Raw genomic sequence first — 57,671 nt, 5'->3', positions numbered from 1 at the left:
TGGTATCAGCTGAAGATATCATTAGTGCTTAGATTGCTTTTTCGGCGTTAAACGTGAATCAAGTTCATATGGTGGGATAACCACACCTAAGTCTTCTTGTACTGGGAATACAGCAACGAATAAATCATCCTCAGACATACCACCGACCCAACGCTCTTGAAATTCATTAAGCGGAATAGATAGTGGTTCACAATCGCGCCATTCATCAACAGCCCATAGTTTTGCAGCTTCTTCTGAAGGCCACATTGGAATGCAATCTTCGTCTTCAGTGGTTAGCATAACGCAACCATCTTGGTCTTGCAGGCTCCAAATTTGTTGCTCTTGCTTAACTTGTTCAACAAGGTAATCGTAGCGTGCTTCTGGTGTCATGTTGAGTTGATCTTCAATTGATTTTGGTTTGCTGCTCATGGTGGACTCTCATTGCAAAGTGGGACTAATTTGGCGCTTATTCGCGCGAATAGGGCATGATAACATCGACTGTTAGTTTTAAAAAAGAAAAGAGCACATTGGGTGCTCTTGTAGCAGGCTAATTGAATCATTCTGCTTTGATTAGTTCTCAGCTGGTTTGTCAAAAAAACGGTAAATCATGCCTGCCAATATTGCGCCAGCAATGGGAGCAACCCAAAATAGCCATAATTGCGATAAAGCCCAATCACCGACAAATAGTGCAGGTCCAGTACTTCTAGCCGGGTTAACTGAGGTGTTAGAAACTGGAATACTGATTAAATGTATTAAAGTTAAGCCTAAACCTATGGCAATTGGGGCAAAGCCTGCTGGTGCACGTGAGTCTGTTGCGCCAAGAATGATCAGTAAAAAGAACATTGTCATCACGATTTCCGTAATTAACACTGACATCATGCTGTAGCCACCAGGAGAGTGCTCTGCAAAGCCATTTGATGCAAACCCGCCAGCTAAACTGAATCCGTCTTGGCCGTTAGCTATGAGAAATAGCACAGCGGCTCCAGCCACACCACCTGTAACTTGGGCAGCAATGTAAGGGGCTAATTCCGCTGTTGGAAAGCGTCCGCCAGCCCATAGACCAAACGATACCGCAGGATTCAAGTGGCAACCTGAGATATGACCAATGGCAAATGCCATTGTCAGTACGGTTAAACCGAATGCGAGTGAAACACCAAGTAAACCAATGCCCACTTCAGGGAAAGCGGCGGCTAACACAGCGCTGCCACACCCGCCAAGTACAAGCCACATAGTGCCGATAAATTCTGCTAACATTTTTTGCTGGATGGTCATTTAACTGTCCTTATTAAATTGAAGATGATTAAGTCCATTTATTAATAACTGTGTTGATTGCAACTGACGCGAGAAATGATGCTGTTAGCTGATAAGTCCCTTTGTTAAGGAGCCTATTCGTTTCCTTATCAGTTTTTCTCTGCCAGTTTTTCTTTACTAGTGATTCATCTAGCAAAAGTTAAGCAGTAAAAGCCTATAAATTCAATGATGCTTATATGAATTTTATATAGTTTGAAACAGAATATGAGATATCAAGCGCTAACAGACATTTAAAGAGGGGACTCATCGAGAGAATATTGGGTTGAGCCTTTGATATGGAGCGAAAGAGTTTTCGCTCCAATGGGCATTGTTAATAAAATAAATGTGGTGCTTAAGAAGAGCTAGTTGGCTTGATAAAAACTACCTAGCACCGCAAATCGACTTGCACCCGTCACTACAGGTAGGTTACCACTTAAACCATGGTGATTGCGCATCGCTAACCAAGCAAATGCAATACCTTCTACCCACTTTGGATCCATGCCGATTGCAGATGTGGTTGAAAGTGCAAGATTGGGTAATAGTAAGTTTAAACGTTGCATTAAGGTTTTATTTAACGCTCCACCACCGCAAACAAATACACTGCCTGAGTCAGTTAAACGATTTATATCGTTAGCAATGCTATGGCAAGTTAAGTCCAATAACGTCGATTGAATATCAGCAAGACTTAAGTGAGAAAAATTGGCTTTTTGTTGTTCTAACCATGCTTGGTTAAATAGTTCTCTACCTGTGCTTTTAGGGTAAGCCATAGCAAAGTATGGGTGTGACAATAAATGTTGAAGGAAATCATTATCAGTGGTGCCTGATGCGGCCCATTGGCCTGATTCATCAAATGGAAGTAGTTGCTCTTGTAGAATGAATGCATCCATCAAGGTGTTTCCTGGACCTGTGTCAAAACCAATAACTTGATCACTGTCGCCAGGCAGGTAAGTGATATTAGCAATACCACCAATATTTAGGATGACTCTTGGATAGTTATTTCTAGCAAACATAGCTTGATGAAATGCTGGGACTAATGGGGCACCTTGTCCACCTAAAGCGAGATCTTTTCTGCGAAAATCCGCAATCACATTAATCCCTGTTTCAACAGCGATGGTTTCTGGGTCACCAATTTGGAGGGTAAAGCCATGTTCAAGGTTTGGCATGTGTCTGATGGTTTGTCCATGGCTACCGATTGCAATAATGTCTGTTTTATCAAGTGCTGTTTTGGCTAATAGCTCATTAACAGCCTGGGCAAACAAAAGTCCCATCGCTCTATCCATGCGTCCCATAATATTAATTTCATCAGTATTAGGAGTACATAAACGGTGTAGTTGTATTAAAAGGTGTTCAGGTATTTCAATACTATGACTGGCAATAAGGTGGCTTTTGTTATCTGAGAAGTCCACTAACACAGCATCGACACCATCCATACTGGTCCCTGACATTAAACCGATGAAATACTGAGGTTGATGATGGGATATTGTCATAGTGAATAGCTCAAATTAAGGGAAAGTGGAGAGTAAATGTTTTTTTGCTCAAGAGTCTAATAAGCTCAGTACTGAGTTTTATTGATTTTGTCTAGTTCCGTATTACAGTGTACTTAACTGCCGTAAACCTAAATTGAACTGTACGGCAGGATTGTCTAATTATAACAGGTAAACTGATATGCTCATTGCGGTTAACAGTAGCCGCTAACGCTGGTGAGTCATAGTTGTAATAAATATAAGTGACTCCCACTCAATGCCTTAAATCAGCGGCCTAAATCAGGGCCCAAATAAGCGCCCACAATCAGCTATTCAAATGAGTTGTTTGTACTGGCGTAATGGCGCTGTTTATTTTGCTCGATTTTTGCCATAAGTTGTTTACTCAAAACCGCAAATTGGCTCTTCTCTTTTTTATCAATCGGTTGAGATTTGGGTAATTTAATCGTTCTAGGATTACGGTGTACGCCATTCACAATGAACTCGTAATGCAAATGAGCGCCAGTGACTCGGCCTGTTTTGCCCAACGTTCCGATAATCTCGCCTTGTTTAACCGTGTCACCGCGTTTAACTTTGCGTTTGTTTAAATGTAAGTACTTAGTGGTGTAGGTGTCATTATGCTTAATGAAGACATAGTTACCATTGTATTTATTGTAGCTGGCTTCAACGACTTTACCCCGGCCTGCCGCTTTAATGGGTGTACCTATCGCGGCAACATAATCCACGCCTCTATGGGCTCTGACTTGTCCTGTTACAGGGTGTAAACGTCTAGGGTTAAAGCTTGAGCTGACATATTTAAAATCAACTGGCGAGCGTAAAAAAGCTTTACGCATACTATTACCAGATTCTGAATAATATTCACCGTCGGTATAGCGCACTGCGGTATAGCGCTCGCCTTGATTATAAAATTCAGCCGCTAAGATGTTGCCCGTGCCAATGAATTGTCCATCAACAAACTCTTCCTCAAACATTAATGAGAAATGGTCATCTTTACGAATATCGAGTGCGAAATCGATGTCCCAGCCGAAGATATTAGCCAGTTGCATAATGTGGTTAGCTGACAAACCTGCTGTCGCTGCAGCATTCCAAAAATTACTACTGATATTGGCGGTGATAAATTTATTCTCTAAGGTGATGGTTTTCACATTCATTTTTTCTTCAAATTTATCTTTATTTTTACTGATTAACAGGGTTGAAATCTTGTCCATTTGATAACTGATTTGCGTTATTTCATCCTGGGCATCTTTTGTGACTATGATTTCTTCGCCTGGCATGATCTTAAGTAAGTTCTTTTTCGATTTTGGCAGACGCGTTATTTGATAAACATCTCGTGGGCTTAAGCCTGCACGATTGGCTAAGCCACCAAAAGTATCACCTTTAGACACTTTAAATGACTTGTGTGACAGTAGGTCGGCTTCGCGGTAAGGCACAGCATTTTCAACATCGTCATTATGGGATAATAAGTTATTATCAGAAGTCGATAATGGATCTAAGTTAGCAATAGGGCTGCTATCTTTTGACGGTGCGAGAGATTGTTGTTTTTGCGTCGATTGACTCGACGGAAGACTATTTTCGTTCGGGGGCGTTGGTGTTCTAAAAGCTAACGGCACCGAGTACTCGGATTGCTTGTTTCTTGAGCTGGTTTCAGCGTTTTCATCATCGTTATCTTGCTGTAAGCCAAGACGGTCAGAAATATCGACAGTACCACCGGTAGTTTGCTTGGATGCTTTAGCGTCATCAGAGGGGAATAACACGATAATTACCGTGAAAATAACTAATAAACTCAGTGCTATTTGATGCACTTTTGGCAGTAATTTGAATAAAGTGATTAGCTTTGCCATCGACCTATGTACCAGTTTCTCTTTTTCGTTGTAATCCCCTTAGTGTACACACTTTCAATTAGCGTGGCTAACAAGTAATATAGGCCTCTTATTTTTTTATCAAAGCTGCAGGAGTAGGTGCCGAAATGGCTGATTTAGACCAAGTGTTAGCAGAAATTAAACGTGGTACCGACGAGATATTACTCGAGTCAGATCTGCTAGAAAAACTTAAAGAGGGACGTCCTTTAAGAATCAAACTAGGTGCAGATCCAACCGCTCCAGATATTCATTTAGGCCATACGGTCATTTTAAATAAGCTGCGTGCGTTTCAAGAGCTCGGTCACGAAGTGATTTTCTTGATTGGCGACTTCACTGGTATGGTCGGCGATCCAAGTGGTAAAAATAGCACTCGTCCACCGTTAACACGCGAAGATGTACTTGCTAACGCTGAAACCTATAAAGAGCAGGTTTTTAAAATTCTAGACCCCGCTAAAACGCGCATCGAATTTAACTCAAGTTGGTTAGAGCCATTAGGTGCAGCTGGGATGATCCGTTTAGGTTCAAAGCAAACTGTTGCTCGTATGATGGAGCGTGATGATTTTAAAAAGCGTTATGCATCAGGGCAGGCGATTGCCATTCACGAATTCATGTACCCACTGTTACAAGGCTATGATTCAGTAGCATTGAAAGCCGATGTAGAGTTAGGTGGAACGGATCAAAAGTTCAATTTGCTAATGGGCCGTGAGTTACAAAAAGCTGAAGGTCAAAAGCCGCAAACAGTGATCATGATGCCTTTATTAGTCGGCTTAGATGGCGTTAAGAAGATGTCTAAGTCAGCTCATAACTATATTGGTGTGAGTGAGCCAGCTAACGAAATGTTCGGTAAAATCATGTCTATTTCAGATGACCTAATGTGGAGCTACTTCGAGTTGCTTTCATTCCGTCCATTAGCTGAAATTGCCCAATTTAAAGAAGACATTGCTAACGGCCAAAACCCGCGTGATGTGAAAATTGCCCTGGCTAAAGAAATCATCGCAAGATTCCATGACCAAGAACAAGCTGAAGCAGCTCATCAAGAATTCATTAATCGTTTCCAGAAAGGGGCGATGCCTGATGATATTGAAGAAATGGACATTGCAGCTGGTGAAGAAGGTATAGCGATTGCTAACTTGCTTAAAAGTGCAGGTTTAGTGGGCTCAACTTCAGATGGCATGCGTATGGTTAAGCAAGGCGCTGTGAAGATGGATGGTGAAAAACTAGCTGATACGCGTCAAGTGTTTGAAGCGGGTTTAACGGCTATCTTCCAAGTGGGTAAACGTAAGTTTGCTAAGATCACTTTGGTTTAAATCAGTTTGGTTTAAATCGCATCATTAAACATTGATTGCGGTTAAATAAAAACGACTCATTTGAGTCGTTTTTTTGTTTGGGTACTGCTTATTACTTATTGCTACTTTTGGGAGGCTTGTCGAATAGTGCTGACAAGTCTTAGGTCTATTTATTGAGTTTGCAGTTGATCCGACATGGTTTGGTAATCCATTAAATCGACTTGTTCAGTCATTCTGTCGGTATTCATATCAAATTTTAGAGTGGTTACACCTGGTATGGCGATTTCAATAATTTTACCCGGTTTACCAAATTGCTCACCAGGCCCGCGAAGATGATAGTTACCAATCATCACCACTAATGAACCTGTGTTAAACATGTGCTCAATATTGAACTTGTATTCGAGTACACCTTCATGGGCCCGTTCGAAAAAATCAATAATATGCCTGCCACCTTTATAGGTGACATTGGCTGTTTTATCATAAAAAACACTATCACGGTTGTAAAAGCTTCTAAGCGCGCGATAATCATGATCGGTTAGCGCTTGCATATACCGGACTGCCATTTGTTGCTCTTTAGGCATTTCACCCACAACAGCATGACTGGTTAAGCTATATAAACCACAAAAAATACCACATAACAAACCAACAATTCGCACTTAGGGCCTCTTACTTTTTAAATCAAATGCAGGCAACGACAAATGCCAACGTATTGCACTTAGGCGAATAATTAAGGTACTGAACATAGCAAAGAATAAGGCACTGGTCTTATCCATTCCTACTTCAATACTTAAGGTATAACAAATACCACCAACGATTGAGGCCGTTGCATAAATTTCTGTACGCAACACCATAGGAACTTGGCGGCAGAGTAAATCACGAATAATACCGCCTCCAACACCCGTAATCAGCCCCATAATAACAGCTGACATACCAGATAACCCCATCATTAACGCTTTTTCTGCTCCGATGACTGTGAATAATGCTAGACCAAAAGCATCCGCAATGGGGAGAGTTAATTGGGGTAATTTGTGCGGTTTTCTGACCAATATAAAACAAGCCAACACGGTCGCTAGAATTACGATAACGTAATTAGGATCACTTATCCAAAATACCGGTGTCGCGCCAGTAAGGGCATCACGAATACTGCCGCCGCCAATAGCGGTAACCGAAGCAAGCACGATGACACCAAATGGGTCCATGCGGTGTTTTCCTGCAGCGATGGCGCCTGAAAGCGCAAATACAGCAGTACCGCAAAGGTCAAAGAAGTAAATCCATTCAAAATTAATCATCAGATGGCTCTTGGGTATGTGACTTGCTTTCGATAAGTGTATTTTTACAATGCTGCTGGCAGCTTAATTCTTTGATATGAATGTTGAGCGCATCGACAGATATTCTAATTTCTATAACCGATAAAATAAGTGAATACAGTAAAAAGAGTAAGCTGAGACCGAAAACAATCGAGCCTGTATGGAAAAAGCCTAAATAGATAAATATCATGCTTATGACACAGATAGCAAAGCTGACAACACCCGCTTCTTGCATCCTTCTTATGATGCTAATTCGTTGTCTGAGATTTTTAATTTGTTCGTTATCGACTGGTTTTCCCGAAGCACTTAAGTTTCTAATTAACGCCGCTAACGAAAAAAAACGGTTGGTGTAGGCCAGTAACAATAATGAAATGGCAGGGAATAATAAACCGGGGGTTGTTAACGATATTTGGATGTTATCTAACAAGACGTTTTGCCTCAAATGGAACGGGATAAATCATTTAGCTAAATATAATAACGCTTTTATAAATAAAATCACATTGCTTGTACCCATCTTAATCCAGTCCATAACATAGGAATGGCGATGGTAAAGGAAATCCAAAAAGTGACCGCCCATGAGGTTAAGCTAATGGCATTTTTGATATCACTGACCTCTGGCATTCTTGAAGGGTTGATTTTACTTACATCAACCCGCTGCTCTTGTTGGTTGAAGACAAACTTTTGCGGGCCGCCTAGTTCCACTTCTAAAATTCTACTGCCGATATATAAACTTGAATAACCGTATATACCACCAGTATGACTAGGCTGGTTTATTAGTGACGAGATATTTTTAAAACCGCCTTGAAGTACTAAAGTGAGGTTCCATAACATCGTTGGCACAGCATAAATAATTCGGTTGAAAAGATATATTGCTGCGCTAAAAAATCGGTACTGGGGGACATAGTTTGGCCAGCAATGCTCAAGTTGTTTAATGAGGTGCAGTAACAATACGAGTGGTGTGCCACCAATGGCATAAAATAATATAGTGGCGACGGTGCCATAGCTTGGCGAAATAAGTAGTCTTTCTATGGTGGCTTTTGCAATACCGATTTCTGATAACGAACGGGTTTGTTGCGCAAACCAAGGCGCTAAGTCTGCTTTAGCAGTAGCCTTTTGACCATGTTCAAGTGCGCTAATGACATCTTTCGCCACGGGTTTAAATCCAGCGTCGCTGATGCAGAAATACAACAGAATACAATCGAAAAACCAAGGGTAAGCAGCTAAGGAAAGTATAAAATAAATCGTAAACCAGATTGGTACCACTAACAACATACTTGCCAGCAGACCCGCTGTTACTTGCTGCTTAGGGCTACGTTGTGGGTGATTGACTTTTTGGCTAAGTAAATTAGCCAACTGATGAAACAAAACAACCGGATGATACTTCCTAGAAATAGGCGCAACTCGTGAAATAAATAACGCCATAAATAGCACCAAGCAACTTTGTAGTAAGTTGCCATCTATTCGAATTAACTCTTCGTAAAAGGTGCTATCAATCAATTTAGTGTGACCATCCCATTGTTTTTACTGCACTGTGCATTCTGTTTTGAGCAAAGTAATGCGTTTAATCAGCCGATAACCGGATTATAGCTGTTTTAATAACGCAATGACCATGAGTGCAGAATAGTGACCTGCTTTAACAATGTAAGTATCAAAGTCGACTGCAGAGTCATTGTTGGCATTATCTGAAAGCGATCGGATAACCACAAAAGGAACCTCAAACTGGTGACATACTTGCGCAATTGCAGCAGCTTCCATTTCACAGGCCGCCATTGTAGGGAAGTTGTTCAACATGATTTTTGTACGCTCAGGATCGCAAATGAAGCTATCACCAGTAGCAATTAACCCTTCAATCACCTGTGCTTCACCTAAAGATGAAATCGCAGCTTTTGCAGCTTCAACTAGTTTTGCATCAGGGATGAAAGCAGCTGGCTGAGAAGCCATTTGACCGATTTCGTAACCAAAAGCGGTAACGTCGACATCGTGGTGACGTACTTCTGATGAAATCACAATGTCACCGATACTTAAGCTATCAACAAACCCGCCAGCTGAGCCAGTATTGATAACAGCGTCAACATTGAAGTTATTGATAACTAGCGTTGTTGCAATACTTGCAGCGACTTTACCAATCCCAGAACGTGTCACTACAACATCTTGACCTGATAATTGACCTTCAACAAATTCAATACCTGCAACGGTTGAATGTACAGGGTTAGTCATTGTTTCAATTAAGTGAGCAACTTCAGGTTCCATTGCACCGATGATAGCGATTTTCATAAACTGATTCTCATTTTTTTGTAAGCCAATTAGTTAATTATTGGCATTAATATAGCGAAGTAGAGCTGTTTGAATAACGCCTAGCTGGCAAACAGACACTTAGCGGTAAATATGGCGGCTAATATAGCATAGATGGGGAAAGTAGAACTGGGAGCGATATAAATTTTATCGATAAAAAAAGCGCATTTTTCAATGCGCTTTTATGACTTATTTAATAGCCTAAACCTATTCAGCCAAAGTTAGGCATCTTCAAAAGAGTTTAAAATCCCTTGTGCTGCATCACGGCCTTCAGCAATAGCGGTAACAACAAGGTCTGAACCGCGCACCATATCACCACCAGCAAACACTTTCGGGTTTGTCGTTTGAAATGGATTGTCATCAAACTTGCTGGCTTTTACTAGACCCCATTCGTTGGTTTCAATGCCAAAGTCATTGAACCAAGCTGCTGGGCTTGCTTGGAAACCAAACGCAATGATGATGGCATCAGCTTCAAGAATTTGCTCACTTCCTGGAATGACTTCAGCTTTTTTACGGCCAGACTCATCCGCGTCACCCATTTGGGTTTCAACGCATTCAATCCCAGTTACAACACCATCTTGTTCTTTAATCGCTACAGGTTGGCGATTAAATAAGAAGTTAACCCCTTCTTCGCGTGCATTTTGCACTTCACGGCGAGAACCTGGCATGTTGGCTTCATCACGACGGTATGCACAAGTGACATTTTTAGCGCCTTGTCTGACTGCTGTACGCACACAATCCATCGCAGTATCACCACCACCCAATACCACTACATTTTTGCCTTCAAGGCTTAAATATGGGTTGTCTGGACATTGTGTGCCCATCAATTCATGGGTATTACCAATCAAATATGGTAATGCTTGAATGACACCTTGACTGTCTTCACCGGGCAGACGTGCTTTCATTGCTGTGTATGTTCCCATGCCTAAGAACACGGCATCGTATTCATCAAGCAGGGTTTTAAATGGGATGTCTTTACCAACAGTGACACCCATTTTAAATTCAATTCCCATTCCTTCGAGGACATTACGTCTGGTTTGCATAACGTCTTTATCAAGCTTGAATGAAGGAATACCGTATGTCAGTAAACCACCAATCTGTGGGTACTTATCATAAACCACGGCTTTAACACCATTTCGGCTAAGAATATCCGCACAACCTAAACCTGCTGGACCCGCACCAATAATTGCAACGCGCTCTTTACGAGGCGTTACCGTGCTCATGTCTGGTCGCCATCCTTGGCTAATAGCGGTATCAGTAATGTATTTTTCAACATTACCAATAGTAACTGCGCCAAAGTCGTCATTGAGGGTACAAGCACCTTCACAAAGACGGTCTTGTGGACAAACACGGCCACAAATTTCTGGTAGCGTATTTGTCTCATGAACTAAATCAGCAGCTTCAAGAATACGACCCTGCTCTGCAAGTTTTAGCCAATTTGGAATATAATTGTGCAGTGGGCATTTCCACTCACAATAAGGGTTACCACAATCTAAACAGCGGTCTGCTTGCTCTGCCACTTGTGGCTGAGAGAAAGGCTGATAAATTTCGATAAACTGTGTCGAACGCTCTTTGGCCGAGTGCTTAGTCGGATCTTTACGATCCACCTCGATAAATTGAAAATCATTACTCATTTAAATTACCCCGCCTTCACAGCTAATTCCGGGCTTTTTTGCTCAATTTTAAGCAAGTCGGCAACGGCAATATTCTTAGGCTTAACTAATACAAAACAGTCTAACCAGTTTTCAAAATCACTTAGGATCATCTTGGCATGTTCACTGCCAGTGGCTTCAACATGTGCTTCAATCAGCTCTTTAAGATGCTGTTGCTGAATTTTTGATTCTAATTTTTGCGTATCAACAAGTTCCGTATTTACGCGGCGACTAAAGTGATTAAATCTGTCAAAAATGTAAGCAAAGCCACCAGTCATACCTGCGCCAAAGTTCACACCTGTTTGGCCAAGTACAACAACAATACCGCCGGTCATGTATTCACAACCGTTATCACCCACACCTTCAACAACAGCGATAGCACCAGAGTTACGTACACCAAAACGTTCACCGGCTTGACCTGCAGCATATACGCGTCCACCCGTTGCACCGTATAAACAGGTATTACCCATAATGGCACTTTGTTCACTTTGGAAAGGGCTACCGACAGGTGGATTGATAACAATCTTACCGCCAGACATGCCTTTACCGACGTAATCGTTCGCATCGCCAACCAGATTCATCTCAAGACCTGGGCTGTTCCACACACCAAAGCTTTGACCTGCACTACCGTTGAACTGTAGCGAAATTGGCTCTTTAGCACCTTTGACACCGATATTGGTAGCAATGTAACCAGAAAGCGCAGCACCGATTGAGCGGTTAGTGTTATTAATTGCGTATTGCTTGCTGAACGCTTTGCCTTCAAGGATTGCTTGAGCAGCGTCAGTGACAATTTGTAAGTTAAGTTCACCTTTATCTGATGGTGGATTTAACTCTTTCCAGGTAATTGCGCTGCCTTCCGCTACTTTAGGCTGATATAAAATAGGCGCTAAATCTAACCCAAGTTGTTTGGCTGTTTGGCCTTCAAGGGCATAGAGCCAATCAGTGCGACCGACTAAGTCTTCAAATTTAGCCACACCTAGGCTTGCCATCCATTCACGGACTTCTTGTGCGACAAATTCAAAGTAAGTAATTACGCGTTCAGGTAAACCGTGATAATGCTTATCACGTAAGTTTTTATCTTGAGTGGCTACACCCGTTGCACAGTTGTTTAAGTGACAAATACGTAAATATTTACACCCTAACGCAATCATAGGCACGGTACCAAAACCGAAGCTTTCTGCACCTAAAAGAGCAGCCTTAACAATGTCTAAGCCTGTTTTTAAACCGCCATCAACCTGTAAGCGAATTTTATGACGTAAGCCATTTTCAACCAATGATTGATGTACTTCTGCAAGACCTAATTCCCATGGAGAGCCGGCATACTTAACTGAAGTGACTGGACTTGCGCCAGTACCACCGTCATAACCAGAAATGGTGATCATATCGGCATAGGCTTTTGCGACACCTGTAGCAATGGTGCCGACACCAGGCTCTGATACCAGCTTCACAGACACAAGTGCTTTAGGGTTGATTTGTTTTAAATCGAAAATGAGCTGAGCTAAATCTTCAATTGAATAAATATCGTGATGCGGTGGCGGTGAAATCAAAGTAACGCCAGGACGTGCATGACGTAAACCTGCAATTTCAACACTGACTTTATGACCTGGTAATTGACCACCTTCACCCGGCTTAGCACCTTGGGCTACTTTAATTTGCAATACGTCAGCATTAACTAAGTAATGAGCGGTAACACCAAAGCGGCCTGATGCAATCTGTTTAATGGCTGAATTGCGCTCGCTATTAAAGCGACTGGCATCTTCACCACCTTCACCAGAGTTTGAACGACCACCAATACGGTTCATCGCAACAGCAAGTGCTTCATGAGCTTCTGGGCTTAATGCACCGATACTCATTGCTGCACTATCGAAACGCGGGAATAGGTTTTCTGCTACTTCGACTTGTGACTCTTCAATGGCTTGGTTAGTCCCTTTAACGCCAATTAAATCACGTAATGTCGCAATAGGTCGGTCATCGACTAACGCGGCAAATTTCTTGTATTTTGGATAGTCTTGATCTTTAAGGCTCTGTTGTAGTGTATTGACTACATCAGGATTGAAGCTGTGATATTCACCACCTTCAACATACTTCAATAAACCACCTTGCGGTAATGGCATATGGGCACGATATGCAGCGGTATGAAGTTTCTTTTGATCGGCAGCTAGATGTTCAAAGCTCGCACCTTCGATACGGCTAATAACACCTTTAAAGCAAAGTTCAATCACATCTGATGATAGACCCACTGCTTCAAATTGTTGGCTACAACGGTAAGAACCTACGGTGCTGATGCCCATCTTAGACATGATCTTACGCAGGCCTTTTTCAATGCCTTGACGGAAGTTAAGCATCAAGATGCTGTCATCTTCTACTTGGTTTTTCTTCGCCATTGCCGAAATTGACTCGTAAGCTAAGTAAGGATAAATAGCCGTCGCGCCAAAGCCGAGTAAAACAGCAAAATGATGTGGATCACGTGCTGAAGCGGTTTCAACGATAATGTTAGTATCACAACGCAAACTTTTATCAACAAGACGTTGCTGCACCGCACCTACAGCCATAGCAGCAGGAATAACCTGAACATTTTTAGCGGTTGCGCGGTCTGATAAAATCAGTAGGGTTGTGCCACTTCTTGCTAGGCGTTCTGCATCATCAGTGATGCGCTCAATCGCTTGTTGCAAGTCTTCATGGGCGTCATAGTTAAGATCAACCGTATTAGCACGATAATAAGTGCTATCTAAGCCAAGCAATTGGTTGAAGTCACTGAATAAAAGCACTGGCGACTCGAACATCACGCGATAAGCAACACCGGTAGTTTCACAAAATAGGTTTTGCTCTCGACCAACACAAGTGGTCAATGACATTACGTGTTTTTCACGTAACGGATCAATCGGCGGGTTAGTGACCTGAGCAAACTTTTGACGGAAGTAGTCATAAAGTGAACGGGATTTTTTAGACAATACAGCCATTGGGGTATCGTCACCCATAGAGCCTGTTGCTTCTTCACCTTTACTAGCGAGTACCCAAATAACTTGTTCAAGTTCTTCACGGCTGTAACCAAATTGTTTTTGGTATTGAAGTAATACGTCAGCAGAGAAATTACTTGCACCTTGCTGAGCTGATTCAACTTGATTGGCTGGAACTAATGTACGGCTATTCTTAGCCATCCATTCTTTGTAAGGATGACGGCGTTTTAAATCGTTATCGATCTCGAATGACGAATATAGACGACCATTCATGGTATCTAAAACTAATAACTCGCCAGGGCCAACACGACCTTTCTCTACCACTTCATCTGCAGAGTAATCCCAAATGCCGACTTCTGAAGCCAGTGTTAGGATTCTGTCCTTGGTTATAACGTAACGAGAAGGGCGTAGGCCGTTACGGTCGACAGCACAGGCTGCATGACGGCCATTACTCATTACAATGCCGGCAGGGCCGTCCCACGGCTCCATATGCATTGAGTTAAAGTCGTAGAATGCTTTCAACTCGTCATCCATTTCTGGATTACTTTGCCATGCTGGTGGGATCAACAAGCGCATAGCACGATAGAGATCCATCCCGCCAGATAACAGCATTTCTAGCATGTTATCTAATGACGATGAATCTGAACCTGTTTCATTTACAAAAGGGGCTGCCTGTTGTAAGTCAGGTAAAAGTGGTGAATTAAACTTGTATGCACGAGCGCGTGCCCACTGACGATTACCTGTAATGGTATTAATTTCACCGTTATGAGCTAAAAATCTAAACGGTTGTGCTAAAGGCCATTTAGGCGATGTGTTAGTCGAAAAGCGTTGATGGAATAAGCAAATAGTACTTTTTAAACGAATATCAGCAAGGTCAGTATAAAACGAAGGCAAGTCCGCAGGCATCATTAAGCCTTTATAGACAATGACCTGACCCGATAAGCTGGCAACGTAAAAATCGTTGTCATCAACAATTTGTTGCTCAAGACGACGTCTCGCCATATATAGACGGCGTTCTAAATCTTTTTCTCGCCAACCGACTGGCGCATTAATCAGTACCTGATAAATTTGCGGTAAACTTTTACGGCCTATTTCACCAAGTACGTCTGGATTAACTGGGACCTTTCGCCAGCCTGCGACACTCAGCGTTTCACGTTGGAGTTCTTTTTCTAAAATTGCTTTTGATGTTTCTGCTTTTACTGGATCTTGACTTAGAAACAACATACCCACTGCAAACTTGCGGCTTAAATGCCAATCGTTTTCTGTTGCAACGGCTGCAAAAAAATCTTTAGGCATCGACATTAATAGTCCACAGCCATCACCTGTGCGGCCATCCGATGCAATACCGCCACGGTGTTTCATTCTGTCTAATCCGTGGATAGCGGTACGGACAATACGATGGCTAGCATCGCCATCCATTTGGGCTATTAAACCGAAACCACAATTGTCCCGCTCAAAGCTGGGATGATATAAGCTCATACAAAAACTCCCTAAACCTAACTTAATACGACTCGGATAATGCGGAGAAGTTCTCATAGATATGCACCCGAACCACCCAAATTAGCCCGATAATGAATAAAGGTCAAACTTAAATTACTCAACAAAATGAATTGTTATTGCAATTACAAATGTTAAAAAAAAGCTTGTTGACGTTAACGTAAACTGTGGTTTTGTTCGTATAACCTTATGAATAAAAAGAATTTTAAAAGTCACTAAAAAGTTTTGTTACTTTTCGTTAACACTTAGGTCTAATTGATTTAGTTTTATAAATAGTGAATTTATTTTCAAGTACAGTGTTAATTAACTATTTGGTCAATTTGAATATAAATTCACTTGAGAATAATAAAATTGACACAGGGATATCTAAATTTGTAACCCAGAATTTTACCTGTGGATAAATTAATCAATTTATCTAACCATTTATTGATATAGCACCAAGTTTTAATCTCCCAAGCCGATTACTATCTGCCACTTTTTTGAGTTCGAGGACACATTGTGGGTTTAGATGATTACGTAAATACATTCGGCGCTGTGTGCAAAAAGCAATACGGTGGCAGGATCAGAAAACTTACAATTGATGCTAAATTCACCTGTCCAAATAGGGATGGTACATTAGGTAAAGGTGGCTGTACTTTTTGTAATGTTTCATCTTTTAGTTATGAGCAGGGAACAGAAGCCAGTATCTCAGATCAGCTTTCTCAAGGTAAGCAACGTTCGGTGCTTGCTAACGCCCCAGCTTCTACCTCTAAATATATAGCTTACTTTCAAGCTTACACAAGTACCTATGATGAATATCAGGTTTTAAAGCAGAAATATGATGAAGCAATAAAAGATGCAGACATCGTGGGGCTTCATATTGGGACACGCCCTGACTGCGTACCTGATGATATTCTTGATTTATTGGTGAGTTATCAAAATAAAGGCATCGAGGTTTGGTTAGAGTTAGGTTTACAGACTGCTAATGATGAAACATTGAAAAAGATAAATCGTGGCCATGATTTTTCTGCTTATCAAGATACTGTGAAACGGGCTCGAGAAAGAGGAATAAAAGTATGCGCTCATTTAATTTTGGGGTTACCGAGCGAAGATTATCAAGATTATTTAAATAGTTTACAGCAGGTTATCAGTACCGGTGTTGATGGCATCAAATTACATCCCTTGCATATAGTTGAAGGCAGTGTAATGGCCAAAACATGGCGCCATAAAGGAATGGCGTTACTGTCTCAAGAGGATTACGCCCATTATGCCAGTGAACTGATAAGAAATACCCCTAAAGAGATAATATTTCATCGTGTTACCGCCTATGCTAAGAAACCGATGTTACTGGCACCTGATTGGTGCGCATTTAGATGGGATGGCCTGGTATCAATTGTCAGAAATTTAGCTGAAAATGGTGGTCAAGGCCATTATGTTCCCTCTGTAACAGTTCAAAAAGTAACCGTATTGCATATTTCTTAGTGTTTTATATGGGGTAATTTTAAATATTTGTTAATTTTTTGTAGGTTTTTATCTAAAAATAGACTTGAAAAGCGTGGAATTGTTGCATAGGCAATTATTGCGAGTATTATAAATTCCAATTTTACAGTTATGAATTTGAAAGAGGTGCCACAATGGCCACAGTTCAGCTAGAGTCTATCTTGGATCTCAATACTTTAGAGCAATATTGTAGTGCTATTGGTGCAGGTACTTTATTAAAAAGCGTCGTATTATTTGAGCAATTAATGCCTGAGTATGTGGGCAGCTTAGTAAAAGCCAATGAAGTAAATGATAAAGATACTTTGTGTGCAGAAGCGCATAAATTTAAAGGTGCTGCTGGTTCAGTAGGTTTAAAGCGTATTCAACAATTTGCACAACTTTTACAGCACGGTGAAGAATCAAGCTGGGAAACTGAGCATAACGCTTGGTTAGCTGAGATTGTTAAGCATGCAAGTGCTGATCTACAGCAATTAAAAGAATTTCTTGAAGCAAAAGCTTAATCGTTTTTGTTGAGTTAAAAGTCCCGTAAGGGACTTTTTTTTGGACATTTTTTAGTAAATGCTCATTATGAGTCGTTGATCGTGTACTGAAGATTGTTATTTCAGGTGAGTTAATTCATTATTTAAATGAAATCTTAATAGGGTAATCGATTAAATGAAAAACCTGCCAAGTCTTAAAAACTTATTTTATCTGGTTAACTTGCATCAAGAACAAAACTTCAATCGTGCTGCTAAGTCTTGTTTTGTAAGTCAATCGACTTTATCAAGTGGCATTCAAAATCTTGAAGAGCAATTGGGTTATCAACTGATAGAGCGGGATCATAAATCATTTATGTTCACTGCCATTGGTGAGGAAGTGGTAGAAAGAGCACGTAAGCTACTTACTGATGTCGATGACCTTGTTGAGTTAGTTAAAAATCAAGGTGAGCCAATGACGGGAGAGATCCGACTGGGTTGTATTCCGACGATTGCGCCATTTCTTCTGAGTCGAGTGGTCAAGCAATGCCAGCAAGATTATCCCCAACTGAGCTTATTATTAAAAGAAGACACCACTGAGAGCTTATTGGATTCATTGGGTAAAGGTGAGCTGGACTTACTAATTTTAGCTTTACCTGTTGATACAACTGGTTTTCATAGCATGAAAGTAGGGATAGACCCCTTTAAAATGGTGGTACATGAAGAGCTTTCTGATGGTATTATGACCCCCATTGATTACCAGAAAATGCCAGACGAAAGTATTTTCTTATTGCAAAGTGAGCATTGCATTACGGGCCATGCCATCACGGCTTGTCAGTTAGGTTATAGTGCTAAAATCAACCCATTTGCAGCAACTAGCTTGCACACGTTAGTGCAGATGGTCGACAGTAAACTAGGCACCACATTTTTACCACAAATGGCGATTGATGCTGGTATTTTGAATGATACTGAACTGAATATCATGAACCCACCGGGTGAGGCACCTTACCGTGATATTGGCTTAGTATGGCGTCAAACAACCAGTCGCATCAGTACATTTAGAACATTAGGCTTAATGCTAGAGTCACTGTTAAGTGATAAAAAGAATGATTAATTGAAATCTCTGTGACTAGAAATTATTAAGCCTTGAAGCATTGTTTCAAGGCTTTTTTATTTGTAAAAATGAAAAATGGTTTGTAGTTCGAGGAGTTACATAGGCTAAGTAACTCTTTACATAGAATTAAGCTGGAGGTGGGACTTTTTTAGGTGTGACACCGTACACTTCAATCTCGTGTTGTTTGCCTTTGAGTTTCATAGCGCCAAGATCGGCTAAATCAAATTGACTATCATGCCTTGCAAGTCGGTGAGCAACTTCACCTGAAATCAACATGCGTTGACCGAGCGGATTACACTGATCTTGCAGTCTAGCAAGTGTGTTAAGCACGTCACTAAAGAAGCTAATTTCTTGTTTTTGTACACCCACAACGGCAGCAACAACTTGTCCACAATGGGCCGCAGCTTTGAACTTAGGGACAAAGCCGTAATGCTCTTCAAAATAAGGTCGGTGCCAATTAAGTTGCTGGCTGAACTCATAATAAATGTTCATACAGCGATCTTCTTTAATGCCTTCTTCAAGTGGCCAATGGATTAATACTGCATCGCCCATATAGCGATATATCTCAGCATCATTATTGGTTACGGTATCCGCTAACATGCTAAAGCTATCTTGGATTAATCGACTGAATCGATAATCGCCTAATGTTTCTGCATGGGACGTAGATGAAACCATATCGACAAAGAGAAATAATCGATGTTCGTATCGGGGTTGGTGATACTTACCTAAACCAATATTCAGTAATACGCGAGGGCCGACTAACAGCGCCATTTGTTCAACAAATGCTAGGCCTACTCTAACAGCCACTAAGTAGATGACTAAGGCTTGAAAAGAGGGGCTGTATAAAATGTGCGCAGTGAGCATTTGCCGTAAAGTGACAAGATGGTTCTCAATAGCCCACATATTCAAAAACTGTGTCACATAAGCTAATGTCATTGCACCAAGCAATAAAAATAACCCTTTGAATATCACTGAGAAAATATAGGGGAGGCGACTGATTGCACTGAAATCAGCAATGAGATTAGACATCCAATGTAAACAACCAAAAACAAAGCCCATGAAAATAGCCAGAGTCGCGAGATCTGATTTTCCTATGGCCCATTGTGGCAGTTCGGGAGCTTGTGAATATCGAAAAAATACAAATGCGCCCATGGCTGCACACCATGCAACTATTGCAAATAGTAGTTTTCTCGTCTGTCGACGTGCTTTCACTGGTTTATATCTAATCCGTTGATATTTGAAGACAGGCTAGTTTATAGAAAATTCCCATACTTGTCATAGTGGTATTTAAATTAGTTTTGATTTCTTTTTTTATGTTGGCTTTATGTGATCTTAGTTGAAGGCGTTTGTTAGTATTTGGTGGGTGAAGTTGATCTTTAAATAGAAGCCACGAGGATTTGAGAGCTTTACTGTGCCATCTTCGGCAATTGATTCTGTTAATGCTTTGCTATTGGCAGCTTTTGGACGCAATTGTAATACCTCTCCATGGCGAGCCGTTACCTTGTCAACTTTACCCATGGCAATTAATTCCATTATTTCTTCCCAGTCTTGCTGTAGCGCATGTGCTTCATTCGCATTAGGTCGCCATAATACAGGTGAACCAATTCTTCTTTCCCCTACAGGAATGCTTCTGTCACCTTCTACAGGGATCCACAATACTTGGCTTAACTTATGACAAACAACACTTTGTTCCCAAGTCAGACCCTGGATATTCGTTAGTGGGGCTACGGTCACGTAAGTTGTTTCAATGGGGCGTCCATTATTATCGATAGGAATGGTTTTTAGCTCTACACCCAAGTGTAAAAAGTCTTGCTGGGGTTTAGATCCCGCTGTTGCGCCTAATTCCATTTCTATTAATTGTCCAATCCAACCCTTATCACGTTTAAGGTTAGCGGGTACTGGGGTGTTATGCTCCATGGCAACATCGCCTAACGTTACCCCTGCCATATCGTTTGCTCTTTGCATTAACTCTTCAATGGTATTGGGCTGGCTATTCATCATAAAGCGTCTTTTAGATTGAAAATAATGGATGATGAAGTGTACTTGTTTATCTATTTATTCGCAGCATTTGTATGTGGTTAAAAAATGCTCACACTGTTTAGTGAGAGTTATTCACTAAGAACGATTTTAATAATAATATGAAAATTAACAGTTTTTTTTGAGATTGGTTAGTTTTTTTAACCATAAGCTAAAGTTACTCTCGTTTTGCACTAACCTTTCACACATAGTTATCCACAGATTTGATGAATAACTTTATTAAAAGCATGCTTAGCGGATATAAAATTGTTCGTCAATGGCAGAAAATCGCTTTATTTTATTATTTTTAAAATATTGTTCTTGTTTTTTGTGTATAACTTAAAACGCTATGGAAACTATAAATGGCAAACACGTCAACTGGTTAAATATTGTTCTTTTTGCTTTGTGGAGTTATAGTTTACTAATGCCTTCTTGTTTAAGTTTATGAAATTAAAGGTTTAAATTGTTCGTTTGTCTTTGGTTTTTTAATTTATTTTCCTCGTTTAATTTACTTCAATTACACTTGTTTCAGAGTTTCGAACAGAGATATCCACAGATTTTGTGGATAATGTCGGGTTAACATGCCTTCATCTGTTGATAAAATAATAAAACTGAGCGATTTATCCAAAGACGCGGTGTAAATCCTTGTTTGCCCGTAGGCAAGCTTTGTGAAACAATCTAGTCATTAATTTGTAGTGTAATTGGAGTCCATGTGATTGATAGCGACGGCTTTCGCGCAAATGTGGGCATTATTATCTGTAACAAATATGGTCAAGTTATGTGGGCCAGACGGTTTGGACAACATTCATGGCAATTTCCTCAAGGTGGCGTAGATGATGGTGAAAGCCCAGAAGAAGCTATGTATCGAGAGTTGTATGAAGAAGTGGGTCTGAAACCTGAAAATGTGCAAATTTTAACGTCAACACGTTCATGGTTAAGATATCGTTTACCAAAAAGATTGATCAGACAGGAAAGCAAACCTGTGTGTATTGGCCAAAAACAAAAGTGGTATTTATTACAGCTCAAAGATAGCGATGACAGTATTAATCTCAACTCATGTGGTCATCCTGAGTTTGATGACTGGCGTTGGGTGAGTTATTGGTACCCTGTAAGGCAAGTAGTTTCTTTCAAACGTGATGTTTATCGTAAAGTAATGAAAGAGTTTGCTTTCACCACATTGGCATTTCAAGGGCGTGAGCCTAGCCGAAAAAGAGGTCGACATCGCAGCTAATTAGCGTTTAAAGAGGGCAAGGAAAGTGTTAAACACGCTCAGGGATATCACTCAAGCTGTTGCAGGAGCCAGCAGCCTTGAATCAGCATTAAATGTGTTAGTGTCGCAAACTAAGTTAGCGATGCAAACACAATGCTGCTCAATCTATATTCTTGAGCAACAACATCTTGTGCTTTCTGCAACCGATGGACTTGCTAGTGCAGCCATCAATAGTGTAAAAATGCCTTTATCTGAAGGATTAGTTGGCTTAGCTGCTGAAAAGGAAGAAGCAGTTAATCTTGCCGATGCAAAGTCTCATCATCGTTTTAAATTTTTCCCAGAAGTTGAAGAAGAAGAGTATCGTGCTTTTCTTGCTGTGCCGATCATTTTTCAAAAGCAAGTCGTCGGGGTTATCGTGGTGCAACAGCCACAGCCAAGACAATTTAGTGAAAATGAAGAAGCTTTTTTAATGACACTTGCCGCGCAACTAGCCGTTGTGGTGCGCAGCTTAAAAAATAAAGCGGCTATCAGTAACGTTCAGCAGCAAGTTGTGTTTAAAGGCACAAGCGCATCTAAGGGCATTGCAATCGCAGATGCGTTTGTTTTAGGTGGCGAAATCTCGCTAGTTCAAGATGAGCGTAAATCTTCTGATACTGAAAAAGAGTTACAAAGATTAAAGACCGCGATGCAGCGCTGTAGTGACATTATTAGCACATTGTCTCAACGTTTTGATCGCGAAAAAGTAGACGATATCGCTTCGATATTTTCAGCTTTGCAACTACTACTCAATGAAGCAAGTTTAGGTGGCGAATACTTACGTGAAGTAGAACAAGGCTGGCAAGCAGAGTCTGCAGTAAGCCGTGTGTCAATGCGTTATATTGAGCAATTCATGGCAATGGAAGATCCTTACCTTAAGGAAAGAGCCAGTGATATCCGTGAATTAGGCCAAAAGGTACTTCGCCAACTTATTGAGCCTGATAAATTAGACCTAGCCCCTGCAAAACCCGTTATTTTAGTCGCTAAAGAAGTCGATGCCACGTTATTGGCTGAGTTTCCGCGTGGAAAACTCGCAGGTATTGTGACCGAACTTGGCGGCGTGAACGCCCATGCAGCAATTCTTGCTCGCGCTTTGGGTGTTCCCGCAATTGTGGGTGCTGATCAAGTACTAGCTGCTAACATTGATGATAAAAAACTCGTTTTAAATGCCAACAGTGGCCAGCTGTTGGTCGATCCATCAGATGCAGTGCTTCACGAGTATTACACGCTCATTTCAGAAAACCAGGCGCAGCAACGTCAGTTCTCTGCTGAGTTATCTTTACCAGCACAAACACTCGATGGTCACCGTATACAGTTGTATCTCAATGCAGGTTTATTAAGTGGCTTGAGTACTGATATGGCAGAAGGGGCTGATGGCATTGGGCTGTACCGTACTGAAATTCCTTTTATGTTGCATCAGCGCTTTCCAAGTGAAGTAGAACAGGTGCATGTCTATAAACAGGTTTTGTCAGCTGCTCGCGATAGACCTGTCGTCATGCGTACTCTTGATGTTGGCGGCGATAAACCGTTACCTTATTTCCCGATTAACGAAGATAATCCATTTTTGGGTTGGCGCGGCATTCGATTATCTTTAGATCACCCAGAATTGTTTTTAATGCAATTGCGCGCAATGCTAACCGCTAATGCAGATTCTGCACAGTTGCAAATCTTACTGCCAATGGTCAGTAATCTAGATGAAATTGATCGTACTTTACTGTATCTAGAGCAGGCTTTTAGTGAGATTACTGAAGAATTAAATAGAAGTATTCCTAAGCCTAAAATCGGCGTCATGTTAGAAGTCCCTTCATTATTATTCCAATTAGAAGATGTTGCCAAGCGTGTCGATTTTGTGTCTGTGGGCAGTAATGATTTAACCCAATATTTACTTGCAGTAGATAGAAATAATCCCAGTGTTAGCCCTTTGTTTGATAGTTTTCATCCTGGGGTATTAAGAGCGTTAAAATGGACGATTACCGATTGTAATCGCTATCGTTTAGATGCCAGTATTTGTGGCGAGTTAGCTGGAGAGCCCATGGGCGCTTTGCTATTAGTTGCAATGGGATACCAAAAGTTGAGTATGAACCAAGGCAGTATCGCAAGGATCAACTACTTACTAAGACGAATTGATAAGCAGTCTCTTGAACTTTTATTAGATAAAGCACTGACTTTATCTAATGGAGAACAGGTACGCCTCTTACTCAACGAATACCTTAATGAACACGATTTAATATCAATCTTGCATTAAGTTCTGCTTTTACACGGATAAGGTTTTACTGTGGACAATATTTTATTGGTTTTTTCTATATGCCTAGTACTTGGCGGCTTCGTAGGTTTTATGGCTGGGTTACTGGGGATCGGTGGCGGCTTAATTATTGTCCCAGCACTTATATATCTCTTGCCATGGGTCGGTGTTGAATCAAGCCAACTCACCCATGTAGCTATTGCGACTTCACTCGCTTCGATCATTTTAACCTCGCTTTCTTCTGCTGTTGCGCATAATAAAAGAGGCAATGTGCCTTGGACGCTGTTTAAACCTATGTTGCCAGGTATATTAATTGGCGCACTAGCTTCAGGTTTTATCTCTGAACAAATTGCTTCTGATGATCTGCAACGTGCTTTTGCCGTGTTTGTAGTGTTAATGGCAATACAAATGGCATTTCCCTTTAAACCTAAAGCGAATAAACAAACACCGAAGTTTGTGGTGCTATTTTTAGTTTCCACATTAATAGCCATCATTGCTGGGTTAATGGGAATTGGTGGCGGTGTTTTACTGGTACCTTTTTTAACTTTTTGTGGTTTGCAAATGCGGCAAGCGGTTGGATTTTCATCTGTGACAGGTTGTTTGATAGCAATATCAGGTACAACAGGCTACATCATCGCCGGTATGAAGGTTACTGATTTGCCTGAAGGGACATTTGGCTTTATTTATCTTCCCGCATTGGCAGGGATTATTATCAGTTCAATGTTAATCGCGCCATTGGGTGTTAAAGCTGCAAGTACTTGGCCTACACCAATTTTAAAGCGAGTTTTTGCCGGGCTTTTGATGATTGTTGGAATAAAAATGGCTTTATCGGTGTAGATTTATTGGTATCATTGTTTTTTGCCGACAGTCCCTATGTGAACGTCACTTTTGACATTTGTTGGTGGGTTGAACCTTATAATAATAGGAATGAAGAATGCGTCAGTATTTAGATCTTTGTCAGAACATCGTCGATAACGGTCATTGGATTGAAAACGAACGAACAGGAAAGCGCTGTTTAACCGTGATTAATGCTGATTTGCAATATGACGTCAAGAATAACCAATTTCCTATTATTACAACTCGAAAAAGTTATTGGAAGTCTGCAATTGCAGAGCTAATTGGCTATATCAGAGGTTATGATAGTGCCGCTGATTTTCGTGCTTTAGGAACCAAAACTTGGGACATGAATTCGAATGATAATCAGAGTTGGCTAGCTAATCCACATCGTAAAGGGGAAGACGATATGGGCCGTGTGTATGGCGTTCAAGGCCGTCGCTGGCAGAAAACCTCTGGTGGTACTGTTGATCAACTAGCTAAAATCGTTGATAACTTATCTAAAGGTGTGGATGACCGTGGTGAGATTATCACATTCTATAACCCTGGTGAATTTGATATGGGCTGTTTGCGTCCATGCATGCACACTCACACCTTTTCATTATTAGGCGACACGCTTTATTTAACCAGCTACCAGCGTTCTTGTGATGTGCCGCTTGGACTCAACTTTAATCAAATTCAAGTTTATACCTTCCTTGCGTTGATGGCGCAGATTACTGGCAATAAGCCTGGAATGGCTTATCACAAAATTATCAATGCTCATATCTATGAAGACCAATTAGACTTAATGAAAAATGAGCAATTGACGCGTGAACCTTTCCCGTCACCACAACTTAAGATTAATCCTAAGATTAAAACCCTGAAAGATCTTGAAACTTGGGTAACAATGGATGATTTTGAAGTGGTGGGCTATCAACACCATGAAGCGATAAAATATCCCTTCTCAGTATAGTTAGCGAAATGCTTCCATAGCCAAAAATTAAATATCTAAGACTGATGAACTCATTTTAAATGGGTTCATTCATTTAAAATCATTAGTGCTAATACTGACCAAGTAGCACTTAACTTGTGCTTCTATGTCAACAAAAAATAAGTCATCTACATTTGATGCTTAAATGTATCGCGTGAAAGATGGCTTTTCCCAACAAAGTAACCTAAGTGAAAAATAACAAGCCTTAGCTCTCAGCTAAAAGATGATCGTTTTCTTAAAATATTTTAATAGTTATGCAATCAGTTTTAGTTAGTATGAAATGTGGCTAAAACCACAAGCTATATTGCACTAGTCTAATATTCTTGTGTAAAAACTAAACTAGCGTATTGTTATTTTATCAGTTACTAATTCAGTTAATTGTATTTAATTTCGTCAAGCGCACGATTATTGCTCAGTTAAATAAATATGCGCTTATTTCTGTTTTGTGTGCAAACTTCCGCTCAAACGTAGATCTGAGTCTCAATTGGCTTTCATGTTGTGACTTGGTGCTGTAAAAGTTGATTAACACATCGGAAAAGCCGAGCTATAAGAGCGAAACTAACGATTATGATTGTTTGAAAAAATCCGATAGACTGATAATAATTGTTTTTTATGGAGTTATATATGGAACGTGCAATTAAGAATTTCTTAAGTCAAGAATCTGCAGGGGGTATCATTTTAATGATCTCTGTAGCACTGGCTATGATAATGGCAAATTCGCCATTAGCGGGTTTATACAGTGGTTTCCTTGATACAGAAGTCCAAGTGCGTGTGGGTTCATTAGATATTGATAAGCCATTATTATTATGGATTAACGACGGACTAATGGCTCTATTCTTCTTACTTATTGGTTTAGAAGTAAAGCGTGAACTATTAGAAGGTGCACTTTCAAGTGTTGCCAAAGCATCTTTACCTACTTTTGCTGCTATCGGCGGCATGGTATTCCCTGCTTTATTCTATCTGGCATTCAACTATTCAGATCCTGTGACGCAAGTTGGTTGGGCAATTCCTGCTGCGACTGATATTGCATTTGCTCTAGGTATTATGGCTTTATTAGGCAGCCGTGTTCCTGTTGCACTGAAAGTGTTCTTATTAGCGTTAGCTATTATGGATGATTTAGGTGTGATCGTGATTATCGCTCTGTTCTACAGTGCTGATTTATCAATGACGAGCTTAATCGTTGCAGCAATTTCAATTTCATTGATGGTTGCATTGAATCGTAAGGGCGTTAGTTCATTAATCCCATACGGTTTATTAGGTGTGATTCTATGGGTTGCTGTTCTTAAATCTGGTGTGCATGCGACATTAGCAGGTGTGATTATTGCTTTCTGTATTCCTTTACGTGCTAAAGATGGGTCTTCACCATCTGAACACTTAGAGCATAGCTTACACCCATGGAGCACATTCTTCATTTTACCTGTGTTCGCATTTGCTAATGCTGGATTATCGCTATCAGGAATGAGCATCACTTCATTGGCTGAGCCTGTAACTATCGGTATTATCCTAGGTCTGCTGCTTGGTAAGCCAGTAGGTGTATTATTGTTCAGTTATACTGCTGTAAAACTAAAATGGGCTGAACTACCACCTGGTATTACTTGGAATCAAATTATTCCAGTCTCTATCATGTGCGGTATTGGTTTCACAATGTCAGTGTTTATTTCTTCACTTGCATTCGAATCAGCCCCTGAGCATTTTGGTGACTTTGCCCGTTTAGGTATTCTAATGGGATCTATGCTAGCTGCTGTTATTGGTTATGTATGGCTTGATAAAGTGCTTCCTAAAGCTAAAGCAAAATAGGGCTGGTGCAAATAATGAAAATAAAACTGTTGATGTTAGCTCTAGCAATGGGCGTGGTTACCATGCCAGCCCAAGCTACTTCGTTTAACGTATGTCAAACAAGCGTTGAATCAAACGAATGTAAAAGCTATTTAGATGGCGTTGTTGATGGTGCTTTGATGTATCACACTGATGCGTCAGGTAGTCGTTTAGAAGCTGATGATGGATATGAGTCTCGTGCACTTAAGTATCGAGCTGGTAAGCGTTATCAAGAGGCTAACCGCAGTTTTTGTGCTGACAGAAAACCGCATAAAGATGATATCGTTTTAGCTATTCAGGAACAAACTGCTGCTAAAAACGTTAACAACTTAAGCGAGTTGTCGATATTAATTGATAGCTTGTTGGACTGTCAGCGATTAAAATAAACCATCTTTCTTAGCTGGTTTATATGCATGCAACATTTAAATTATAACCATCTATATTACTTTTGGATGGTTAGAAAAAAAGGTTCGGTGGCTAAGGCCGCCGAAGCTTTATGTCTCGCTCCGCAAACGATTACAGGTCAAATTCGCGCTTTAGAAGAACGCCTAAATGGCAGTTTATTCAATCGCGTAGGCCGTTCATTAGAACCCACCGAATTAGGCGAATTAATTTTTCGCTATGCTGATAAAATGTTTAGCCTCAGCTATGAGATGCTAGATTTATTGGCTTATCATAAAGATGAATCAATATTATTTGAAGTTGGGTTTGCTGCAGCTTTGTCTAAAGCTTTAGCTAGCCGTGTGCTGTTAACAGTGATCCCAAATGATGGCTCAATGCATTTGAGTTGTTATGAATCTACCCATGAAAACTTGATTCAGCGCTTACGTGAACACAAATTAGATATGATTTTGTCTGACTCAGCAGGTGAATCACTTAAATATCCTGAGATTTTATCTAAGAAGCTCGGTGAGTGTGGTATTAGTTTTTTTGCTGCTTCAAAACCCTCATTAGATTTCCCTGCATGCTTAGAACAAGAAAAGCTATTAATCCCAGGTAAGCGGACATCTCTTGGGCAGCAGCTACATAGATGGTTTGCTGAAAAAAATCTCGATGTAAGCATATTAGGTGAGTTTGACGATGCAGCGATGATGAAAGCGTTTGGACTGTTTAAGCGTGGTATATTTGTTGCTCCATCAATTTATCGTCATGATATACTCTCACAAGGTATGGTTTTAATTGGTGAAACAGACGATATTAAAGAAGAATATCACGTTATGTTTGCCGAACGGATGATCCAACACCCGGCAGTTAAGCGGTTATTAGAAACTGATTTTACTGATTTGTTCGCAGGTGTTGATCCACAGGTACAAGATGTTGAACACCGTAGTTCACATCAAAGATAAAATATCCTCAGAAGATGTTAGGAGAAGTGCGTTGGAATTAATGAATATTGCTAGAGTTCGCTGGGCATGTCGTAGAGGGATGCTCGAGTTAGATGTCCTGTTTCAGCCTTTTGTAGATGCACATTACGAAGCGCTTTCTGATATTGATAAACAAACCTTTATTGATCTACTCGCTTGTGAAGACCCAGAGCTATTTGCATGGTTTATGGGCCATGAAGTGTGCCCTAATAACGCGATGGCTGAAATGGTAATTACAGTACGTGGCCGTCCTCAGCCTTAACTGTTTCAATAAAAATAGAATCTCTATTTTGCCTATCTTCTTAATGCTGTATCAAGCAAGAAATGGCGCTTAACCTGTGCATGTAACTTTAAGCGCCTCTTTTAACCAGTTCCTCTCTCATATTGTCCTCATTTGTGTTTGCTTAACCAGTTTTCTGTTGTGGCCTGTAAGCCACTTTGTTGGTTTGAGTATATTGCGTGGTTTAACCTTGTTAGCGGTCACAGCCTTCTTCATTTGGCATATAAACCAGCTTAGGCGGCAACGTTGTGATTTATACCTTTCTGAAACGGGAGATGGAACACTTGATCATGATGCTTTTGTCGTTTGGCGCTCAGCTATCGTGACAGTGTTTGCTTGTGTGATGTTTATTGAGTTTGAATCATCAAGTTCAAAAAAGAAGAAAAGGCAATTGTTGATAGTGTGGAGCGATATGCTCACGGATAAAAATTACCGACAACTTTGTCGGCAATTAAACAAACTTAAACGAAATCAAGACAATTAATATTGCTAGTGCAATGATCAAATCATAGCTCCTGACATTTCTCAGGAGCTATCTCAATCGTCTCTATCAATCGTTATCTTTCAGGTTGTAAGATCGTCGGCTGTGGATTTTCTAATTGTTCCGGATAATCAGCATTATAGTGCAACCCTCGACTTTCCTTTCGCTCCATTGCGCAGCGAATAATTAATTCAGCCACTTGAACCAAGTTCCTTAATTCCAGTAAGTTATTACTGACTCGGAAGTTGCTGTAATACTCTTGGATCTCTTGTTGCAACATAGCGCAGCGACGTAAAGCACGCTCTAAGCGTTTGTCGGTTCTTACAATACCGACATAATCCCACATGAATAATCTCAGTTCGTGCCAGTTATGGGCAATGACGACTTCTTCATCTGAGTTGCTCACTTTACTTTCATCCCAATGAGGGACAGGGCCAGGCGTTGGGATTTTTGTTAATAAGCTTTCTATGTCATGTGCAGCCGCGCGTGCAAAGACGAGGCATTCCAATAATGAATTACTTGCTAGACGGTTTGCACCATGAAGACCTGTATAAGCCACTTCGCCAATGGCGTATAAGCCATTAATGTCAGTTTGACCATGTAAGTCAGTCATGATCCCACCACAAGTATAATGCGCAGCAGGCACCACTGGAATTGGGTCTGTAGTGATATCTATGCCAAATTCTAAACAGCGTTTATGAATCGTAGGGAAGTGCTTTATCACGAAGTCTGCTGGTTTATGGCTGATATCAAGATATAAACAGTCTGCACCTAAGCGCTTCATTTCATAATCGATGGCGCGTGCGACGATATCACGAGGCGCAAGCTCGGCTCTCTCGTCAAACTCTGGCATAAACCGACTACCATCGGGACGTTTAAGGTATGCCCCTTCGCCGCGTAATGCTTCAGTTAATAAGTAATTACGCGCATCTGCATGGTATAAACAGGTTGGATGAAATTGATTAAATTCCATATTGGCTACACGACAACCCGCGCGCCAAGCCATAGCAATACCATCGCCGCTGGCAATATCAGGGTTAGAAGTATACTGATAAACTTTTGAACTACCGCCTGTAGCGATTGCAACAAACTTTGCTGTGACAGTTTCTACATGCTCAGCGTCTCGATTCCAAACGTAGGCACCGACAACGCGGTTACCGGGTCGGTTTAATTTACGAGTCGTAATAAGGTCAATAGCATTATAACGCTCTAAGACTTGGATGTTTGGATGCGCTAATGCTTGATCTTGTAAAGTCGTTTGCACCGCTTTGCCTGTGGCATCAGCAGAATGCAAAATTCTACGATGGCTATGTCCGCCTTCGCGCGTAAGATGATAAGGCGCTGTGCTTTGATCGCCGTCAGGAGTTTCTTCCTTATCAAAAGCGACACCACATTGAATTAGCCATTTCATTGAAGCTTTGGCATTTTCGGCAGTATAAGTCACCACTTCTTTGTCACAAAGGCCCGCACCAGCAATCAAGGTGTCGCTTACATGGGACTCAATTGTATCCGATTCATCAAATACAGAAGCGATTCCGCCTTGGGCATAGTAGGTTGAGCCTTCAGCTAACGGCCCTTTAGAAAGAAGAATAACTTTAGACTTTTCAGCTAGATGGAGTGCCAGCGTTAACCCGGCTGCGCCACTACCTATAACCAAAATATCAGATTGGTGTTCAACTGCTTGTTTCATAAGGTATCATGGGTGACTTAATATGGTTCTATAATGGTAAAACAAAACCGCTTTATTGGGTACTGAGACATTACTATTAAGCGATATTTAACCATTTTTTATAAAAAATTAAATTTTTTTCATTCAATATCGAACTTTTTCAAAGCATGCGAGTCTACTTTATTGTGAATATGATTCGAGCGACTGAGAAATCAGTATTATAGATTTAGGAGTAGTCGGCTCGGATGAGTGGACAAATAAGTGATCAACAGTTAGTTGAGCGTGTACAACGCGGTGACAAAAACGCATTTAATCTGTTAGTTCAGAAGTACCAAAATAAAGTAATGAGCTTGATATCACGTTATATTCGAAATCAAGCTGACATCGCCGATGTGGCACAAGAAGCCTTTATTAAAGCTTATCGTGCATTACCTAATTTTCGTGGTGAAAGTGCGTTTTACACTTGGTTGTACCGAATTGCAGTAAACACTGCAAAAAACCATTTGGTTTCTCAGAGCAGAAAAACACCGGCTAACAGTGTTGATGCAGAAGAAGCTGAATACTACGAAGGCAGTGATGCGTTAAAAGAATTTGCATCTCCAGAACGTTTAGTTTTGTCGGATGAAATTAATAAGGTGATTTTTGAAACCTTAGAAACGTTGCCAGAAGAATTGAAGATTGCAATATCACTTCGTGAACTTGATGGTATGAGTTACGAAGATATTGCCAATATCATGGATTGTCCTGTTGGAACGGTAAGATCAAGAATCTTCCGAGCCAGGGAATCAATCGATAAAAAACTCCAGCCTTTGCTGGAACAGTAATAGTCTTTATTGACACAGGTGAAAAATGCTTAAATCAGGTCAAGAATGGGTTTCATCAGCAGTTGACGGCGAAGTAGATGCTAAAACATTAGCGGAACTGTCAGCAGACGAAAACTCACACAAACAGTGGCAAAACTATCATATGATTGGTGATGCTATGCGTGGTGAGTTACCGCAGACAATTGATTTAGATCTTACTGCAAACATTGCAGCAGCAATTGAGTTAGAACCTGCGATTATCGCGCCTCAAACTGAAACTACGTCAACTCATGATGCCAAAGTGGCTACTACTGAGACTAAGAAAGACAATGTTGTGCCTTTCTTTAAGCAATTTGGCCAATATGCAATTGCTGCTACTGTCGCTATGGTTGCTATTGTCGGTGTACAAAATTACGGTCAAGACCAAAACGCTGATTCACCATTACCTGTGTTAAACACGCGTCCATTAGTGGGTACCGCTTCTCCTGTGAGTTTACAAACTGGCGCAGTGCAGAATCAATCTAGTGTTAGTAATGACAATGTTGTTGAGCAACGTCGTAGAATTAATTCTTATATTCAAGACCATATGCTACAACAAAGGTTGAATTCAGGTGTCGTTGTGCAGCACAATGACGCTATTGAACAAAACGTTAATAAATAATTTGGAGTTAGCTTGCGTCTAATCCTGTTAGCCCTTGTTGTATTGGCATTTCCTACATTTGCCAATAGCAATACTGAAAGTATTGCTGAAGAAGAAATGTCTGCAAAAGCTTGGCTTGAAAGTATGAGCCAAGCGCTACAAACCAAACAGTACAAATCCTCTATAATTCAGCTTCAAGCAGACCATATTCGTCCATTAGTTTATCTTCATGGTACGGTGAATGATAAAGAAGTTGCCTTTTTAGAATACCTCAATGGTCCACCTAAAAATGCAGTAAGAGTTGCTGATACTGTCACTTTTATTGAGCACGACCAACCCGCTTACAGTATAAATGCTCCTCGTATTCAAGGTGTTTGGCCAACTATTTTTGCAACTGATGTTAGCTCTTTAGAGCAAGGTTATCAGTTTGTCTTAGGTGGTCGCAGCAGAATCGCTGGCCGTCCAGGTCAGATGATCCGTATTATTCCCGTAGATGATAATCGCTTTATGTCGCAAGTGTGGATTGATATGGACACACGTTTACCACTTCGATATGACATGGTGAATCAAGAAAAACAATTGCTCGAACAAATGATGGTCATTGAGTTACTTGAACTTAACGAACCTGCGAAAATTTTAATCGAAGCGGAAAAACAAGGTTTACCGCCAGTAATGAATCCTGCTGAGCGCATTAAAGGCCAGAACTGGGAGTTCAGTTGGTTACCTGCAGGTTTTCATATGGTGGTAAAAGATCACCATCGTTTAATTGGCAGTGATGAATCAGTTGAATATATTGCTTTAAGCGACGGTTTAGTGAATATTTCGGTTTATGTTGCGCGCATGGGTGACAGCCCAATGCCAGATGAACTTATTACCCGCAATGGCTTATCTATGGTCGTTGAGCAAGTTGGGAACGTTGAAGTGGTCGCTGTGGGTAAAGTACCAGCAGAAACTCTAAATCGTATTGCTAAAAGTCTCATTTTGAAGTAACTATCTAGCATGTCAGATACGCCTTCAACTCAAACTCCTTCAACGCCGCCGCAACCCGCATTGTCAAAATCGATGCTGGAAGAGGTGGCAACTGTCACAGCTTATGATCCTGATGGTTGGGTAACCGTAGAAATTGAATTGAAAAGTGCTTGTAATCATTGTTCTAGCAGTGAGAACTGCGGCACTTCGACGGTAGCAAAAGCGTTTTCAGTCAAGCGGCAGCGGTTTTCATTGATGAGCGAAAAACCTTGCGAAGTGGGTGATTTACTCAAATTAGCTTTACCGGAGAGCGTTATTATAAAAGCGGCTATGCTTGTTTATATTGTGCCGCTGTTCGGTTTGTTTATGGGCGCGGCAATGGGTTTGTGGCTTGGTGATTTACTCAATGTTAATGCTGATTATAGTTCAATGTTGTTCGCTGCATTGGGCGGAGTGAGCGCTTGGTTTGCTGGCAAACAGCAAGCAGCAAAGTTAGAAAAGTCTTCTACTCCAGTAATAACCGCTTATTTAGGGCAAGCAGTGAGTTTACATCGCGGTTAAAAATGTCTAAATTCTTTGTAAAAACATTAAAGTTTGCCGCTTAAACTGTCTATTTTTACACTGATTTCTGTTGGCCTATTGATTCTGATTGGTATTAACCCCTTATTCAGGTACAATTTGGCACCATTATTTCCATCATTTTAGTAGTAGTCATTTCATCCAAATGAAACACATTAGAAACTTCTCAGTTATTGCTCATATCGATCACGGCAAATCAACATTGTCAGATCGCCTTATCCAATTTTGTGGTGGTTTATCAGACCGTGAAATGGCCGCTCAAGTACTTGATTCTATGGATATCGAGCGTGAGCGCGGTATTACCATTAAAGCACAGAGCGTTACGCTCGATTATAAAGCTGATGATGGCGAAACCTATCAATTGAACTTCATTGATACTCCGGGCCATGTTGATTTCTCATATGAGGTATCACGTTCATTAGCCGCTTGTGAAGGTGCATTGTTAGTTGTTGATGCTGGTCAAGGCGTTGAAGCACAGACACTGGCTAACTGTTATACCGCCCTTGAAATGGACCTGGATGTGGTACCAATCTTAAACAAGATTGATTTACCACAAGCGGATCCTGATCGCGTTGCTGCTGAAATCGAAGACATTGTTGGTATTGATGCCATGGACGCAGTTCGTTGTTCGGCGAAAACGGGTATTGGTATCAAAGATGTTTTAGAAACGATTGTTTCTGACATTCCACCACCTGAAGGCGATATTGATGCGCCGCTGCAAGCTTTGATTATTGATTCATGGTTTGACAGCTATTTAGGTGTAGTTTCTTTAGTACGTATTAAACATGGCGTACTGAAGAAAGGTGACAAATTTAAAGTGATGTCGACAGGTCAGAATTATAATGCTGATCGCGTAGGTATCTTTACACCTAAACAAACTGATACACCTGAATTAAAAGCAGGTGAAGTTGGCTTTGTTATCTCTGGTATTAAAGAGATTCATGGTGCACCGGTTGGTGATACGTTAACTCACGCCAAAAATGGCGCAGAGGAGCCACTTCCTGGTTTTAAAAAGGTGACTCCACAGGTTTACGCGGGTGTATTCCCAATTTCAACCGATGAGTTTGAAAGCTTCCGTGATGCCTTGAATAAACTAAGTTTGAATGATGCGTCATTATTCTTCGAACCTGAATCTTCTTCAGCATTAGGTTTTGGTTTCCGTATTGGTTACCTTGGCTTATTGCACATGGAGATCATTCAAGAGCGTTTAGAGCGTGAATATAATCTTGATTTGATTACCACAGCACCAACAGTAGTTTACGAAGTTGAAATGACTCGTGGCGAAGTGCTGTATGTTGATAATCCATCAGATTTACCGGCAATTAATAATATTGAAGAAATTCGCGAACCTATCGTTGAAGCTAATATGTTGGTGCCAAAAGAATACCTAGGTAATGTGATTACTTTATGTGTTGAAAAGCGTGGTGTTCAAACCAATATGGTTTATCACGGTAATCAAGTATCTGTGACTTACGAACTGCCTATGGCAGAAGTGGTTATGGATTTCTTCGACCGACTAAAATCAACCAGCCGTGGTTACGCTTCACTCGAATATAACTTTATTCGTTTCGAACCAGCTGACATGGTGCGCTTAGATATCATGATTAATGGCGATCGCGTCGATGCATTAGCAATGGTTATTCACCGTTCAAACATTCGTCACCGTGGTCTAGCACTTGTTGATAAGATGAAAGAACTTATCCCAAGACAGATGTTTGATATTGCGATTCAAGCGGCTGTTGGTAGTCAGATTATTGCCCGTTCAAACATTAAAGCGATGCGTAAAGACGTAACGGCGAAATGTTATGGTGGCGATGTTTCTCGTAAGAAGAAACTACTGCAGAAGCAGAAAGACGGTAAAAAGCGCATGAAGCAAGTTGGTAATGTTGAAGTACCACAAGAAGCGTTTTTAGCAGTATTGAAGCTTAATGATTAACCTCTTAATTAATATGCCTGATCAAGGCTTTTATTAAGAGTGAAGATAACGCCGCAGTTTGCGGCGTTGTTATTCCTAAAAATAATTATTATTTTTCACCAAAGATGATGAGCAAAAGTTAATTTTGCAATCGAAGTGATTTTGTATATTTTGTAACACAACAGATAGTGATTCTGCATGTTATCCGTCGGATACTCATTATTTAGCAGTGTTAATCACTGAACCCATTTAAAAGTGTAAAGGCAGGAGCTTAATACCCAATGGCAGCCCATTTTTCTCTTATTTTAGTCATCGTCACGTTAGTCAGTGGTTTGATTTGGCTAATTGATGTTATTTTCTTTGCTCCAAAGCGCCGCGAAGCGCTTGCTTTAGCCGAAGCAAAACAAGCAGACCTTAGTGAGGAAGCAAAAGAGAGTATTATACGTGAATCAACGGTTGTTGAATTTGCTCATTCTATTTTCCCAGTCATTGCTTTTGTGTTGATTTTACGTTCGTTTATTTACGAACCATTTCAAATTCCATCTGGTTCGATGAAGCCGACTTTACTAGTGGGTGACTTTATTTTAGTTGAGAAGTTTAGCTATGGTTTACGTGATCCAGTATGGCGCAGTAAATTAGTTGAAACGGGTGAACCTGAGCGCGGTGATGTGTTCGTATTCAAATACCCAGAAAACCCACAAATAGACTATATTAAAAGGGTTATTGGTTTACCGGGTGACCGAATTGTTTATCAAAATAAGCAGTTTTTGATTGAACCAAAATGTGACGATGGTGCAAATTGCCCGCCAGCGAAAGCAGTGAAATTAAGCAGCGTTAATCGTGGTGAGTTTTCTCAAGAAGGTATCCCATTATCTCGTTACACTGAGCAACTTGGTGATATTGAACACGACATTTTGATTAACCCATCTCGACCAGATTTTAGTAATCATTTTTATGAGCAAGCAGGCACCGCTGTGGGTGAGTTTATTGTTCCTGAAGGTGAGTATTTTGCTATAGGTGATAACCGCGATAATAGTACAGACAGTCGTTTTTGGGGCTTTGTACCTGAAGCGAATCTAGTTGGTAAAGCGGTCGCTATTTGGATTAGTTTTGAGTTTGAGCGACCAGCAAGCAGCTGGTTACCAACTTGGGTGCCGACGGGTGTGCGTTTTGACAGAGTAGGTGCAATTAAGTAATGGAACCAATTAAGAACTTACCACGTTTATGTAGAACACTTGGTTATGAGTTTACCAATGTAGATCTGCTAACTCAGGCGTTAACCCATCGAAGTGCCGCTTCAAAGCATAACGAACGTCTTGAGTTTTTAGGTGATTCGATTTTATCAATTATCATTTCAGATGCGTTATATCACCAGTTTCCAAAAGTCACTGAAGGTGACTTGAGTAGAATGCGCTCTACATTAGTAAAGGGTGAAACCCTTACCGTTATCGCGAAAGAGTTTAAATTAGGTGATTATCTTTATTTAGGCCCAGGCGAACTTAAAAGTGGCGGATTTAGACGCGAGTCGATACTCGCTGATGCTGTTGAAGCTATCATCGGTGCTATTTATCTTGATGCCGATATAGAAACATGCCGTGGTCTATTGTTGACCTGGTATAAGCAACGCTTAGCTGAAATCAAACCAGGTATTAACCAAAAGGATCCGAAAACGATCCTTCAGGAATATTTACAGGGTTATAAAAAGCCATTACCAGAATATCTTGTTGTAGATGTTAAGGGTGATGCGCACAATCAAACATTCACGGTTGAATGTCGAATATCAGAAATAGATAAAGTAGTGACAGGTGTCAGTACTTCTAGAAGAAAAGCTGAGCAGCTAGCTGCGGCTCAGGTATTGGAGCTAATTAATAAATGACCAAAAAAACAGACTTGCCAGAAAGCTCGCCAGCAGAGCCAAGCTTGGATGAATTATTGGCAAGGATGAATGGTGCCGCACCCGCTGCTGAAGCGAAATATGAAGTGACTTTTTGTGGCATGGTTGCCATTGTAGGTCGCCCAAATGTGGGTAAATCAACTTTACTGAACAAGTTACTTGGTCAGAAAGTGAGTATTACTTCTAAAAAGCCGCAAACCACACGTCACCGTATTATGGGTATTCATACAGATGAAGCAAAACAAATCATCTTTATTGATACGCCAGGTCTTCATATTGACGAAAAACGCGCTATTAACCGTTTGATGAACCGTGCAGCTGCCAGTTCATTAGCAGATGTGTCTATGGTTGTGTTTGTTGTTGATGGTATGACATGGACTGAAGATGATGAAATGGTGCTTAATAAGCTGCAACAAGGTAGTGGTAAGCGTAAAACTGTTTTAGCCATTAATAAAGTCGATAACATTAAAGATAAAGAAGCCTTATTTCCTTATCTTGCAGAGCTCTCTGAAAAGTTTGCTTTTGATGAGATTTTGCCGATTTCAGCCACTAAAGGCACCAACGTGCAACGTATTTTAGATTTAGCGCAAGAGTCTTTACCTGAAGGGCAGTTTTATTTCCCTGAAGATTATGTGACTGATCGTTCTCAGCGCTTTATGGCATCTGAAATTGTGCGTGAAAAGCTGATGCGCTTCTTAGGTGATGAACTACCTTATGATGCCACTGTCGAGATTGAGCAGTTTAAAATGATGGACAATGGCGTTTATCAAATTAATGCTTTGATTTTGGTAGAGCGTACAGGTCAAAAACGCATGGTCATTGGTAACAAAGGTGAGCGTATTAGAACCATTGCTACCCAAGCACGCCTTGATATGGAGACCTTATTTGATAATAAAGTTTTCTTAGAAGTGTGGGTGAAAGTGAAATCAGGTTGGGCAGATGACGAAAGAGCGCTGCGCAGTCTAGGTTACGGTGAAGACTAATACAATGTCAGCCTTGATCTCATGCTATAGCCGTTAGTCGTCTCTTCGATGTTACGCGGCTATATACTCCATCATCGTCCTTACAGAGAATCCAGTGTGATTGTCAATCTGTTGGTCGATGGTGTGGGTCGCCTTGATGCATTAGTCAGGGTAGGCAGCGGTAAAAAATCCATTAAAAGTATCATCCAGCCTTTTCAGCCTCTGATATTTCAATTCAATAGTAAATCAGACTCAGCTGATTCTTCACTTAAGTTTATTACCCAAATTGAACCTGCAGCGCCAGCACTTCCCTTAAAATCAGATAGTTTATATTCTGCGATGTACCTTAATGAGCTTCTGGTGAGAGTACTTAGCTCAGGCCAACATGCCGAAAGCTTATTTTTGCATTATCATCGCAGTTTGATGGCGTTAGCGAGCGAGTTTAGCTCAGAGCATTTACGCTATTTTGAAATGGAATTGCTTAATGAACTGGGCGCTTTACCTTCACTTGAATATGATACTCAAGGGGAAAGTATTATGCCTGATATGAGTTACCGGATTATTGCCGATGAAGGCTTTTTACCTGTGGCTCAGCAGGCATCAGCAAGCGTGACAAATAGCCGCCATTTATTATCTGGTGAGATGCTGATTAACTTAAAATCCAAACAACTTGTTGAAAATAATTTAGTGCAGGCGAAAGGATTAATGAGGTTATTATTAACTCCATTGTTAGGTGGAAAACCACTACTAAGCAGAAAATTATTTATTAAGAAGTAACAGATTAGCACTGATATTAGAACGATATTAGTTCTGATAACAGTGCTGAAATTAGACAAGAACAAAAATATATAAGGAGCCCACAGTGAGTGGAATTTTATTAGGCATTAACATCGACCATATCGCCACTTTACGCCAAGCTCGTGGTACTGAATACCCTGATCCTGTACATGCCGCAGCAGTGGCAGAACATGCTGGTGCTGATGGCATCACCATTCATTTACGTGAAGATCGCAGACATATTGTTGATCGTGATGTTTACCTACTGGCCAAAACCCTAAAAACACGGATGAACTTTGAGTTTGCTGTGACTGAAGAAATGATTTCAATTGCCTGTGATGTTAAGCCAGCTTATGCCTGTTTGGTACCTGAAAAACGTGAGGAATTAACCACCGAAGGTGGTTTAGATGTTGCTGGCCAACTTGATAAAATCACCCAAGCTGTCACACGTCTTGCGGCACAGGGTATTAAGGTGTCTTTATTTATTGATGCAGACAAAGCACAAATAGATGCTGCAGTGGCCTCGGGAGCGCCTTATATTGAAATTCACACAGGCTGTTATGCTGATGCGAAAACTGATGCAGAGCAATTACAAGAGTTAACGCGTATTACCGAAATGGCAAAATATGCTCACGGTAAAGGCCTGATTGTTAATGCAGGTCATGGCTTGCATTACCATAATGTCAAACCAATTGCGGCTATTCCTGAGTTGTATGAACTTAACATCGGTCATGCTGTGATAGCGCGCGCAGCAATTGACGGCTTAGCTGTTGCAGTAAAAGACATGAAGCAACTGATGCAAGAAGGTCGCAGAGGCGAATAATGGCTGTTATTGGCTTAGGTACTGATATTGTCGAGATTGCTCGTATTGAGACCCAGTTTATGCGCCTTGGTGATAAACTGGCTAAACGTGTATTAACGCCAGCAGAACTTGAAATTTATCAGAGTTCTAAAATACCGCATCGATATCTTGCAAAGCGTTTTGCTGCTAAAGAAGCTGCAGCCAAGGCCTTAGGCACTGGCATTGGACGTGGGGTGTCATTTCAGCATATTCATATTGCCAATAATGACAGTGGTGCCCCCATTGTGAGTTTTACTGATGGTGCCTTAACGAGAATGAATGAACTTGGCGCTAGCCATGTTCACATCACCATCGCCGATGAGCAACACTATGCTGTAGCGACAGTTATCATAGAGTCTTAAATCGGTATTAGGATGATTTCACTACTTGATTGCACAAGTAATCTATTAAGGTGCTTCGGCGTCTTTTTTGGGCGCCTTTTTCGACTTCTATCAAAAGGTGTTTGCTGGTATTTATTTCTTATCGGGCATTAAATTACAACTGCGAATGATTCTAGAGCTTGAGCTCCATAGTTGAAGTAGGGTAAGTTAATAGGATGTTACTTGATAAAAATAATAAGGACTCGTAATGAAATCGGCCGTTGAGCAACTTGCCACTTATAAAAGTGTGCATTTAAACCCCAAAAATATTAAAACTCACTTTGTTGGCGTACCGCTAATTATTTGGTCTGTTTTTTTATTGCTAAATCTAATCCCAATTAATTTTGTTTTGTTAGCCGAAGATGGATTTAAGATTAATATCGCAACCATCTTCGCTTTGGGGACATTGATATATTATTTTATATTGCATAAAGGCTTAGCGCTTGGTTTAACCATTTTTATTATCCCAGTCCTGATGACTTCTTCAATGGTGGCTGAATTTGATAATGCTTGGATGGTGGGTGTTGGTGTATTTTTTGTCGGTTGGGTTATTCAGTTTATTGGCCATAAATATGAAAAGGCGAAACCTGCATTCATCGATGATTTAAATCAGTTATTGATAGGCCCTTTTTTCTTAATGGCTGAGTTGTACTTCATGATGGGCTTAAACAAAAATTTAGAGCATGAAATTACGCCTATCGCTCGAGATAAAAGAAGAGCATTAGAAGCCAACCGCCGTCAGGCAGCGTAAAGTAAGCGAAATAAAGTTTATACGAGCAATAAAAAAGGCGCTTATTAGCGCCTTTTTTGATGGCGTTTGAATTGGACTAATCAGTCAACTCTTCAGTCGTATCTTCTTTAAGTCCAGGTACTACTTTCACCGCTTTAATCATGTTGTCAGAGACCTCAATCACTTCAATATTATAATTATCGATAGTGACGTTTGTTCCCGCATCAGGAATATCTTCTAGATACTCGATGATAAGCCCGTTGAGTGTCTTAGGGCCATCAATTGAAAAGTCCCATTTCATTTCTTTGTTCAAATCACGGATGTTGATCGTTGCATCAATGACAAAACTGCCATCTTGTTGAATATCAATATCCTCGCTGGCAGTGGTGATCATTGAAGTGGTAAAGTCGCCGACAATTTCCTCTAGGATATCTTCAAGCGTCACTAGCCCCTGAATGTCACCATACTCGTCAACCACTAAGCCAAAGCGTTCTTTATTTTGCTGGAAGTTAGATAGTTGTACGGTGAGCGGTGTACCTTCAGGAATGAAGTACAACTCTTTTACTGCCCTAAGCAAAGAGGACTTACTGAATTCTTCTTTCGAGCGAAGTCTAAGGGCATCACGAAGGTGAATAAAGCCGACGGCATCATCAATATTGTCACGATATACCAACACTCGAGTATGTGGGCTTTGAGTGACTTGCTTATTGATTAACTTGAACTCGTCATTGACGTTAATTGCATAGATGTCTGATCGCGGGATCATAATATCTTCAACGGTGACCTTTTCTAAGTCGAGAATGGATATCAACATCTCTTGATGTCGCTGAGGGATCAGTGCACCAGCCTCATGAACCACAGTGCGCAGCTCTTCTTGGCTTAATGCATCGTTGACACTGATATTTTTTATACCTAATACACGCAAAAAGCCTGATGTGATCAGATTAATGACTTTAACCAGTGGCCATAACACTGATAACAGGGCTTTTAGTAAGAAGCTAGATGGAAAAGCGATACGTTCAGGGTGAAGAGCTGCAACCGTTTTCGGCGTTACTTCAGCAAATATCAGCACTACTAATGTCAGCACCCCCGTTGCGATTGCCACACCCATATCGCCGAATAAGCGCATACCAATAATGGTGGCAATGGCCGAGGCTAAGATGTTGACGAGGTTATTACCAATTAGAATTAAACCAATTAACCTGTCTGGCCTTTCAAGCATCTTTAATGCTCTTTGCGCCCCTTTATGCCCACTAGAAGCAAGGTGACGAAGGCGGTAGCGGTTTAATGTCATCATGGCTGTCTCAGACCCAGAAAAGTAGGCTGAGATTAAGATTAACACTAGAAGAGAGAGGAGGAGTGCGCTGGTAGAAATAGCGTCCAAAAAGGGCTCCAGTAAACGTAATTAAAAACTGAGTAAAAAAAAGACGAATGATGAGTATCAATCATTCGTCATGAGTGTCAAGTCTGGGAAGGTTAACCTGCCAGAGTTGTAGTTTATCTTAAAATGATTTCAGTCACTATTCGAGCGCCAAAATAAGCTAAAGATAATAATGTTGCACCTGATAATGTGTAGATGACGGCTGTGCGAACACGGCAACCAATGGTGTAGTTTTGCCATAGCATAGCGCCGTATACTAACCAAGCTAAGATGGATAAAATTGCCTTATGACCTTTACCATCTTCAAACATATCTTCTAAAAACACAAACCCCGTGATTAATGAAAGAGTCAGTAAGAACATACCGATAGTGACTAAATGAAAAAGTTGTTTTTCAACTGTCATTAAAGGCGGCATGCCAGGGCTCATCATGGTTTTCTTGTTTTTAAGCTTATTTTGAATCAATAACAATTGAATCGCATAGAGCGCGGCAATCATTAATGCACTGTAAGCCATAAGAGAAAGCACAATGTGCGCTAAGATCTCAGGGTGGATATCAAAATGAATAATGTACTGTGGCGGTATGAGCCATAACACTGCAACTGAAATAACAGAGCAGGCATAAACCACAGGTACCACAACTATCACCTTTAAACGGTGCATAATAATGGTAAAGCTGAAGGCGATAATCCAGTTAACTAATGAAATCACATTCGTTAAACTGAAGTTTTGACCGTCAGCAGTATAAATAGTTTGCGAAAGTGCAATACCGTGAAGCACAACGGCAATAGATGCAAAAATTGCAACCAATCGACGATTCGGCCCTTCTGCATGGAACAAACGACTCGTCACTAATACGAGTGCAATGCAATAAAACAACATAGCCGAAGCTGAAAAAATGACCATCTGGAATAAACCTATCAAGTTATGAGTGCAGGTTGTTTTTAAAAATAAAATCAGCACATCTATATTTATCTTAGATTAACATGAACCCTACCCATTAGGGCAGTGACCCAAGACTCAAAATTTAACAGTTTCCACCATTTAACTCCAAATAATTTACGAAAAATGACATACATCAATAGACAGGCCTCAGGCTAATCTCGCATCTTGAAGTAGTTTGGGTATAATAGGCGACAATTATCGAATCGTTTAAGGTAAACAGCAGAGCATGTTTGAGAATCTAACCGACAGACTGTCACGAACCCTCAAGAATATTAGTGGTCGTGGTCGCTTAACCGAAGACAACATTAAAGAAACCTTACGTGAAGTGCGCATGGCACTACTTGAGGCTGATGTTGCTTTGCCCGTTGTACGCCAATTTGTAAACAGCGTAAAAGAACGTGCAGTCGGTCAAGAAGTCTCTAAAAGTTTAAGTCCAGGACAAGCATTCATTAAGATTGTCCAAAATGAACTTGAAAAAGCGATGGGCGAAGCTAATGAAGCATTAGATTTAGCCAGCCAGCCACCTGCAGTATTAATGATGGCGGGTTTGCAAGGCGCGGGTAAAACAACCAGTGTTGCAAAACTGGCAAAATTTTTACGTGAGCGTGAGAAAAAATCTGTTTTAGTTGTGAGTGCCGATGTTTATCGTCCAGCAGCGATTAAGCAATTGGAAACCTTGGCTGCAGAAGTTGAAGTGGACTTTTTCCCATCAGACGTAAGCCAAAAACCAATTGATATTGCGACAGCTGCAATTGCGCATGCAAAATTAAAATTCATTGATGTTGTAATTGTCGATACTGCAGGTCGTTTGCATGTTGATGAAGCCATGATGGATGAGATTAAAGATCTCCATGCTGCTGTAACACCTGTTGAAACGTTATTCGTTGTCGATGCAATGACAGGTCAAGATGCGGCAAATACTGCTAAATCATTTAATGAAGCACTACCTTTAACCGGTGTTATTTTAACAAAGGTTGATGGTGATGCCCGTGGCGGTGCTGCATTATCAATTAGAAACATTACCGGTAAGCCAATTAAGTTTTTAGGTGTCGGTGAGAAAACTGACGCATTAGAGCCGTTCCACCCAGAACGTATCGCTTCACGTATTCTTGGTATGGGTGACGTATTGTCACTTATCGAAGAAGTTGAACGTGGTGTCGATAAAGACAAAGCGATGAAGCTTGCTTCAAAAGTGAAGTCTGGCGGTGGATTTGATCTAGAAGATTTTCGTGAACAACTGCAGCAAATGAAAAACATGGGCGGCATGATGGGCATGATTGAAAAGCTACCTGGGGTAGGGCAACTGCCTCCAGAAGCATTAGCTCAAGTTCAAGACGGCAAAATGACCAATCAAATGGAAGCCATTATTAATTCAATGACGCCTGGTGAACGCCAACGTCCTGATATCATCAAAGGTTCGCGTAAGCGCCGTATTGCATTAGGTTCGGGTACTCAAATTCAAGACGTCAATCGTTTATTGAAGCAGTTTACTCAAATGCAAAAAATGATGAAAAAAATGTCAGGCAAAGGCGGCATGAAGAAAATGATGCGCGGCATGGGCGGAATGATGCCTCCTGGAATGAAGTTTCCAGGGCGTTAATTCGCTTTAAAACTCCAAAAAAATTATCTACATCAGTTCGTAAGACTGATTATCAACTATGTGGCCATAAGCCCTTTGGTTTTTAAAACAACGGATTTGGTTGCAATAGTTGAAAAATCAGGTAAAATCTTGCGGCTTTCTCTGGGGCCCTTCGCGAACACGGAGTCCCAGTTTTTATTTTTGCTTACTAGCAAATCATTAGAGGAATAAAACGCATGGTTACCATTCGTTTAGCTCGTGGCGGCGCAAAAAAGCGTCCATTTTACAATATCGTTGTTGCTGATAGCCGCAATGCTCGTGACGGTCGTTTCATCGAACGTGTTGGTTTTTTCAATCCTTTAGCTAAAGGCCAAGAAGAAACTCTACGTTTAGATCTAGACCGTGTAGATCACTGGGTTGCTACAGGTGCAGCAACTTCAGAACGCGTAGCGAAATTGATCAAAGACGCTCGTAAAGCTGTTGCTTAATAGCGTTAAGGTATAAATAGATGAGTAGTAACCAACAACCAATCGTACTAGGCAAAATTGGCTCTAGTCATGGTATTAAAGGTTGGATGAAAATCACTTCTTATACCGATTCTGTTGAAGGTATTTTTGATTATTCTCCTTGGTTCATTAAAGAACAAGGTGAATGGCGTGAAGTAAAAGTCACTCAGTGGCGTTTTCAAGGTAAAGCACTTGTTGCCTGTCTTGAAGGTGTAAATACACGTGAGGATGCGCAATTACTTACAAATTGTGAGATTGCAATTCAGGCTGACCAAATTAAAGACTTGTCGGAAGATGAATTCTACTGGCGAGACTTGATTGGTTGTACTGTGACCAATACTAAAGGCTATAACATGGGTGAAGTTGAACAGATCGTGGAAACAGGATCTAACGACGTACTACTTGTTAAAGCTAACGTAAAAGATGCATTCGGCAAAGCGGAACGAATGATCCCCTTTGTCCCTGAGCAGTTCGTCCTTGAGGTGAACGTGCAAAGTAAACAGATATTAGTGGACTGGGATCCAGACTTTTAAGTCGAGGTACAACATATGTGGTTAGGGGTAGTAACCCTGTTTCCTGAGATGTTTCGTGCTGTTACAGACTTTGGAGTTACGGGTCGAGCCGTTAAAAACGGCCTGTTAGAGTTGCAAACGTGGAATCCTCGTGATTTTACGAATGATCGACATAATACTGTTGATGACCGTCCTTATGGTGGTGGTCCAGGTATGTTGATGATGGTGCAACCGTTACGCGATGCTATTCATGCAGCGAAAGCTGCGGCAGGTGACGGTGCGAAAGTGATTTATTTATCACCTCAAGGACGCAAGCTGGATCAGCAAGGTGTCAGTGAGTTAAGTAAATCATCTAGTTTGGTATTGGTATGTGGTCGATACGAAGGTGTTGACGAACGTATCATCCAATCTGAAGTAGATGAAGAGTGGTCGATTGGTGATTATGTGCTTTCGGGCGGAGAGTTACCTGCGATGACTTTAATCGATTCAGTTGCAAGGCTAGTACCTGGTGTACTAGGTAAGCAAGCGTCAGCAGAGCAAGATTCTTTCTCTGATGGCTTATTGGATTGTCCACACTATACTCGCCCAGAAAACTTAGATGGTGTCGGTGTTCCAGCAGTGTTATTAAGCGGTGACCACGAAAAAATTAGACTCTGGCGGTTACAACAAAGTCTTGGTAGGACTTTTTTGAGACGACCAGAATTATTTGAAAATCTAGCTCTGACTGGCGAACAAAAGACTCTTTTAGCAGAGTTTGTTACCAATATGGACAAGCCTGTTTAGTCGAAGCTCAGTTAATCCTAGAACGGAGTAAGTTATGAACAATATCATTAAAATGCTCAACGATGAGCAAATGAAAACTGACGTACCTGAATTTGGTGCTGGTGATACAGTAGTAGTTCAAGTACGTGTTAAAGAAGGTGAAAAAGAGCGTCTACAGGCGTTTGAAGGTGTGGTAATCGCTAAGCGTAACCGTGGTCTTCACTCTGCATTCACTGTACGTAAAATCTCTAATGGCGAAGGTGTTGAGCGTGGTTTCCAAACTCACAGTCCACTAGTAGCTAGCATCGAAGTTAAGCGTCGCGGTCGTGTTCGTCGTGCTAAGCTTTACTACCTACGTGAGCGTTCAGGTAAATCTGCACGTATCCGTGAGAAGTTGGCAACTAAGTAATAGTTACCCGCTTGAAAAAATAAGATGCAGTGTTCGCACAACAACCCGCCTATATGGCGGGTTTTTGTTTATTTGGAGAAAATGTCATTTATAGGTTGCTAAGCCTTATTGAAAAAGGCATAGTTAGCACAAGTTTGTAATGGTGTAGCGTTACACTAATATTTATTGAAGTGTTATTGAGTAGAAACCTTAAGAAGTGAGTAATGAGCATGCAACAAGATACGATTAATAACGTCCACATTAGTTCTGAAAAAGTGTTGGTAACCCCAGCTGAGTTAAAAAAAGAGTTACCGTTATCTGATCATGCTTATCAGTATATTTTAGACGCGCGCCAAACCGTGGCGGATATTGTCCACAAGCGTGATAACCGTGTATTAATTGTGACTGGACCTTGTTCTATTCATGACATTGACGCAGCAAAAGAGTATGCATTGAAACTTAAGAAGCTGCATGATGAATTAAGCGGTGAGTTCTACATCTTAATGCGGGTTTACTTCGAAAAGCCACGTACCACCGTTGGCTGGAAAGGCCTTATCAATGATCCTGATATGAATGAATCATTCGATGTCGAGAAAGGCTTAAGAATGGCACGTGAGTTGATGATTTGGCTTGCTGAATTAGAGTTACCTGTAGCTACAGAAGCACTTGATCCAATTAGCCCACAATACATGTCTGAGTTAGTGACTTGGTCTGCTATTGGCGCACGAACCACTGAATCGCAAACTCACCGCGAAATGGCATCAGGTCTATCTATGCCTGTTGGTTTCAAAAATGGTACTGATGGAAAACTTGATGTAGCAATTAACGCCTTAAAGTCAGCAGCTAGCAGCCACAGGTTTATGGGAATTAATCAGAAAGGACAAGTATCGTTATTGCAAACTGCAGGAAACCCAGATGGTCATGTAATTTTACGTGGCGGTAAAACACCGAACTATGATGCAGAAAGTGTTGCCACATGTGAAGAACAATTACACAAGGCTAAGCTCAATGCGCGATTAATCATTGATTGTAGTCATGGTAATTCATCGAAAGACTATACAAGACAGACCATAGTTTGCGAGGATGTATTCCAGCAAATTCAAAATGGTAATCGCTCAGTGATTGGTGTCATGCTTGAAAGCCATTTAAATGAAGGTAATCAGTCTTCTGATAAACCTTTACCTGAACTTGCTTACGGTGTCTCAGTTACTGACTCTTGCATTAACTGGGCAACTACTGAATCACTTTTGCGTCGTAATGCCGATTTATTAAAACCTGTTTTACCGAATCGCTTTGCTGGTTAATTTATAAGTAAGTTGTGCGATAGATGGATATAAGCTATGAATGAAAAAACCACATTAGATTTAGAAAATTTACGAGACCTGATTGACGGCGTTGATCAACAGTTATTAAATTTACTCCGTAAACGTCTCGATCTAGTCGCGCAAGTTGGTACTGTTAAGCATGCTGCAGGGGTGCCAATTTATGCACCACAACGTGAAGCTTCGATGTTAGCTAAGCGTCGTAAAGAAGCCAGTGAAATGGATATCTCTCCGCAATTGATTGAAGATATCCTAAGACGCTTAATGCGTGAGTCGTACCTTAATGAAAAGGATGTCGGCTTTAAGCAGGTTAAAACCGATCTCGGACACATCGTGGTTGTCGGTGGTGAAGGTCAATTAGGTGGTTTGTTTAGTCAAATGCTAAGCCTTTCAGGTTATCAAGTGAAAAGCTTAGATAAAGATGACTGGGATCAGGCTGATGCACTTTTTGATGGTGCAGGGATGGTGATTGTTACTGTGCCAATTAACGTGACTTGTGAGCTTATTCGTAGCAAATTAAACAATTTACCTGATCATTGTATTTTAGCTGATCTCACCTCAATTAAGTCAGAACCGCTCAATGCAATGTTAGAGGCCCATAAGGGACCTGTAGTGGGTTTACACCCAATGTTTGGACCTGATGTGGGTAGTTTAGCCAAACAAGTTGTAGTGGTGTGTGATGGACGTGAAACCGATAAATACCAATGGTTTTTAGAACAAATTACGATTTGGGGAGCCCGCATTGTTAATGAAGATGCAGAGCGACATGATAAAGCCATGCAGCTAGTGCAAGCAATGCGACATTTCTCAAGTTTTGTGTACGGAGTTAATCTGTGTAAAGAAGAAGCTGATATTGAAAGTTTATTGCAATTCAGTTCGCCTATTTATCGATTAGAGCTTGCCATGGTAGGCCGGTTGTTTGCTCAAGATCCTGAGCTCTACGCCGATATAATTTTTGCACAAGAAGGTAGTCAAGTTGCTATCAGCGATTATCTGGACAATTACCGTGATGCATTAGATTTATTGAAAAGCGGTAATAGAGATGCATTCGTTGCACAGTTCAGAGATGTGGCTAAATGGTTTGGCGATTTTGCACCGCAATTTCAACATGAAAGCCGTGCAATGTTGCAATCAGTGAACGATATGAAGACAAATTAAGTCATTTTGCTGGATAAGTTCGCAAAATATTGCGAAACCAAAGATCTAGGATTATTGTTATAAGGGAGTTACGATGAGTAACTCCCTTAATTTTAACGCACTAGGAGTGAATCTTATGACAGAAGCTGAGGTCTATACCGCAGAAGATTTATCGCTTGGGCATTTTTTATATGCGTTGATGAGTGCATTTCCGTTATTTTTTTTACCGGTTTTCTTTAGTTTAGTGATTAATATCTCGCAGACTAATGTTGCTTCTCAATCGTTACTGGCATCACACCTTAGATGGCAACGTAATAGTATTACAGGTTTAATGCCATTATTGATCATTGGCTACTTTATGCCGCAACTTTGGCTGAGTATTCCTGTATTCACTTTTGCTTTAATTTGGTTCAGTTATCGTATTTTCAAAGGTTGGCTAGGCCTAAACGATAACCTCAGTATGTATTAGTGGCTAATTAATCAAATTTTGTTAAGCAGAAGACATAAAAAAACCGAACCCATGAGTTCGGTTTTTTATTGTCTTCAATTTAGCTATAGATTTGATTATACAGTACTGAGTCTGTGCTAAGTCACAGTCACAGTCACAGTCACAGTCATAGCCTAAGCCAGATGTTAAACAGATCGCTTAGTAGCGATACTTCGGGTTACTAGCAATTTTGGTTAACAAGAGTTTCGTTAGCAAAAATTTCAGTTAACAAGAAACCCCATGCCTTTAACGACAGTGATGAACATATCTCTATTGATGCAGTCGGTGTAATAACTCGGCCTGTTGTTCAGGACAGTTGAGTTGGTTATCGTTAATAATGACACCGTTTGCGTGCAGCTGTTTTAAGGCTTTTGCTTGCTGACAGACTAGTTTATCTTCAACGGCATAGCTCACATTACCTAATACAGGTAAATGGCTCTCAGACAGTACTTCAATAAGCCCTGCGAGATCTAAAGCAAGTTGCTCAGGGTTATTAAAACTTCTAATTCCCGCCTCAACCAATATTAATTGTTGGTTGCCTTGGGTTAATATTTTATTTGCTGATGCTAACCAATCTGTTGTGCTTGCCATTGTATTGCGCTCTAGCAAAACAGGTGTGCTAACAGAACCCGCTAAACCAAGTAATTCCTCGTTATACATCTCTTTACCTGCAAGGTAGATCATGTCTGCCACTTTGACGATTTCGTTAAAGTGATTCACAGAATCAATTTGAACAGCACTCGTTAGGCCTGCTTGATCGATTAAGTGACAATATTCTTTTATCTCAATCGCACTGAGACTGGCGGTTGTAGTATCGAGTAATAATACCGCCTGAAAGCCTGACTCTTTAATTTGCTTAACTTTAGTGGCAAATACATCCTTGTCTATTGGTAAATTGACTTGTTGCATTGCCGCAAAATCGCTGCCGCCGACATTAAATTGCTTCAACTCAATTTGAGTATTTTGCTGGCGATATCGTTTTGAAAATTTGGGTGCGTCATTATCTTCTGACGGGGTGCTAATAGATTCTTTTGAACTATTAGGCTCGATCACTAATTGGCTGTTATTAAGCTGAGTTGGTTTGACTGTTTCGCAAGGGTAGCAACCTAATACTTTGATAAAGCGGGTGAGACGCTCTAACTCTTTAAGTGCTTGCTGTAGTTCAGTTGTCGCAAGATTAGCATCAACATCGAGATAGAACATTTCTTCCCACGGTGTCCCCGGAATAGGGCGGGATTCAAGTTTGCTCATATTGATATTGTGCGCTTTAAGCACTAATAAAGTTTCAACTAATGCACCTGGCTTTTGTCCAGTGGCCATAATAAGCGTGGTTTTAGCGGGTAATTGTGAAGGGACAGCAACCGCTTTTCTTGCAACCACAATAAAACGACTCTGGTTTATTTTTTGATTTGCTAAACCATTTTCTGCAGCGGTTAACTGATATAAGGCGCCGCCTTCAGCGCTGCCAATGGCCGCAACACTGCTATCTTCAGCATCTATCACTTTCTGCATTGCTTCAGCACTGCTAGAACAATAGGCTAGCGTCAGGTTTGGGTGTTGCGATAACCAATGACTACATTGACTAATAGGCTGTGGATGAGCAAATACCGTTTTAATACTATCTAAACCAGCGCCATCTTTGGTTAATAGGCAATGCCCAACCTCGATAGTGGTTTCGCCAACAATAGATAACGAAGTGTGCTGAAGTACGTCGTAAACTTCATTAATTGAACCAGAAGAAGTGTTTTCAATCGGAAGAAAGCCTAAGTCAGCATGTCCAAGCTCTACTGATTTGATGATTTCATCAAAGCTTTGGCAACCGAGATCTATCATGTCTATCTGACGACGTTGACAAAAACGACTTGCGGCTAAAAAGGAATACGACCCTCGAGCGCCAAGGTATGCGATGGTTGATTGCTGTTGCTGGATCTCTGGGTTCGCCCTGCCGTGTAAATAGGCTTGCTGGTTTAATACCGAGTCCTCGATGATGCTTTGATATAAAGAAATAACGAAATGAGCCTCTAAACCATGCTCTCTTCCTTGTTCAACTAACCTTGCTAGTAGTTCTTTTTCTCGTTGGGTATCTCGAATCGGTCTTACATCGATTTCTTTGCTGCGAGCGACATCTAAACTTAAGTCACGACGTTTAGATAATAAAGACAGCAGTTCTTTATCTAAGGCGGTAATTTGCTTGCGGGTTTGGTTTAATTCTGGCGCTTTGTTCATAATTGCCTCAATGACGACTGCTTAGCTGACATACCTTTAAACAGGTAGCATTTTAAAGTTAATAATAAAAAGCCCCCCAAGTGGGAGGCTTCATATTTCATTTTCGTTTTTACACAAAAAATCCGCCTCAATAAGGGGGCTGAATAAAAAAGAAAATAAAATCGTTCTGAGTAAATGTTTTCATCACATTAAAACTAAAGGGCTAAGGAGAATGTGTCAATCAAATAATGCTGAAGATTGTTCATATTCTGCTGTCGGGAGAGGATGTCAGTAATCATTTAGCTTTTTAGCAGATGATTAGGCATTAAAAAGCGCATCCGAGGATGCGCTCTTGGTTAATCAGTAAATAAATCGTCAAGCTGCAGTTTCCTCCTTATAGTCATACTCAAAATCATTATTCGTTTCAGCTGTTGGCGAAACGTGACGTTGAGATTGGGGTTTATGTGTCAGGCGATTTAGCTGTTTTTCCAGCTTTTTACCCATTGCAGTAATAGCTGCGTAAAGGTTCTCATTTTTCGCCTGGGCAAATAGTTCTCCACTTGGCAAGCCTACAGAAGACTCAATTTTAAAGCTCTGCTTTTCTTGAGTGATGATGACGTGCGGGTTTATTAATTGAATATCGTGTCGTGTTAACTTTTCAAACTGTCCTTCGATGCGTTCAAGAATTGGTGCAGTGACTTCAAGTTGCTTGCTAGTGATTTTCAGCATATTTCGAACCTTCTGTTGTTTGCTTGAATTCAGATTACCAAGCTTACAGACAAAAATCGTGATCTAAATCACATTTTTATCGCTGTTTTAATCTGTTTGATTCATATTTGATCGCTTAGACAAAATGGAGCAAAAAGTCTCTTAAAAGCCTTGTAATCTTATTTTATTAGGCTCATATTGGAATAGATAACAAGGGACGAGAAATCTAAACCTTCGTTAATTTTAGTTAAAATTCACACTCCTCTTCATTCCTATATAGCCTAATTCACCAATTCATTTCTAAAGCAATGACCAACTCAATAATGTATGTTCAATTCAGCTAAACGATAGTTGACTTGAGAATGACACATTAACGGTTATGTGCAAAAAGTTATGTATTGTTTATTACACCCTGTATAAAGTACTTCGCTTGTTACAAACTACGAAATTTTCACACATAAATTACCTTTCTTTACGTTCCTACCCTATGAGAGCTAGCGCTGTATCTTTATAATCAAAATTGAACAATATTGAGTACGTTTAACATGAATAGAATTAACGGCGAATAATATGAGTATAGAACAAAAAAAAATTAAGGTATGGGATATACCCACTCGATTATTCCATTGGCTTACTGTTGGCTTATTGATTTCACTTTGGTGGACAGCTGATAGTGGCGAAATGGAGTGGCATCAAATATGTGCATATAGCCTGATGGTGTTAGTTCTTTTTAGGCTTTTGTGGGGCATTGTTGGCAGTGAGACTTCACGTTTTACTGACTTTGTATCTGGACCTACAAAGGTTTTGAATTACCTTACAGGTAAGCATAAGTCTACTGTCGTTGGCCATAACCCTTTGGGTGGCTACATGGTATTATTCATGTTCACAGTTTTATCTTTACAACTGTTTAGTGGTTTATTCTCTAGTGATGATATTTTTACCGAAGGCCCTTTATATTCAACCGTTTCTTCTGATCTAGGTGCCTGGTTTACTTGGCTTCATAAAGTCAATTTTAATGTGATTCTAGCTTGTATAGTACTCCACATTTCAGTGATTTTGCTTTATGCCATTAAAGGAAATAATTTAGTGACTGCGATGATTTCAGGGAATAAAAAAATGACAGATAAAGAGTATAATATGTTATCTCAAGAACCTAAAATGACATCATCAGTATTAGCTATCATTATCGTTGCAGCTATTAGTCTAGTGATTGGTTATTGGTTGATCGCACCGATTGTAGCGTACCTTTAACAGCAATAAGGCTAGCTTGTTTATTTCACATCAGCTTAAAAAATAAGTTGTACTGAGGCTAAATTGAGCATTTAACTGTAGCGTCTGTTAAATAATAAAAAGCCCACAAAAGTGGGCTTTTTATTACTTGTGATTAATCATCTCTTCAATCACTGGCATTCTATTGAAAGAGACTTAGTCTTTCTTGTACATATCGTGACAACCTTTACAGCTTTTACCTGTATTGCCAAAAGCTTGTTTAATTTGCTTTTTGTCACCAGTTTGCGCTGCGACATTCAATTTAGCCGCATTCTCTTGGAAAGTGGTCATTTGGCTATCGAAATCAGCTTTGTTGCTCCAGATTTTAGCAAGTGCTTCTGTATCACCTTTATCTGAACCGTCGATAAAACCTTCATGAGGAATATTTGCAAGACCAGCTAAATTTGCCGCGCGGGTTTGAAATACGTTTAAATCAAAATCCTTCTTACCTTTTAGCATTGCGCCCATATCGCCGAACTGGTAGCGAATTAAACTGAAGGCAGATTGACGGTATTCAATTGCGTCATTAGCATCTTCGAAGTTATGTGCATTAACAGTAGGGATGAGTAGTGCGCTTACAGCAATTGCAAAAATTTTGTGTTTCATAAGTTTTCTCTTATTTTCTAATTATATGACGGTGGTTTAAATCACATTTTACACATAAATTTGAACTGAGTGCGAATCTTGTTTGTGTCTATTTGTAAGTAATCTCGTGAAATGTTCAAAAATAAAATTATTTTTAAATTTTCTTATTGCTGGATAAGAAATATTGGTACACTTTGTACTGTTGAGGCATTACTAAAAGAGAGTGTTATGCGAGCCAATTGGGAATCTGTGGTTGAGAAGGTGTTAAGTTATCCAAATTCTGATGAATTAGGAATATTATTCCAATTGTTATTAACTGAAGAGGAGCGTAGTGCTGTAGCTGGCCGCTTAAAAGTGTTCCAATTACTTCTTCAAGGCGATTTAAGTCAAAGGCAAATTTCCGCAGACTATCAGGTAAGTATTGCGACTATTACGCGTTGCTCAAATTATTTAAAAAACATGCAGCCGGAACAGAAACAAAAAATCCAGCAACTATTACTTGACTAATAATTACTGGATTGATGGCTGCTTAATGAGTTCTGTCTAACCTAAGATTCGGCTAGTTAAACTTTGCTCTCGTTTGTACGCCTGGGATTTTGTGGTGTCGGTAGCTGATTCTTCTTAACAGTACATAAGCACCATAAGTAAAGAGACATATAGAAATAACAACACCAGAGTCTTTTGGAAGAAAGCGAAAGATTAATCCAGCTGACATGATATAGATGAATGGTAAATATCCGTAAATCGATTCAGGTAATATCCCGTCAATACGTTTTCTTTTTCTATCTGTTCGACGGTTTTTAGATCGTTGATTCCAAATATGAGCGCCATAAAAGAACACGAGTAGTGAGGCTATGATTGCGTAGGGCTCTTTGAGCAAGGCAACACTTCCGGCACCTATAATCATATAAGTGAATGGCAAAATTTCATAAATCGGTTTAATTAACATAAGCACTCCGTCGCTTGTGATTAATCATAAGTAAGTCTTTTTAGGCTAAGTCTATAGCCTCATCTAGTACCTACTATTCATACACGTCATAGCTAACCGACGTATTATTAAGAATCAAAGGGTGAATAAACTAGTGTTAGCTGATTGCATTTAGGCAGGTAAATGTTAATCAACTAATATGAATAATAACGCAAAAAAAATACGTTACCCAAGGATTTGGCTAACGTATCTTTGATTTCAAACTTTCGGTTTAGTCGTTTATAGCTAAGTTATTGAATTAGGCTTAATCAGGTTTAGCTATTTTTCACTATTAGTGACAGCCGCAGCCGCCATTACCATCACAACCTGGCTTTTCTGTATCACATTGTTCATGTTCTTGAGCATGGTCGTGACCACAACCGCCTGCTGCATGAATGTGTCCGTGAGCGACTTCTTCAGCTGTTGCTTCGCGAATATCCATGACTTCAACGCTGAAGTTTAATGCTTGACCTGCTAATGGGTGGTTGCCATCAACCACGACAACACTATCTTTAACTTCAGTTACTTGAACTGGACGTTGGCCCATTTCAGTTTCAGCAATAAAACGCATACCTGGAACGATATCTTCAACATCACCAAACGCTTCTAAAGGTACTTCTTGCTTTAGCCCTTCATGGTATTCACCATAAGCTTGCTCAGTAGGAATGTTGGCGTCAAATTTATCACCAACCACTTTGCCTTCAAGTTCGACTTCTAAGCCTGGGATCAGGCCTTCAGTACCATGAAGATAAACCATTGGTTCTGCTTCAAATGAGCTTTCGATTAGCTGGCCATCTTGGTCTGTTAAACGGTAGTGAATAGTCACTGCTGAATGTTTTGTGATTTTCATAACGACTCCAATTC

General features: G+C 40.5%; 55 protein-coding genes, 1 pseudogene and 1 other annotated feature. Of the genes and pseudogenes, 35 read left to right on the top strand and 21 right to left on the bottom strand.

Going from position 1 to position 57,671, the window contains the following annotated elements; translation table 11 throughout:
• Window positions 1-21 precede the first annotated feature (21 nt).
• From AB4153_RS12740 to AB4153_RS12725, 4 genes are all read right to left on the bottom strand, one after another.
• The gene (locus AB4153_RS12740) at window positions 22-408 is read right to left on the bottom strand and encodes a DUF2750 domain-containing protein (protein WP_102529722.1); all 387 of its coding nucleotides are present in this window, start codon (window positions 406-408) and stop codon (window positions 22-24) included.
• Window positions 409-549: 141 nt separating this feature from the next.
• Entirely contained in the window at window positions 550-1,251 is a 702-nt protein-coding gene (aqpZ, locus tag AB4153_RS12735; protein WP_102529721.1) for an aquaporin Z, read from the bottom strand.
• 380 nt (window positions 1,252-1,631) lie between these two features.
• Window positions 1,632-2,756, bottom strand: coding sequence for an anhydro-N-acetylmuramic acid kinase (locus AB4153_RS12730; protein ID WP_102529720.1), 1,125 nt, complete (start codon window positions 2,754-2,756; stop codon window positions 1,632-1,634).
• 305 nt (window positions 2,757-3,061) lie between these two features.
• Window positions 3,062-4,591, bottom strand: coding sequence for a peptidoglycan DD-metalloendopeptidase family protein (locus AB4153_RS12725; protein ID WP_371997680.1), 1,530 nt, complete (start codon window positions 4,589-4,591; stop codon window positions 3,062-3,064).
• 125 nt (window positions 4,592-4,716) lie between these two features.
• Between AB4153_RS12725 and tyrS the strand changes: the two genes are divergently transcribed.
• Window positions 4,717-5,916 (top strand): tyrosine--tRNA ligase, encoded by a 1,200-nt coding sequence (tyrS, locus tag AB4153_RS12720; RefSeq protein ID WP_102529718.1) that lies wholly within the window; start codon window positions 4,717-4,719, stop codon window positions 5,914-5,916.
• A gap of 149 nt (window positions 5,917-6,065) precedes the next feature.
• On the opposite strand, the gene AB4153_RS12715 is transcribed toward tyrS, so the two are convergent.
• From AB4153_RS12715 to gltB, 7 genes and pseudogenes are all read right to left on the bottom strand, one after another.
• Complete coding sequence (locus AB4153_RS12715; protein WP_102529791.1) at window positions 6,066-6,476, bottom strand: nuclear transport factor 2 family protein; 411 nt, start codon at window positions 6,474-6,476, stop codon at window positions 6,066-6,068.
• 75 nt (window positions 6,477-6,551) lie between these two features.
• Window positions 6,552-7,184, bottom strand: a complete 633-nt coding sequence (locus AB4153_RS12710; protein WP_198589622.1) for a trimeric intracellular cation channel family protein — start codon at window positions 7,182-7,184, stop codon at window positions 6,552-6,554.
• A gap of 61 nt (window positions 7,185-7,245) precedes the next feature.
• Window positions 7,246-7,617: pseudogene (locus AB4153_RS12705) on the bottom strand (DUF2721 domain-containing protein); the annotation flags it as partial.
• Window positions 7,618-7,697: 80 nt separating this feature from the next.
• Complete coding sequence (locus AB4153_RS12700; protein WP_133146666.1) at window positions 7,698-8,699, bottom strand: cobalamin biosynthesis protein; 1,002 nt, start codon at window positions 8,697-8,699, stop codon at window positions 7,698-7,700.
• Window positions 8,700-8,783: 84 nt separating this feature from the next.
• Entirely contained in the window at window positions 8,784-9,476 is a 693-nt protein-coding gene (locus AB4153_RS12695; RefSeq protein WP_229367789.1) for a 5'-methylthioadenosine/adenosylhomocysteine nucleosidase, read from the bottom strand.
• A gap of 239 nt (window positions 9,477-9,715) precedes the next feature.
• Window positions 9,716-11,128, bottom strand: coding sequence for an FAD-dependent oxidoreductase (locus AB4153_RS12690; RefSeq protein ID WP_371997678.1), 1,413 nt, complete (start codon window positions 11,126-11,128; stop codon window positions 9,716-9,718).
• A 5-nt stretch (window positions 11,129-11,133) separates the two neighbouring features.
• Window positions 11,134-15,582, bottom strand: coding sequence for a glutamate synthase large subunit (gltB, locus tag AB4153_RS12685; RefSeq protein WP_371997780.1), 4,449 nt, complete (start codon window positions 15,580-15,582; stop codon window positions 11,134-11,136).
• Between the two features lie 516 nt (window positions 15,583-16,098).
• Between gltB and AB4153_RS12680 the strand changes: the two genes are divergently transcribed.
• The 3 genes from AB4153_RS12680 (at window position 16,099) to oxyR (ending at window position 18,648) form a co-directional block, all read left to right on the top strand.
• Complete coding sequence (locus tag AB4153_RS12680) at window positions 16,099-17,061, top strand: TIGR01212 family radical SAM protein (protein ID WP_371997676.1); 963 nt, start codon at window positions 16,099-16,101, stop codon at window positions 17,059-17,061.
• A gap of 152 nt (window positions 17,062-17,213) precedes the next feature.
• Window positions 17,214-17,579, top strand: a complete 366-nt coding sequence (locus tag AB4153_RS12675; RefSeq protein ID WP_102529712.1) for an Hpt domain-containing protein — start codon at window positions 17,214-17,216, stop codon at window positions 17,577-17,579.
• Window positions 17,580-17,733: 154 nt separating this feature from the next.
• Window positions 17,734-18,648 (top strand): hydrogen peroxide-inducible genes transcriptional activator OxyR, encoded by a 915-nt coding sequence (gene oxyR / locus AB4153_RS12670; protein ID WP_371997674.1) that lies wholly within the window; start codon window positions 17,734-17,736, stop codon window positions 18,646-18,648.
• A 126-nt stretch (window positions 18,649-18,774) separates the two neighbouring features.
• On the opposite strand, the gene AB4153_RS12665 is transcribed toward oxyR, so the two are convergent.
• Window positions 18,775-19,860, bottom strand: coding sequence for an adenylate/guanylate cyclase domain-containing protein (locus AB4153_RS12665; RefSeq protein WP_102529710.1), 1,086 nt, complete (start codon window positions 19,858-19,860; stop codon window positions 18,775-18,777).
• Between the two features lie 120 nt (window positions 19,861-19,980).
• Window positions 19,981-20,649, bottom strand: a complete 669-nt coding sequence (mutH, locus tag AB4153_RS12660; RefSeq protein WP_102529709.1) for a DNA mismatch repair endonuclease MutH — start codon at window positions 20,647-20,649, stop codon at window positions 19,981-19,983.
• Window positions 20,650-21,376: 727 nt separating this feature from the next.
• Between mutH and rppH the strand changes: the two genes are divergently transcribed.
• The 9 genes from rppH to AB4153_RS12615 all read left to right on the top strand — a co-directional run bounded on the left by rppH (window position 21,377) and on the right by AB4153_RS12615 (window position 29,899).
• Complete coding sequence (gene rppH, locus AB4153_RS12655) at window positions 21,377-21,895, top strand: RNA pyrophosphohydrolase (protein WP_102529708.1); 519 nt, start codon at window positions 21,377-21,379, stop codon at window positions 21,893-21,895.
• Window positions 21,896-21,920: 25 nt separating this feature from the next.
• Complete coding sequence (ptsP, locus tag AB4153_RS12650; protein WP_102529707.1) at window positions 21,921-24,155, top strand: phosphoenolpyruvate--protein phosphotransferase; 2,235 nt, start codon at window positions 21,921-21,923, stop codon at window positions 24,153-24,155.
• Window positions 24,156-24,185: 30 nt separating this feature from the next.
• A complete protein-coding gene (locus AB4153_RS12645; protein ID WP_102529706.1) occupies window positions 24,186-24,989 on the top strand; it encodes a sulfite exporter TauE/SafE family protein in 804 nt (267 codons plus the stop codon).
• Window positions 24,990-25,086: 97 nt separating this feature from the next.
• Window positions 25,087-25,938: a thymidylate synthase gene (locus AB4153_RS12640; RefSeq protein ID WP_102529705.1), complete on the top strand. Its 852-nt coding sequence runs from the start codon at window positions 25,087-25,089 to the stop codon at window positions 25,936-25,938.
• Window positions 25,939-26,580: 642 nt separating this feature from the next.
• Window positions 26,581-27,753, top strand: a complete 1,173-nt coding sequence (gene nhaA, locus AB4153_RS12635) for a Na+/H+ antiporter NhaA (protein WP_102529704.1) — start codon at window positions 26,581-26,583, stop codon at window positions 27,751-27,753.
• A gap of 62 nt (window positions 27,754-27,815) precedes the next feature.
• On the top strand, window positions 27,816-28,157 hold the full coding sequence (locus tag AB4153_RS12630; RefSeq protein WP_371997779.1) for a hypothetical protein: 342 nt from the start codon (window positions 27,816-27,818) through the stop codon (window positions 28,155-28,157).
• Window positions 28,158-28,184: 27 nt separating this feature from the next.
• Window positions 28,185-29,117, top strand: coding sequence for a transcriptional activator NhaR (gene nhaR, locus AB4153_RS12625; RefSeq protein ID WP_102529702.1), 933 nt, complete (start codon window positions 28,185-28,187; stop codon window positions 29,115-29,117).
• 31 nt (window positions 29,118-29,148) lie between these two features.
• A complete protein-coding gene (locus AB4153_RS12620) occupies window positions 29,149-29,397 on the top strand; it encodes a succinate dehydrogenase assembly factor 2 (RefSeq protein WP_102529701.1) in 249 nt (82 codons plus the stop codon).
• A 76-nt stretch (window positions 29,398-29,473) separates the two neighbouring features.
• Window positions 29,474-29,899: a protein YgfX gene (locus AB4153_RS12615; protein WP_371997673.1), complete on the top strand. Its 426-nt coding sequence runs from the start codon at window positions 29,474-29,476 to the stop codon at window positions 29,897-29,899.
• Between the two features lie 73 nt (window positions 29,900-29,972).
• On the opposite strand, the gene nadB is transcribed toward AB4153_RS12615, so the two are convergent.
• Window positions 29,973-31,586, bottom strand: coding sequence for an L-aspartate oxidase (gene nadB, locus AB4153_RS12610; protein ID WP_102529699.1), 1,614 nt, complete (start codon window positions 31,584-31,586; stop codon window positions 29,973-29,975).
• Window positions 31,587-31,810: 224 nt separating this feature from the next.
• Here nadB and rpoE point away from each other — a divergent pair, with 224 nt between their 5' ends.
• The 12 genes from rpoE to AB4153_RS12550 all read left to right on the top strand — a co-directional run bounded on the left by rpoE (window position 31,811) and on the right by AB4153_RS12550 (window position 42,076).
• Window positions 31,811-32,389, top strand: coding sequence for an RNA polymerase sigma factor RpoE (gene rpoE / locus AB4153_RS12605; RefSeq protein WP_102529698.1), 579 nt, complete (start codon window positions 31,811-31,813; stop codon window positions 32,387-32,389).
• A gap of 25 nt (window positions 32,390-32,414) precedes the next feature.
• Window positions 32,415-33,029, top strand: a complete 615-nt coding sequence (locus tag AB4153_RS12600; protein WP_102529697.1) for a sigma-E factor negative regulatory protein — start codon at window positions 32,415-32,417, stop codon at window positions 33,027-33,029.
• A gap of 12 nt (window positions 33,030-33,041) precedes the next feature.
• Window positions 33,042-33,998, top strand: coding sequence for a MucB/RseB C-terminal domain-containing protein (locus tag AB4153_RS12595; protein WP_102529696.1), 957 nt, complete (start codon window positions 33,042-33,044; stop codon window positions 33,996-33,998).
• Between the two features lie 72 nt (window positions 33,999-34,070).
• Window positions 34,071-34,538 (top strand): SoxR reducing system RseC family protein, encoded by a 468-nt coding sequence (locus tag AB4153_RS12590; protein WP_303512958.1) that lies wholly within the window; start codon window positions 34,071-34,073, stop codon window positions 34,536-34,538.
• 163 nt (window positions 34,539-34,701) lie between these two features.
• Window positions 34,702-36,492: a translation elongation factor 4 gene (gene lepA, locus AB4153_RS12585; RefSeq protein ID WP_102529695.1), complete on the top strand. Its 1,791-nt coding sequence runs from the start codon at window positions 34,702-34,704 to the stop codon at window positions 36,490-36,492.
• A gap of 260 nt (window positions 36,493-36,752) precedes the next feature.
• Window positions 36,753-37,667 carry a signal peptidase I gene (gene lepB, locus AB4153_RS12580; RefSeq protein ID WP_102529694.1) on the top strand — a complete coding sequence of 305 codons (915 nt, stop codon included), beginning with the start codon at window positions 36,753-36,755 and terminating at the stop codon, window positions 37,665-37,667.
• Window positions 37,667-38,347 (top strand): ribonuclease III, encoded by a 681-nt coding sequence (rnc, locus tag AB4153_RS12575; RefSeq protein WP_102529693.1) that lies wholly within the window; start codon window positions 37,667-37,669, stop codon window positions 38,345-38,347. The genes lepB and rnc overlap by 1 nt, the downstream gene beginning before the upstream one ends.
• The gene (gene era / locus AB4153_RS12570) at window positions 38,344-39,348 is read left to right on the top strand and encodes a GTPase Era (protein WP_229367768.1); all 1,005 of its coding nucleotides are present in this window, start codon (window positions 38,344-38,346) and stop codon (window positions 39,346-39,348) included. The genes rnc and era overlap by 4 nt, the downstream gene beginning before the upstream one ends.
• A gap of 48 nt (window positions 39,349-39,396) precedes the next feature.
• Window positions 39,397-40,104 (top strand): DNA repair protein RecO, encoded by a 708-nt coding sequence (gene recO, locus AB4153_RS12565; RefSeq protein ID WP_371997669.1) that lies wholly within the window; start codon window positions 39,397-39,399, stop codon window positions 40,102-40,104.
• 85 nt (window positions 40,105-40,189) lie between these two features.
• On the top strand, window positions 40,190-40,927 hold the full coding sequence (gene pdxJ / locus AB4153_RS12560; protein ID WP_102529690.1) for a pyridoxine 5'-phosphate synthase: 738 nt from the start codon (window positions 40,190-40,192) through the stop codon (window positions 40,925-40,927).
• Window positions 40,927-41,307 carry a holo-ACP synthase gene (acpS, locus tag AB4153_RS12555; RefSeq protein ID WP_102529689.1) on the top strand — a complete coding sequence of 127 codons (381 nt, stop codon included), beginning with the start codon at window positions 40,927-40,929 and terminating at the stop codon, window positions 41,305-41,307. The genes pdxJ and acpS overlap by 1 nt, the downstream gene beginning before the upstream one ends.
• A 226-nt stretch (window positions 41,308-41,533) precedes the next feature.
• Window positions 41,534-42,076 carry a DUF962 domain-containing protein gene (locus AB4153_RS12550; RefSeq protein WP_102529688.1) on the top strand — a complete coding sequence of 181 codons (543 nt, stop codon included), beginning with the start codon at window positions 41,534-41,536 and terminating at the stop codon, window positions 42,074-42,076.
• A 76-nt stretch (window positions 42,077-42,152) separates the two neighbouring features.
• Here the strand turns inward: AB4153_RS12550 and AB4153_RS12545 are convergent, their stop codons facing one another.
• Together AB4153_RS12545 and AB4153_RS12540 are read right to left on the bottom strand one after the other, a co-directional pair.
• The gene (locus AB4153_RS12545) at window positions 42,153-43,439 is read right to left on the bottom strand and encodes an HlyC/CorC family transporter (protein ID WP_102529687.1); all 1,287 of its coding nucleotides are present in this window, start codon (window positions 43,437-43,439) and stop codon (window positions 42,153-42,155) included.
• A 113-nt stretch (window positions 43,440-43,552) separates the two neighbouring features.
• On the bottom strand, window positions 43,553-44,341 hold the full coding sequence (locus tag AB4153_RS12540; RefSeq protein WP_102529686.1) for an inner membrane protein YpjD: 789 nt from the start codon (window positions 44,339-44,341) through the stop codon (window positions 43,553-43,555).
• 265 nt (window positions 44,342-44,606) lie between these two features.
• Between AB4153_RS12540 and ffh the strand changes: the two genes are divergently transcribed.
• From ffh to AB4153_RS12500, 8 genes are all read left to right on the top strand, one after another.
• Window positions 44,607-45,980 carry a signal recognition particle protein gene (gene ffh / locus AB4153_RS12535; RefSeq protein WP_102529685.1) on the top strand — a complete coding sequence of 458 codons (1,374 nt, stop codon included), beginning with the start codon at window positions 44,607-44,609 and terminating at the stop codon, window positions 45,978-45,980.
• A gap of 215 nt (window positions 45,981-46,195) precedes the next feature.
• Window positions 46,196-46,447, top strand: a complete 252-nt coding sequence (gene rpsP / locus AB4153_RS12530; protein ID WP_055025607.1) for a 30S ribosomal protein S16 — start codon at window positions 46,196-46,198, stop codon at window positions 46,445-46,447.
• Window positions 46,448-46,467: 20 nt separating this feature from the next.
• Entirely contained in the window at window positions 46,468-46,998 is a 531-nt protein-coding gene (gene rimM, locus AB4153_RS12525) for a ribosome maturation factor RimM (RefSeq protein ID WP_102529684.1), read from the top strand.
• A 15-nt stretch (window positions 46,999-47,013) separates the two neighbouring features.
• Complete coding sequence (gene trmD, locus AB4153_RS12520) at window positions 47,014-47,760, top strand: tRNA (guanosine(37)-N1)-methyltransferase TrmD (RefSeq protein ID WP_102529683.1); 747 nt, start codon at window positions 47,014-47,016, stop codon at window positions 47,758-47,760.
• Between the two features lie 34 nt (window positions 47,761-47,794).
• Window positions 47,795-48,148, top strand: a complete 354-nt coding sequence (rplS, locus tag AB4153_RS12515; RefSeq protein ID WP_055025610.1) for a 50S ribosomal protein L19 — start codon at window positions 47,795-47,797, stop codon at window positions 48,146-48,148.
• A 209-nt stretch (window positions 48,149-48,357) separates the two neighbouring features.
• Window positions 48,358-49,431 carry a 3-deoxy-7-phosphoheptulonate synthase gene (locus AB4153_RS12510; RefSeq protein WP_102529787.1) on the top strand — a complete coding sequence of 358 codons (1,074 nt, stop codon included), beginning with the start codon at window positions 48,358-48,360 and terminating at the stop codon, window positions 49,429-49,431.
• Between the two features lie 36 nt (window positions 49,432-49,467).
• On the top strand, window positions 49,468-50,607 hold the full coding sequence (gene tyrA / locus AB4153_RS12505; RefSeq protein WP_371997666.1) for a bifunctional chorismate mutase/prephenate dehydrogenase: 1,140 nt from the start codon (window positions 49,468-49,470) through the stop codon (window positions 50,605-50,607).
• 115 nt (window positions 50,608-50,722) lie between these two features.
• A complete protein-coding gene (locus AB4153_RS12500) occupies window positions 50,723-51,055 on the top strand; it encodes a hypothetical protein (RefSeq protein ID WP_371997777.1) in 333 nt (110 codons plus the stop codon).
• A gap of 288 nt (window positions 51,056-51,343) precedes the next feature.
• On the opposite strand, the gene AB4153_RS12495 is transcribed toward AB4153_RS12500, so the two are convergent.
• Together AB4153_RS12495 and hpf are read right to left on the bottom strand one after the other, a co-directional pair.
• On the bottom strand, window positions 51,344-53,299 hold the full coding sequence (locus tag AB4153_RS12495) for a chorismate mutase (protein WP_371997665.1): 1,956 nt from the start codon (window positions 53,297-53,299) through the stop codon (window positions 51,344-51,346).
• Window positions 53,300-53,362: 63 nt separating this feature from the next.
• Window positions 53,363-53,476, bottom strand: a sequence feature (Phe leader region).
• Window positions 53,477-53,653: 177 nt separating this feature from the next.
• Complete coding sequence (gene hpf / locus AB4153_RS12490) at window positions 53,654-54,007, bottom strand: ribosome hibernation-promoting factor, HPF/YfiA family (protein WP_102529679.1); 354 nt, start codon at window positions 54,005-54,007, stop codon at window positions 53,654-53,656.
• Between the two features lie 549 nt (window positions 54,008-54,556).
• Between hpf and AB4153_RS12485 the strand changes: the two genes are divergently transcribed.
• Entirely contained in the window at window positions 54,557-55,237 is a 681-nt protein-coding gene (locus tag AB4153_RS12485) for a cytochrome b/b6 domain-containing protein (RefSeq protein ID WP_371997663.1), read from the top strand.
• Window positions 55,238-55,411: 174 nt separating this feature from the next.
• On the opposite strand, the gene AB4153_RS12480 is transcribed toward AB4153_RS12485, so the two are convergent.
• Window positions 55,412-55,861 (bottom strand): cytochrome c, encoded by a 450-nt coding sequence (locus AB4153_RS12480; protein ID WP_102529677.1) that lies wholly within the window; start codon window positions 55,859-55,861, stop codon window positions 55,412-55,414.
• Window positions 55,862-56,068: 207 nt separating this feature from the next.
• Here AB4153_RS12480 and trpR point away from each other — a divergent pair, with 207 nt between their 5' ends.
• On the top strand, window positions 56,069-56,347 hold the full coding sequence (trpR, locus tag AB4153_RS12475; protein WP_102529676.1) for a trp operon repressor: 279 nt from the start codon (window positions 56,069-56,071) through the stop codon (window positions 56,345-56,347).
• A 52-nt stretch (window positions 56,348-56,399) separates the two neighbouring features.
• On the opposite strand, the gene AB4153_RS12470 is transcribed toward trpR, so the two are convergent.
• Together AB4153_RS12470 and slyD are read right to left on the bottom strand one after the other, a co-directional pair.
• On the bottom strand, window positions 56,400-56,789 hold the full coding sequence (locus AB4153_RS12470) for a hypothetical protein (RefSeq protein WP_102529675.1): 390 nt from the start codon (window positions 56,787-56,789) through the stop codon (window positions 56,400-56,402).
• Window positions 56,790-57,099: 310 nt separating this feature from the next.
• Window positions 57,100-57,657, bottom strand: coding sequence for a peptidylprolyl isomerase (gene slyD / locus AB4153_RS12465; protein ID WP_102529674.1), 558 nt, complete (start codon window positions 57,655-57,657; stop codon window positions 57,100-57,102).
• Between the last annotated feature and the right edge of the window lie 14 nt (window positions 57,658-57,671).

Source organism: Shewanella sp. 10N.286.52.E4, from assembly GCF_041468785.1.
Lineage (GTDB): Bacteria > Pseudomonadota > Gammaproteobacteria > Enterobacterales > Shewanellaceae > Shewanella > Shewanella electrodiphila.
This window is presented reverse-complemented; position numbering and strand designations above follow the sequence as displayed.

Excerpts from the sequence above, each read along its gene's own strand:
- acpS (WP_102529689.1), top strand. The coding sequence starts at position 40,927 with ATGGCTGTTATTGGCTTAGGTACTGATATTGTCGAGATTGCTCGTATT.
- nadB (WP_102529699.1), bottom strand. The coding sequence starts at position 31,586 with ATGAAACAAGCAGTTGAACACCAATCTGATATTTTGGTTATAGGTAGT.
- AB4153_RS12550 (WP_102529688.1), top strand. The coding sequence starts at position 41,534 with ATGAAATCGGCCGTTGAGCAACTTGCCACTTATAAAAGTGTGCATTTA.
- rpoE (WP_102529698.1), top strand. The coding sequence starts at position 31,811 with ATGAGTGGACAAATAAGTGATCAACAGTTAGTTGAGCGTGTACAACGC.
- AB4153_RS12480 (WP_102529677.1), bottom strand. The coding sequence starts at position 55,861 with ATGAAACACAAAATTTTTGCAATTGCTGTAAGCGCACTACTCATCCCT.
- tyrA (WP_371997666.1), top strand. The coding sequence starts at position 49,468 with ATGAATGAAAAAACCACATTAGATTTAGAAAATTTACGAGACCTGATT.
- AB4153_RS12675 (WP_102529712.1), top strand. The coding sequence starts at position 17,214 with ATGGCCACAGTTCAGCTAGAGTCTATCTTGGATCTCAATACTTTAGAG.
- rnc (WP_102529693.1), top strand. The coding sequence starts at position 37,667 with ATGGAACCAATTAAGAACTTACCACGTTTATGTAGAACACTTGGTTAT.
- slyD (WP_102529674.1), bottom strand. The coding sequence starts at position 57,657 with ATGAAAATCACAAAACATTCAGCAGTGACTATTCACTACCGTTTAACA.
- AB4153_RS12495 (WP_371997665.1), bottom strand. The coding sequence starts at position 53,299 with ATGAACAAAGCGCCAGAATTAAACCAAACCCGCAAGCAAATTACCGCC.
- AB4153_RS12485 (WP_371997663.1), top strand. The coding sequence starts at position 54,557 with ATGAGTATAGAACAAAAAAAAATTAAGGTATGGGATATACCCACTCGA.
- AB4153_RS12640 (WP_102529705.1), top strand. The coding sequence starts at position 25,087 with ATGCGTCAGTATTTAGATCTTTGTCAGAACATCGTCGATAACGGTCAT.
- AB4153_RS12500 (WP_371997777.1), top strand. The coding sequence starts at position 50,723 with ATGACAGAAGCTGAGGTCTATACCGCAGAAGATTTATCGCTTGGGCAT.
- rimM (WP_102529684.1), top strand. The coding sequence starts at position 46,468 with ATGAGTAGTAACCAACAACCAATCGTACTAGGCAAAATTGGCTCTAGT.
- trpR (WP_102529676.1), top strand. The coding sequence starts at position 56,069 with ATGCGAGCCAATTGGGAATCTGTGGTTGAGAAGGTGTTAAGTTATCCA.
- tyrS (WP_102529718.1), top strand. The coding sequence starts at position 4,717 with ATGGCTGATTTAGACCAAGTGTTAGCAGAAATTAAACGTGGTACCGAC.
- ffh (WP_102529685.1), top strand. The coding sequence starts at position 44,607 with ATGTTTGAGAATCTAACCGACAGACTGTCACGAACCCTCAAGAATATT.
- AB4153_RS12630 (WP_371997779.1), top strand. The coding sequence starts at position 27,816 with ATGCCAGCCCAAGCTACTTCGTTTAACGTATGTCAAACAAGCGTTGAA.
- AB4153_RS12600 (WP_102529697.1), top strand. The coding sequence starts at position 32,415 with ATGCTTAAATCAGGTCAAGAATGGGTTTCATCAGCAGTTGACGGCGAA.
- hpf (WP_102529679.1), bottom strand. The coding sequence starts at position 54,007 with ATGCTGAAAATCACTAGCAAGCAACTTGAAGTCACTGCACCAATTCTT.
- AB4153_RS12740 (WP_102529722.1), bottom strand. The coding sequence starts at position 408 with ATGAGCAGCAAACCAAAATCAATTGAAGATCAACTCAACATGACACCA.
- lepB (WP_102529694.1), top strand. The coding sequence starts at position 36,753 with ATGGCAGCCCATTTTTCTCTTATTTTAGTCATCGTCACGTTAGTCAGT.
- AB4153_RS12710 (WP_198589622.1), bottom strand. The coding sequence starts at position 7,184 with ATGATTAATTTTGAATGGATTTACTTCTTTGACCTTTGCGGTACTGCT.
- AB4153_RS12590 (WP_303512958.1), top strand. The coding sequence starts at position 34,071 with ATGCTGGAAGAGGTGGCAACTGTCACAGCTTATGATCCTGATGGTTGG.
- mutH (WP_102529709.1), bottom strand. The coding sequence starts at position 20,649 with ATGATGAATAGCCAGCCCAATACCATTGAAGAGTTAATGCAAAGAGCA.
- rplS (WP_055025610.1), top strand. The coding sequence starts at position 47,795 with ATGAACAATATCATTAAAATGCTCAACGATGAGCAAATGAAAACTGAC.
- gltB (WP_371997780.1), bottom strand. The coding sequence starts at position 15,582 with ATGAGCTTATATCATCCCAGCTTTGAGCGGGACAATTGTGGTTTCGGT.
- oxyR (WP_371997674.1), top strand. The coding sequence starts at position 17,734 with ATGAAAAACCTGCCAAGTCTTAAAAACTTATTTTATCTGGTTAACTTG.
- AB4153_RS12540 (WP_102529686.1), bottom strand. The coding sequence starts at position 44,341 with ATGGTCATTTTTTCAGCTTCGGCTATGTTGTTTTATTGCATTGCACTC.
- rpsP (WP_055025607.1), top strand. The coding sequence starts at position 46,196 with ATGGTTACCATTCGTTTAGCTCGTGGCGGCGCAAAAAAGCGTCCATTT.
- nhaA (WP_102529704.1), top strand. The coding sequence starts at position 26,581 with ATGGAACGTGCAATTAAGAATTTCTTAAGTCAAGAATCTGCAGGGGGT.
- era (WP_229367768.1), top strand. The coding sequence starts at position 38,344 with ATGACCAAAAAAACAGACTTGCCAGAAAGCTCGCCAGCAGAGCCAAGC.
- AB4153_RS12510 (WP_102529787.1), top strand. The coding sequence starts at position 48,358 with ATGCAACAAGATACGATTAATAACGTCCACATTAGTTCTGAAAAAGTG.
- trmD (WP_102529683.1), top strand. The coding sequence starts at position 47,014 with ATGTGGTTAGGGGTAGTAACCCTGTTTCCTGAGATGTTTCGTGCTGTT.
- AB4153_RS12695 (WP_229367789.1), bottom strand. The coding sequence starts at position 9,476 with ATGAAAATCGCTATCATCGGTGCAATGGAACCTGAAGTTGCTCACTTA.
- AB4153_RS12715 (WP_102529791.1), bottom strand. The coding sequence starts at position 6,476 with ATGCCTAAAGAGCAACAAATGGCAGTCCGGTATATGCAAGCGCTAACC.
- AB4153_RS12690 (WP_371997678.1), bottom strand. The coding sequence starts at position 11,128 with ATGAGTAATGATTTTCAATTTATCGAGGTGGATCGTAAAGATCCGACT.
- recO (WP_371997669.1), top strand. The coding sequence starts at position 39,397 with ATGTTACGCGGCTATATACTCCATCATCGTCCTTACAGAGAATCCAGT.
- AB4153_RS12730 (WP_102529720.1), bottom strand. The coding sequence starts at position 2,756 with ATGACAATATCCCATCATCAACCTCAGTATTTCATCGGTTTAATGTCA.
- aqpZ (WP_102529721.1), bottom strand. The coding sequence starts at position 1,251 with ATGACCATCCAGCAAAAAATGTTAGCAGAATTTATCGGCACTATGTGG.
- AB4153_RS12470 (WP_102529675.1), bottom strand. The coding sequence starts at position 56,789 with ATGTTAATTAAACCGATTTATGAAATTTTGCCATTCACTTATATGATT.
- AB4153_RS12725 (WP_371997680.1), bottom strand. The coding sequence starts at position 4,591 with ATGGCAAAGCTAATCACTTTATTCAAATTACTGCCAAAAGTGCATCAA.
- lepA (WP_102529695.1), top strand. The coding sequence starts at position 34,702 with ATGAAACACATTAGAAACTTCTCAGTTATTGCTCATATCGATCACGGC.
- nhaR (WP_102529702.1), top strand. The coding sequence starts at position 28,185 with ATGCAACATTTAAATTATAACCATCTATATTACTTTTGGATGGTTAGA.